General features: G+C 63.7%; 46 protein-coding genes, 1 tRNA gene and 3 pseudogenes (1 of these 50 running past the window's edge). 30 read left to right on the top strand and 20 right to left on the bottom strand.

Translation table 11 applies throughout. The annotated features are described in order from the left end of the window. Positions 1 to 279: 279 nt before the first annotated feature. The 6 genes from ABZ717_RS14975 to fxlM (ABZ717_RS15000) form a co-directional block, all read right to left on the bottom strand. Complete coding sequence (locus ABZ717_RS14975) at positions 280 to 984, bottom strand: phosphotransferase (RefSeq protein WP_358509917.1); 705 nt, start codon at positions 982 to 984, stop codon at positions 280 to 282. A 131-nt stretch (positions 985 to 1,115) separates the two neighbouring features. Then, positions 1,116 to 2,057: a thiopeptide-type bacteriocin biosynthesis protein gene (locus ABZ717_RS14980; protein ID WP_358509920.1), complete on the bottom strand. Its 942-nt coding sequence runs from the start codon at positions 2,055 to 2,057 to the stop codon at positions 1,116 to 1,118. An 81-nt stretch (positions 2,058 to 2,138) separates the two neighbouring features. Beyond that, positions 2,139 to 3,296: a lanthionine synthetase C family protein gene (locus ABZ717_RS14985; RefSeq protein ID WP_358509923.1), complete on the bottom strand. Its 1,158-nt coding sequence runs from the start codon at positions 3,294 to 3,296 to the stop codon at positions 2,139 to 2,141. Then, entirely contained in the window at positions 3,293 to 6,334 is a 3,042-nt protein-coding gene (locus tag ABZ717_RS14990) for a lantibiotic dehydratase (RefSeq protein WP_358509926.1), read from the bottom strand. Before ABZ717_RS14990 ends, ABZ717_RS14985 begins: the two co-directional genes overlap by 4 nt. Before the next feature lie 93 nt (positions 6,335 to 6,427). Continuing rightward, positions 6,428 to 6,595 (bottom strand): FxLD family lanthipeptide, encoded by a 168-nt coding sequence (locus ABZ717_RS14995; RefSeq protein ID WP_358509929.1) that lies wholly within the window; start codon positions 6,593 to 6,595, stop codon positions 6,428 to 6,430. A 4-nt stretch (positions 6,596 to 6,599) separates the two neighbouring features. Then, the gene (fxlM, locus tag ABZ717_RS15000; protein WP_358509932.1) at positions 6,600 to 7,856 is read right to left on the bottom strand and encodes a methyltransferase, FxLD system; all 1,257 of its coding nucleotides are present in this window, start codon (positions 7,854 to 7,856) and stop codon (positions 6,600 to 6,602) included. Positions 7,857 to 8,790: 934 nt separating this feature from the next. Here fxlM (ABZ717_RS15000) and ABZ717_RS15005 point away from each other — a divergent pair. Further along, positions 8,791 to 9,336, top strand: a complete 546-nt coding sequence (locus tag ABZ717_RS15005; RefSeq protein ID WP_358509935.1) for an NUDIX hydrolase — start codon at positions 8,791 to 8,793, stop codon at positions 9,334 to 9,336. Here ABZ717_RS15005 and ABZ717_RS15010 read toward each other — a convergent pair. After that, positions 9,313 to 10,062: a hypothetical protein gene (locus tag ABZ717_RS15010; protein WP_358510096.1), complete on the bottom strand. Its 750-nt coding sequence runs from the start codon at positions 10,060 to 10,062 to the stop codon at positions 9,313 to 9,315. The two genes, ABZ717_RS15005 and ABZ717_RS15010, sit on opposite strands and share 24 nt — an antisense overlap. On the opposite strand from ABZ717_RS15010, the gene ABZ717_RS15015 reads away from it, so the two are divergent. Then, positions 10,048 to 10,272: a hypothetical protein gene (locus tag ABZ717_RS15015; RefSeq protein WP_358510099.1), complete on the top strand. Its 225-nt coding sequence runs from the start codon at positions 10,048 to 10,050 to the stop codon at positions 10,270 to 10,272. The genes ABZ717_RS15010 and ABZ717_RS15015 overlap by 15 nt on opposite strands. Before the next feature lie 33 nt (positions 10,273 to 10,305). On the opposite strand, the pseudogene ABZ717_RS15020 reads toward ABZ717_RS15015, so the two are convergent. The 4 genes and pseudogenes from ABZ717_RS15020 to ABZ717_RS15035 all read right to left on the bottom strand — a co-directional run. Next, positions 10,306 to 10,578 (bottom strand): annotated as a pseudogene (locus tag ABZ717_RS15020) (helix-turn-helix domain-containing protein); the annotation flags it as partial. 137 nt (positions 10,579 to 10,715) lie between these two features. Next, entirely contained in the window at positions 10,716 to 11,456 is a 741-nt protein-coding gene (locus ABZ717_RS15025; protein WP_358509938.1) for a 5-formyltetrahydrofolate cyclo-ligase, read from the bottom strand. Between the two features lie 7 nt (positions 11,457 to 11,463). After that, complete coding sequence (locus ABZ717_RS15030; protein ID WP_358510102.1) at positions 11,464 to 12,156, bottom strand: transcriptional regulator; 693 nt, start codon at positions 12,154 to 12,156, stop codon at positions 11,464 to 11,466. A 273-nt stretch (positions 12,157 to 12,429) separates the two neighbouring features. Then, a pseudogene (locus ABZ717_RS15035) lies at positions 12,430 to 12,693 on the bottom strand (helix-turn-helix domain-containing protein); the annotation flags it as partial. 225 nt (positions 12,694 to 12,918) lie between these two features. Here ABZ717_RS15035 and ABZ717_RS15040 point away from each other — a divergent pair. From ABZ717_RS15040 to ABZ717_RS15085, 10 genes are all read left to right on the top strand, one after another. Beyond that, positions 12,919 to 13,395 (top strand): roadblock/LC7 domain-containing protein, encoded by a 477-nt coding sequence (locus ABZ717_RS15040; protein WP_358509940.1) that lies wholly within the window; start codon positions 12,919 to 12,921, stop codon positions 13,393 to 13,395. After that, positions 13,392 to 14,198, top strand: coding sequence for a hypothetical protein (locus tag ABZ717_RS15045; RefSeq protein ID WP_358509943.1), 807 nt, complete (start codon positions 13,392 to 13,394; stop codon positions 14,196 to 14,198). Before ABZ717_RS15040 ends, ABZ717_RS15045 begins: the two co-directional genes overlap by 4 nt. Then, complete coding sequence (locus ABZ717_RS15050; protein WP_358509946.1) at positions 14,195 to 15,514, top strand: hypothetical protein; 1,320 nt, start codon at positions 14,195 to 14,197, stop codon at positions 15,512 to 15,514. The genes ABZ717_RS15045 and ABZ717_RS15050 overlap by 4 nt, the downstream gene beginning before the upstream one ends. 60 nt (positions 15,515 to 15,574) lie before the next feature. Beyond that, positions 15,575 to 16,306 carry a class I SAM-dependent methyltransferase gene (locus tag ABZ717_RS15055; RefSeq protein WP_358509949.1) on the top strand — a complete coding sequence of 244 codons (732 nt, stop codon included), beginning with the start codon at positions 15,575 to 15,577 and terminating at the stop codon, positions 16,304 to 16,306. Further along, entirely contained in the window at positions 16,303 to 19,218 is a 2,916-nt protein-coding gene (locus tag ABZ717_RS15060) for a type I polyketide synthase (protein ID WP_358509952.1), read from the top strand. Before ABZ717_RS15055 ends, ABZ717_RS15060 begins: the two co-directional genes overlap by 4 nt. Positions 19,219 to 19,370: 152 nt before the next feature. Next, the gene (locus tag ABZ717_RS15065; RefSeq protein ID WP_358509955.1) at positions 19,371 to 20,186 is read left to right on the top strand and encodes a DUF6879 family protein; all 816 of its coding nucleotides are present in this window, start codon (positions 19,371 to 19,373) and stop codon (positions 20,184 to 20,186) included. A gap of 191 nt (positions 20,187 to 20,377) precedes the next feature. Further along, complete coding sequence (locus tag ABZ717_RS15070) at positions 20,378 to 22,198, top strand: tetratricopeptide repeat protein (RefSeq protein WP_358509958.1); 1,821 nt, start codon at positions 20,378 to 20,380, stop codon at positions 22,196 to 22,198. Between the two features lie 249 nt (positions 22,199 to 22,447). After that, positions 22,448 to 24,454, top strand: coding sequence for a class I SAM-dependent DNA methyltransferase (locus ABZ717_RS15075; protein ID WP_358509961.1), 2,007 nt, complete (start codon positions 22,448 to 22,450; stop codon positions 24,452 to 24,454). Further along, entirely contained in the window at positions 24,451 to 25,803 is a 1,353-nt protein-coding gene (locus ABZ717_RS15080; RefSeq protein ID WP_358509964.1) for a restriction endonuclease subunit S, read from the top strand. The genes ABZ717_RS15075 and ABZ717_RS15080 overlap by 4 nt, the downstream gene beginning before the upstream one ends. Positions 25,804 to 25,808: 5 nt before the next feature. Further along, on the top strand, positions 25,809 to 29,042 hold the full coding sequence (locus ABZ717_RS15085) for a DEAD/DEAH box helicase family protein (RefSeq protein WP_358509967.1): 3,234 nt from the start codon (positions 25,809 to 25,811) through the stop codon (positions 29,040 to 29,042). 197 nt (positions 29,043 to 29,239) lie between these two features. Here ABZ717_RS15085 and ABZ717_RS15090 read toward each other — a convergent pair whose 3' ends face one another. The 4 genes from ABZ717_RS15090 to ABZ717_RS15105 form a co-directional block, all read right to left on the bottom strand. Beyond that, on the bottom strand, positions 29,240 to 33,130 hold the full coding sequence (locus ABZ717_RS15090; protein WP_358509970.1) for a hypothetical protein: 3,891 nt from the start codon (positions 33,128 to 33,130) through the stop codon (positions 29,240 to 29,242). A gap of 489 nt (positions 33,131 to 33,619) precedes the next feature. After that, a complete protein-coding gene (locus ABZ717_RS15095) occupies positions 33,620 to 34,750 on the bottom strand; it encodes a tyrosine-type recombinase/integrase (RefSeq protein WP_358509972.1) in 1,131 nt (376 codons plus the stop codon). Positions 34,751 to 35,216: 466 nt separating this feature from the next. Then, a complete protein-coding gene (locus tag ABZ717_RS15100; protein WP_358509975.1) occupies positions 35,217 to 36,308 on the bottom strand; it encodes a hypothetical protein in 1,092 nt (363 codons plus the stop codon). Positions 36,309 to 36,391: 83 nt separating this feature from the next. Further along, positions 36,392 to 37,447, bottom strand: coding sequence for a hypothetical protein (locus tag ABZ717_RS15105; protein WP_358509977.1), 1,056 nt, complete (start codon positions 37,445 to 37,447; stop codon positions 36,392 to 36,394). A gap of 442 nt (positions 37,448 to 37,889) precedes the next feature. Here ABZ717_RS15105 and ABZ717_RS15110 point away from each other — a divergent pair, with 442 nt between their 5' ends. After that, positions 37,890 to 38,117 carry a hypothetical protein gene (locus tag ABZ717_RS15110; protein ID WP_358509980.1) on the top strand — a complete coding sequence of 76 codons (228 nt, stop codon included), beginning with the start codon at positions 37,890 to 37,892 and terminating at the stop codon, positions 38,115 to 38,117. A gap of 395 nt (positions 38,118 to 38,512) precedes the next feature. On the opposite strand, the gene ABZ717_RS15115 is transcribed toward ABZ717_RS15110, so the two are convergent. Continuing rightward, complete coding sequence (locus ABZ717_RS15115; RefSeq protein ID WP_358509984.1) at positions 38,513 to 39,088, bottom strand: hypothetical protein; 576 nt, start codon at positions 39,086 to 39,088, stop codon at positions 38,513 to 38,515. A 214-nt stretch (positions 39,089 to 39,302) separates the two neighbouring features. Between ABZ717_RS15115 and ABZ717_RS15120 the strand changes: the two genes are divergently transcribed. Further along, positions 39,303 to 39,383: transfer RNA gene (locus ABZ717_RS15120), tRNA-Arg, on the top strand. 544 nt (positions 39,384 to 39,927) lie between these two features. Here the strand turns inward: ABZ717_RS15120 and ABZ717_RS15125 are convergent. Both ABZ717_RS15125 and ABZ717_RS15130 read right to left on the bottom strand, forming a co-directional pair. Next, positions 39,928 to 40,104, bottom strand: coding sequence for a DUF397 domain-containing protein (locus tag ABZ717_RS15125; RefSeq protein WP_358509987.1), 177 nt, complete (start codon positions 40,102 to 40,104; stop codon positions 39,928 to 39,930). A gap of 11 nt (positions 40,105 to 40,115) precedes the next feature. Then, positions 40,116 to 40,919 (bottom strand): helix-turn-helix transcriptional regulator, encoded by an 804-nt coding sequence (locus ABZ717_RS15130; RefSeq protein ID WP_358509990.1) that lies wholly within the window; start codon positions 40,917 to 40,919, stop codon positions 40,116 to 40,118. A 221-nt stretch (positions 40,920 to 41,140) separates the two neighbouring features. On the opposite strand from ABZ717_RS15130, the gene ABZ717_RS15135 reads away from it, so the two are divergent. The 15 genes and pseudogenes from ABZ717_RS15135 (at position 41,141) to ABZ717_RS15205 (ending at position 55,086) form a co-directional block, all read left to right on the top strand. After that, entirely contained in the window at positions 41,141 to 41,404 is a 264-nt protein-coding gene (locus ABZ717_RS15135; RefSeq protein ID WP_358509993.1) for a hypothetical protein, read from the top strand. Then, positions 41,401 to 41,802, top strand: a complete 402-nt coding sequence (locus tag ABZ717_RS15140; RefSeq protein WP_358509996.1) for an ATP-binding protein — start codon at positions 41,401 to 41,403, stop codon at positions 41,800 to 41,802. Before ABZ717_RS15135 ends, ABZ717_RS15140 begins: the two co-directional genes overlap by 4 nt. A gap of 226 nt (positions 41,803 to 42,028) precedes the next feature. Then, the gene (locus tag ABZ717_RS15145; protein ID WP_358509999.1) at positions 42,029 to 42,223 is read left to right on the top strand and encodes a hypothetical protein; all 195 of its coding nucleotides are present in this window, start codon (positions 42,029 to 42,031) and stop codon (positions 42,221 to 42,223) included. Further along, on the top strand, positions 42,207 to 42,743 hold the full coding sequence (locus tag ABZ717_RS15150; RefSeq protein ID WP_358510002.1) for a DUF6879 family protein: 537 nt from the start codon (positions 42,207 to 42,209) through the stop codon (positions 42,741 to 42,743). The genes ABZ717_RS15145 and ABZ717_RS15150 overlap by 17 nt, the downstream gene beginning before the upstream one ends. Continuing rightward, the gene (locus ABZ717_RS15155; RefSeq protein WP_358510005.1) at positions 42,733 to 43,605 is read left to right on the top strand and encodes a helix-turn-helix transcriptional regulator; all 873 of its coding nucleotides are present in this window, start codon (positions 42,733 to 42,735) and stop codon (positions 43,603 to 43,605) included. Before ABZ717_RS15150 ends, ABZ717_RS15155 begins: the two co-directional genes overlap by 11 nt. Positions 43,606 to 43,701: 96 nt before the next feature. Then, entirely contained in the window at positions 43,702 to 43,863 is a 162-nt protein-coding gene (locus ABZ717_RS15160; RefSeq protein ID WP_358510008.1) for an FxLD family lanthipeptide, read from the top strand. 66 nt (positions 43,864 to 43,929) lie between these two features. Further along, on the top strand, positions 43,930 to 46,101 hold the full coding sequence (locus ABZ717_RS15165) for a lantibiotic dehydratase family protein (protein ID WP_358510011.1): 2,172 nt from the start codon (positions 43,930 to 43,932) through the stop codon (positions 46,099 to 46,101). Positions 46,102 to 46,115: 14 nt separating this feature from the next. Then, positions 46,116 to 47,351: a lanthionine synthetase C family protein gene (locus ABZ717_RS15170; RefSeq protein WP_358510014.1), complete on the top strand. Its 1,236-nt coding sequence runs from the start codon at positions 46,116 to 46,118 to the stop codon at positions 47,349 to 47,351. After that, a complete protein-coding gene (gene fxlM / locus ABZ717_RS15175; protein WP_358510017.1) occupies positions 47,344 to 49,362 on the top strand; it encodes a methyltransferase, FxLD system in 2,019 nt (672 codons plus the stop codon). Before ABZ717_RS15170 ends, fxlM (ABZ717_RS15175) begins: the two co-directional genes overlap by 8 nt. A gap of 71 nt (positions 49,363 to 49,433) precedes the next feature. Continuing rightward, a complete protein-coding gene (locus ABZ717_RS15180) occupies positions 49,434 to 49,598 on the top strand; it encodes a hypothetical protein (RefSeq protein WP_358510020.1) in 165 nt (54 codons plus the stop codon). Further along, positions 49,565 to 49,942, top strand: a complete 378-nt coding sequence (locus tag ABZ717_RS15185; RefSeq protein WP_358510023.1) for an arginase family protein — start codon at positions 49,565 to 49,567, stop codon at positions 49,940 to 49,942. The genes ABZ717_RS15180 and ABZ717_RS15185 overlap by 34 nt, the downstream gene beginning before the upstream one ends. Before the next feature lie 14 nt (positions 49,943 to 49,956). Further along, entirely contained in the window at positions 49,957 to 51,582 is a 1,626-nt protein-coding gene (locus ABZ717_RS15190) for a radical SAM protein (RefSeq protein ID WP_358510026.1), read from the top strand. 58 nt (positions 51,583 to 51,640) lie between these two features. Further along, a complete protein-coding gene (locus ABZ717_RS15195) occupies positions 51,641 to 52,318 on the top strand; it encodes a hypothetical protein (protein WP_358510029.1) in 678 nt (225 codons plus the stop codon). Then, positions 52,260 to 53,609, top strand: a complete 1,350-nt coding sequence (locus tag ABZ717_RS15200; RefSeq protein WP_358510032.1) for an MFS transporter — start codon at positions 52,260 to 52,262, stop codon at positions 53,607 to 53,609. The genes ABZ717_RS15195 and ABZ717_RS15200 overlap by 59 nt, the downstream gene beginning before the upstream one ends. Before the next feature lie 204 nt (positions 53,610 to 53,813). Continuing rightward, positions 53,814 to 55,086: pseudogene (locus tag ABZ717_RS15205) on the top strand (IS701 family transposase). A gap of 256 nt (positions 55,087 to 55,342) precedes the next feature. Here ABZ717_RS15205 and ABZ717_RS15210 read toward each other — a convergent pair. Together ABZ717_RS15210 and ABZ717_RS15215 are read right to left on the bottom strand one after the other, a co-directional pair. Continuing rightward, the gene (locus ABZ717_RS15210) at positions 55,343 to 55,840 is read right to left on the bottom strand and encodes a phytanoyl-CoA dioxygenase family protein (protein WP_358510090.1); all 498 of its coding nucleotides are present in this window, start codon (positions 55,838 to 55,840) and stop codon (positions 55,343 to 55,345) included. 91 nt (positions 55,841 to 55,931) lie between these two features. Then, positions 55,932 to 56,486, bottom strand: a complete 555-nt coding sequence (locus ABZ717_RS15215) for a GNAT family protein (protein WP_358510035.1) — start codon at positions 56,484 to 56,486, stop codon at positions 55,932 to 55,934. 368 nt (positions 56,487 to 56,854) lie between these two features. Here ABZ717_RS15215 and ABZ717_RS15220 point away from each other — a divergent pair, with 368 nt between their 5' ends. Next, positions 56,855 to 57,671: the 5' portion of an ISAs1 family transposase gene (locus ABZ717_RS15220; RefSeq protein WP_358510038.1), read on the top strand. The gene runs 299 nt beyond the window's last position; only the first 817 of its 1,116 coding nucleotides appear in the window; its start codon is at positions 56,855 to 56,857; the stop codon falls past the right edge of the window.

Consider the following 57,671-nt stretch of genomic DNA (forward strand, 5'->3'; position numbering starts at 1 on the left):
CGCCTTCTACCTGGGGCTCCACGCCTGTGTCAGGGGAACGAAAGTTCACCCATGAATGCACCCCTCGTCTTGATTGTCGGGTTCCTGCAGATTCCCAGTCACTGAGATCACCTCAGTGGACTCCTGAGTCACCGGAGCATGCACCAAAAGGCTCTCTAAGAAATTCTTTCTAGAATCTTCCGACACGCAATCAACGGCCCATTGAGGAACACTGAAACAACTTCCCAGGGCGCGAAGCGGCAAAGATAGACAGAAGCCGAACAACCGCGGCAGGGGTACTCAGCGGACCCGTTCAAGAAGGTGCGAGGCGCGCCAGAGGAGGGGAGTTCGGAGGTCGGTTTCCTCACTCCTGACAGTAAGGTGCAGGAGTTCGGTGATGGTGACCAGCTCGGCGAACCGCCCAGCGGGGGTATCGAGGATGTGTGCCAGTTCCTTTCGGATCCGTGCGGCCGCAGAGGGTACAAGCAGGCTGTAGCTGTGCAGCATGGCCGCGTCGTAACCGGTCGGAGCCAGTCCCCATCCCTCCCAGTCAAAGAGGGTGAGGGCCGGGGCGCCGAGGTTGGCGAAGTGGAGGTCTCCGTGGGCGGTCGACCACGAGGGAGCGACGGTGTCGACGGGTGCCCCGAGGTAACGGGGCATGGCGTGGTCGAGAAAGGGCTGGAAGGCGGTGCGCCGGTGTGTCCGCACCCGAGAGATCGTGTGCAGGGCTCTGCGTAGCCCGTCCCACCAGCTCGGTGGCAGGTCGGGCTCGTGGGTTAGTACTGCCGACTTTGAAGCGGCAGGAGACGAGGCCCTGTCGTACAGCTCGGCCCGGTAGGACCAGGGGCCCTCGTTCCAGTCGTGCAGGTCGCGCAGCTTGGGGCGGGGCAGCGTGGTGGGCATGGCCCGTTCGGCCTCAACGGATCCGTTCCAGAAGGTGGTGGCGATCCGGTCGGTCGGGGCGCAGGCCAGGCGTAGCCATGCCGGGCCGTGTGCTGTGGTCACCGGTCGGCTCAGGGTTCGCCCACGCCACCCCCATACCTCCTCCGGGTCTGAGGTGGTCGTGGCGTGGAGCGCAGCTCGTGCGCGTGTGTGTGCCGCTCTCATCCGGGCGGCGGTCTTGGGGTCGGGGTGTGTCAGCATCTGGTCCCTTGGGCGCTACCCGGTTCGGTGTCCATCAGTGCGGTGTGGGCTGCGTGGGCGAGGATGCTCTGGGTGCGTGCGGTTAGGCCGATGCGGTTCCAGTGGAAGATCACGTGGTGGGCCAGGATGGCGCGTAGGCCGCGTTGGAGGGTTCCGGTGTGCGCGGCTTGGGATAGTGCTTGTCCGGCGGAGGCGAAGGCGAGTATCCAGGGCGCGGTGAACGCCAAGGGGTTGTCCGGGGATTGCGTGGGGTGGTGGGCGGTGAGGAGTCGGCGCAGGGGGGCGCTCAGTTCTGGCATGCGCTCAGGCGGAACGTCCTTGGGGAGGGGGCGCATTCGCGTGATGCGGTGCCAGATGTCGCCTTGCTCGAACTCGTCTTGGTCCGCGCCTCGGAAAAGAGCGCCGCACAGCATCGTCGACAGCTCACGGCGGCCAAGGACGGTTGCGTGTGCGTTGAGGTAGTCGAGGATCGCGCGGCTGTCGGTGTGGAAGAGGTCGTGGGCGGTGTGCATCGCTGCGGGTCCCCCGAAGGCGAGGGTTTCGGGTTCGTAGACGGTTCGTCGCCAACGGATGGTGGCCTCTGGGGTGGAGAAGCTGTCGAGGATTCGTTTGAGCAGGTCGTCGCCGGGAGTGGTGGTGTCACTGGGCCGCAGGCGCAGTCGCCAGCAGGGGGCTTTGCGGATGAACCACCAGGAGTCCACGAGTCCTGACTGTTCGGCGTGGTGGAGTCGGGGTGTGAGTCGTTCGGTCACCGTGGTTTCGGCCATCTGCCAGTCGGTGAACTCGATGTGGGCCTGGTGCCAGCCGTGCTCTTCGGCCTGTATCTGGAGGGCGGTGGCGCCCGCTTCGGTGTAGGCCTGGACTGCCTCCGCGAGGTGGTCCGTTTCCACTCCGGCGCGGGAGGCGGCGCTCTCCGGTGGGGTCCCGGAGAGCACCTCGAGAACTCCTTGGGCGAGTGGGTGCCCGGTGTCGGAGTTTTCCACGGCGTTGTTCTCCTTACTGGGATGCGGGGCGGGTCAGTTGATCAGTAGGCAGGCGTCCCACCCGGTGACCCGGGGCAGGCCTTGCGCTGCGGTCATCTGGGCCAGGGTGACTCCCGCCTGTCCGTCGAGAAACCCTTCTGTGTCTGCTTGTTCCTGGTCGAGGCGGTCGTTCAGGAACGGCAGGTGGTGGGCGATTGCCGGGGTGAGCGCGTCTGTGGCGGCGCGGTTCGCGGCCTGGGCCAGGCCAGCCCAGCCGTGGCAGAGGCCAGGGTCGTGGACGCGGGCGAGCTGGTTGGGGTCAGCGAGGCAGTCGGCGAAGGCCTGTTCGGCCATGCGTTGGCGGTCGGTGTCGGCGGTGGCGAGGGCAGCGAGTTGTTGGGCTCGGGCCAGGCCGGGTGTGCCGTAGCACCAGCTGGGGCGCTGTGGTCCGCTCTGGTCGGTTCGTCTGTTGCGCAACGATTCGGAGGTGACCCACTGTGGCCACCAGGTGCCGGTGTCGTTTTCCCGGCGCCAGGAGTCCAGCCACGCGCAGATGAGCTCGATGGCCTCGCCCTGCCCATCGACGGTGATCTGGCGCAGATGCGCTTGGGCGAGTAGGGCGAGCGGACCGGTGATGCCGTGGGCGATCCCGAGATTGGCGTGGCCGCCGGAGAAGTGGGCGGAGGTTCCGCGCTGGGGGTCGTGATGGACCCACCAGCCGGGGAGTCGCCGCGCATCGATGACCAGAGGGCAGGTGAGACGGACCAGATAGGTGAGGATGCGGCCGAGTGCGTCATTGGTGGGGTCGTGGTGGAGCAGGTGTGCGCCGATCCCGGTCAGTCCGTGCAGGAGGTCGTATTCGGCGAAGGCGGCGGGTCGTGCGCTGTCGATGCGGGCGTGTGCGAGGTCGAGTCGGCGGTGGGCGAGGCGCCTCACTGCTGAGTCGATGCGCTCTGTCGCCGCAGCGTAGCGGGGCACTCCATCGGCCTGGGCTGTGTGCAGGACGAACGCCAATGCGGGGGCTCCGAAGTACAGGCATGCTTCGTCTGCCGCGCTGACCGGGGTTGCGGCCGCCTTGTGGACTTGGTTGTGGGCTCCTTCCCAGCTTCCTTGGCCGGTGTGGGCGCGCTCGATGTGCATCAGTGCGGTGCCGATGGCGCCCGTGGCCAGGGACTGGGATGGCGCGGTGGGGGTTGCGGTCTGGGCGCTCATCGGGTGGTCTTCCTGGCGAGGTCGCGCTGGGCGGCGGCCCGGACGAGGTGGTGGGTGAGTTGTTCGCGCTTCGGGTCGGTGCCGAGTGCGCGGGTGTGGTGCAGGTGCAGCAGGGAGCGCAGCACCGATTCGGGGTCGCGTTGGAAGGCCAGGTGGGATCGGTAGTCGCTCAAGGTGGTGCGTCGGTGCTGCCAGGCCTGGAGCACTTCCTGCCCGGTGGGCAGCGCTTGGAGCACTTCTCGGCTCTTGTCGGGGTCAGTGAGGAGGAGTGCCTGGTCTCGCACGGTGCGGTCGAGCCTTGGTGCTTCGTGGGGGAGGTTGTCGACGAGCCATTCGGTGGCCTCCCGGGCGTTGGATGCGTAGGAGGTGGCGAGGTCGTACATCCCGGCGACGGTGACCACCTCCCCGGGAGTACCCGCCTGTGCGGTGTACGCCGCTTGGGCCAGGGCTGCTGCGGAGTCCGCGGCGAAGAGCCGTTCGGCGGCGCTCATGGCCGTTCCGTGTCCGTAGCGTCCAGTCTGCGGGTGATAGGTGGCCAGTTGGAAGTGCGGGACGAGGCCGTGGCTGCGAAGGGCGGCGGCCCAGGCTCCGATCCGGGTGACGGCGTCGCCGTACTCCCGCTCCGAGCGCAGGCGGAAGTACAGGTCGAGGTGTTGGTCCCGGTCGGGGTGGGTGAGGTCGTGGTGTCGTTCGAACCACCAGTAGTGCAGCTCCGGCCACTCGTTGACCAGGTCCGGCAGGTGTCGCAGGAGGATGGTGTCCTGGCGAGCGGGGTGTCCGTGGATCTGTGTGTGGACCACGTCGGAGAACCCCGGTAGCTTCCCCTGTTCTGACGGTGTGACGGGCGTGCTCGGTCGCTCGGTCTGCAGTGGAGGGGCGGCGGTCGTGCGATGGAAGGGGACGAGGATTTCGTGGGCGCGCCCTATCCAGCCGTTGGAGTCCGGGGCGGGTCCTTCACGGAGTTCGACAGTGCCGGTGCGCTCCAGTCGTGCCCGCAGCACCTCGCGGTCCAGCGGGCGATCCAGGTTCAGGGGGAGGCGCATTTCCGCGCTGCACATGACGACATCCGCAGGTGCCCTCAGGCGCTCCCGCCAGGTGTTCAACGCCTTCACCCAGGCAGAGTTCGGTGCCCCGGGGTCGGGGAGGCTATCCGTACTCAGCCTCCACCGGGCAGCGGCCAGGACGATACGCCCGCGTCGAAGGCGGGGCAGGAAGGGCAGGGATGACGCCGCTCCCCAGTCGAAGGCTTGGTAGACGGCGCAGCGACCAGCCGGGGCTTCGGCGAGGAACCGTGCCAGCGAAGGTGTGAGCATGGCGGCCTCGAGTGCGTGGGTCACCCGTGGTTCGACGTAGCGGCCGGTGGAGATCTGGAGGAGCCTGAGGTGGCGCGCGTCGGCGGTCAGGGCGAGATCATGTAGGCCGATGACGGCGCCACCGGGCACGTGGTGTTCTGCCAGGGGGATGATCACGGGCAGGAGCCGGGAAGTGCGGACAGCGTTCGCTGTACGCCGCTGACGTGGCGGAAAGGACAGCTGCGCGGTGACCGTGTCCGGATCCGCAGGGGACGTGTAACTCTCGGTGAGGCCGGACCGCGCGGAGGCGGACAGAAGGTGGGCGAACCGGCCGGCCATGCTGCTGCCCGGTCGCGGAGCCGAGGTGACCAGAAGCCGGAAGTCCCCTCGGTCCACGGCCCCTGCTGAGGGGGCGTGCAGTTGGAAGGAGAGCTCGACCCTGGAGGGAGCGAGCACCTCCTGCGGTTCCCCCAGGGCGATCTCATCGACCATGCTGTCAGTCAGGACCACTTCTGTTCGGCCGCTGAGGGCAGCTTCTTGAGCAAGGGCGAGCAGGTACTGGTCACGCTCGGTCAGGGCCGGCCGAGCGCTGGTGTGCGCAGAGCCGACATAGTCGGCGGGCAGCCCCAAACCGGCATCGGAGACGACCTCGACCACCGGGATGGCGGCTCCTGGGCCGTAGCGTTCCCGGAACCTGGAGTGGAAGTCCTTCCACCGCGGATAGCCGTAGGGGTAGGGACTCAGGCGGATCAGCGCGGATGCGGCTGCTTCGGCTTCCCGGAGCACGTTCTCCGGCAGGGTGATGCTGGCGTCCAGCGCCGTGTCCACGACCGACCCGACCTCACTGAGTGGCTGCCGATGGAGTTCAAGGCCCCGGTGGGTCTCGCGGAGTTCATTGACGATGTCGGCCGTCTCAGGAAGCTCCTCGGCTCCGTACTTGTCCAGGTGGGTGCACAGGTAGGCGAGGGCGTCGGGCTCACTCATCGGGGCGCGAAGGCTGGTGATCAGGAAGTTCTGTGCCACCAGTGCGGCCAACAAGACCCGGATCTGTTCGTGCGGAACGTTCGGATGCTCTGCGGCCAAGGCTGTGAGGAGTTCCCCGAAGGGCAGCGGGTCGCGGGCCGCGGCCATGGCGGCGCGCACGGGCGGGGTGTGGCGGATCGATACCTCTTGGGGTGCCATCTCCCTGGGTCGCTGGGAGCTGGGCAGACCGGGGATGCCGAGCCGGTCGTCTCGGGCGAACGCCGTGGCATTGGCGATCACGGTTACCCGGTCCAGGAGCCGGGGCTGCTGTTCCAGCCGGTCCACGGCCCCCTCCAGCCAATCAGCACCGGCACGGGCGATCGTGCGGTGGCCATCGCCCCAGCGCACCCGTGTCTGAGGGCCCGCTTTCACCTCGGCCACCCCGGCGAACAGACCGAACGGAGTGGCCCTGCCCTGCCAGCGCAGCACGTAGGAGCCCAGCGAGCGGACCAGGCGGCGTGCACGGCGTGCGTCAATGGTGTGTCCGGCCGCCACCCGTTCGATCTGCTCGGACAGGACGGGGCTGGCGTGCTGGATGGCTTTGCGGAGGCGTTCGTCGCGCCACACGTGCCTCAACCAACGGCTCCCCTGTTCGACCGCGTTCTCAGGCGCACCTGGCAGATCCGGGGCGTCGGGCAATCGGAGGTCGTGGGGGTAGGTCGTGGCCCGGATCAGGGGTGGTCCTGCCCGGTGGTACAGGGTGCGGTCCGCTCTCGGTGGCATCAGCAGGGGTCCTGCCTGTCTCGCTGCGTACAAGGGGGAGCGGCGGGTCCGGGCGAGAGCATCGCCCGAACCCGCCGGGGAGCGATACCGGTGTTAGGCCGGGTCGCTCACGAAGGACACGCAGGCGGTCCCGTCGCACGTGGAACCGCAGCCGTCACTGGTGCTGCGGAGCAGGCCGGGCAGCGGCTGGGTGGCTTCCTCCACCACCTGGATGTCGAGCGTGAAGTCGTCGAAGGCGTTGGGGGCCAGGGGGTTCACCATGGGGTTACTCCTTTTCGTCGGGGTTGTGTGATGCGGCCTGGCCCTCGTCGGGCCAGGAGATGACGACCGACCCGTGCTGCTTGGGCAGGACTCGTCCTTCAGGAAGGTCCTTCGGGTCGGTAGTGGCCGGGTAGAAGCTGATGCGCTCGGGGCCGTTGCGGTGGCTGCGTCCCCAGGCGGCGATCGCCGCGTTCATGGGTTCGGCGACCTCACGGGCGCGGGGGCCGAAGGCGTGGACTCCGAACTCGAAACGGGCCTCGCCCTCTGCTTCGGTCTTGCGTACGGCCAGGTAGGCGAAGCTGTCCCGATCCACCGCGGCCGGGCAGGCCATCCTGTTCTGCGGGGAGACCACTCCGGTGTCCAGGGCGCGGTCCACGCTCAGGAGGCAGAACCCGTCCAGAGCTGTGGCGAGCCACATCTGGAGCGTGTCGAACTGCTCCGAGGCGGTGATCTCCACCCCCGACCACGCCTCGATGCGCTCGGTATCCAGCACGCCGCTCAGCTGGTCAGGGTCAGCGGGCTCCCCGTCGTCGAACCGCAGGCCGATTTCCTGTCCCCGCAGCAGGAGCAGCCGCTCGGTGTGGGCGCCGGCGCCCTGCATCTTGACGAAGCCGCAGATCTTCGCGGAGGTACTGACCAGGTGGGCGCCCTGGCGGACGAAGGTGACCGAGCGGGTCAGACCGCGCATGCGCAGCGGAACCGTCAGGGTTCCGTCCGGGGTGAGCTGGTCGATCCACGCGGGAGGGATGTCCCAGGCTCCGACCGTGACGATGATCCGCTGGTAGGAGGCGTGTTGGGGGCAGCCATCCTCACCATCGGCCAGGACGACGTTGACGTCGTTGTACCCGGCGTCCTTCAGGCAGGCGCGGGCGCGGTCGGTGACGTCGGGGTCGATGTCGAGCGTGGTGACCTCACCGTCTTGTCCCACCAGTTCGGTCATGAGGGCGGCGTTGTAACCGCCTGACCCGATCTCCAGGGCCCGCATCCCCTTGTCCAACCGGGCCTGTTCGAGCATGGTCGCCTGGATCTGCGGGGCCGAGACCGAGCTGATGGTGGTGCCGTGCTCGTCGCGTTTGGTGACCACCACGCCCTTCTTGTAGGCCTCCGCCAAGGTCACCTCCGGGGCGAATCGCTCACGCGGAACCGTGAGGAAGGCCCGCTCGACCGGGCCTGTGTGGATCAGTCCGTCCGCCTTGAGCTCCTCGGTGAGCTGCCTGCGGAGTTCAGTAGCCCGGTTCGTGTCAACGGTCGGTTCGGTCACGAGATCTCTTCTCTCCATACGGGTAGGTATCAGCGGCAGACGTCCCGGAGCCGCCCGGTCTCACGTGTGGCAACGGCACGACCATCGCGATGCCATCACTGTGTGTGGTGAAAAGGCGAGGGTTTCCAGAGGTGTCGGAGAAGTAGCCCTCACAGACGAGCCAGCCCACCACCTCCCAGGCTGATCTGCCTCATCCTGGGCGATGGTGGTCGTATCAGGCATGAATCGATCTCCCCTGGTGCGTGGCGTTTTCCCGTGGATCGCGCGCCGGATGCCTGTTCCGACACGGTTGCTCTTTTCGCTGGATCGCTCGGTGCCAGCAGTCTTCCGAGAAGCGGCCCGGTCTTCCTATGCGCATGTGCATAATTTTCACGTTCGATTCATGCGCGGCGTTCGATTTAGGCGCCCTGAACTGGGATTATTCTCGCGAATAAGTTTCTTGATTCGGGTCGACCGATGACTTGGGGACGTACAGTGACCATGTGGTCGAATCACCGCCATCCTTGACAGCCAAGACGGCACTGCGCATCGTGAGCGAGACCAAGGCCGAGTTCGGTTGGTCGAGTCGCGGAGCACGGGTTCTCGGGCCCGTGGGAGAGAACGCCTCCGTCCACCTCCCTGGGCAGGGATTGGTCGTGCGCATCTGCGCGCGCGACCAAATACAACGGGCGGCCCGGGAACTATCGCTCGCCCGTTGGCTGTGCGAACGCGAACCACCCACGACACAGGTGGGCGAAGGGTCTTCCACTCCACTGCTGCATCAGAGGTGGGTCATCACCGCGTGGCGCTACATCCCCGACATCGAACCCGGAACTCCGCAGAGCATCGGCGCGCTTCCACGCCGACTTCACCCTGGTCTTCCTCCGTGGCAGGCTCAAGTGGGGCATACCTGCTCCAAGATGTTCAACAGACCCCGCCGCGATAGCTTCGGTACATGGACACGACCGAGGGAAACCAGGACCGTTGGGTTGTGCACGGCGAGCGCACCCTCTACGACAATCCGTGGGTGCGATTGGGAAAAGCCGAAGTCACCACCCCCTCGGGCACCAGGTTCGAACACCACACCGTCACCCTCCCTGCCGCAGCCATGATCGCGATCCTGGACGAAGCCCGGGAACAAGTGCTGATGAGTTTTCGGCACCGGTTCGTCCCCGATGTATGGGGGTGGGAACTGCCCGGAGGCCTGGTCGATCCGGACGAAGACCCCGGGCAAACAGTGATCCGTGAGGCCCTGGAGGAGACCGGCCACCAGGTCACTTCAGTGGAGCATGTGGCCACGTTCGAGCCGATGATCGGGATGGTCCGCAGCCCTCATCACGTTTTCGTCAGTCGTAGTATTTCTTCGACCACCGATCCGACCGAGCTCGACGAAGGCATCTACGTGTGGGTTCCTCTGGCCAAGGTCCGTTCCCTGATCAGCGAAGGCCAAATCCAGAGCTCAGGTACCCTCATCGCTCTACTTCACCTTTTGTCCTTCTAGCAAGACACGGCTCCCGAAGTACCGCTTCAAGCGGGCCCGTTGGCGGAGTGACCCGGAGCGCTCGGACAACACGGCAGCACTTTTCGCTTGTTCTCGCGCCAACGTGTGCTCGCCTCTGGTGGTGAAGGCCAATGCGAGATCCGTGCGTAGTCCGCATTCGGTCCGGCCCAGCCCGAGGGGGATGATCTCGTTCAGTGAAGCCGTCAGATCGTTGATCGCCTGTGTGTCGCCCAGCCGTGCCAGGCAGTGGCCCCGCCAGCGCAAGAGGTGGGTCTGGTCGAGCATGAGGAAGGGCAGCGCGGGATCATGCGATTCCGAAGGCAGGATCGCAAAGGCTCGGTCCAAGGCTTTCCGAGGCTGCGTTTTCTCTCCCAGCGCAGCGTGGACCTCCGCCTCTGCGGCCCACAACCACGAGCGCAGGAGTGGTGGTAAGGACCCAGTTTTTCCATGGTTGATGGCGGTGATGATGGCGAGGGCTTCACGACGTCGGTCACTGTCCATGAGCACATAGATCTGCTCAGCGCTCACGTACGCCAAGACCGCAGGGTCTTCACTCTCTCTAGCGGCGGCTTTGGCTGTTTCGTAGTAGCGCCAGGAAGTTGCGGGCTGCCCTGAGTCCAGGGCCTGCCAGGCAGTCAGGGAAGCGGCTTCAGCAAGTACTCGCGCCAGTACACGGCGTACTGTTCCTGGAAGCGTGCAGTTCATCAGGTCATGCATCTGTTGCACGTGGGCCTGGCTCTGTGCGAGGAGGAAGTGCGCCCCCAGTTTCCGGTCGATCAGTCGGAGGTTCTGGGTCTGTTGCTCAAGAAGCAGGACCAGGGCGTGATCGACCGTTTGGAGTTCCAGGCGCTCATGCAGTTGATGGGCGACGACGGGCCGCCCTTGGTCAAGAGAAGTGTTCCCCCAAGGAAGGAGAGCTCCCATCGAGTCCGATGACGTTCGGGGGTGGCCATCACTCAAGGGTGCACCCAGACCTTGGAGAGCCTCGTAGGCCCGACGCCGGTCGGTCAATCCCTTCCCTGCTTCGGCGCGAGTAATGGTGCTCTGCGCCACCCCGCACATCCGAGCCAAAGCCTCCTGAGACAGATTCTTCACCCTGCGACGCAGGAACTGGATCGCCCTCTGAGCATCACGTTCACGCACCGCGGCCACCATGGCCGGTTCCCGCCACACCCATGACGGGATACACATACACGCGTTCCGTGATCCATCACGAGCGCGCCCACAGTTACCGCAACGCATCCTGGAGCCTCCCGAAGTCGTTGGAACCTCTCGCTGTGTGCTTGAGGTGCTTTACCGGAAGAAAACGGTCGAAAGAATCCACCGAGCGAAGACCCGTGGGTGAGAAGGTGATAGCAGTTCGGAGGAGATGGACACCGTCATGTCCTCCTGCCGCCTTCTCGCAGGGCCTGGAGGATGGGGATCGCGCTGACCTTGTCCTCTGTCAAGGACTCCCAGTGGATCTCGGAGGGGCGGCGCTTGGGTGGGCACGGGATGGCTTCCTCGGGAGTGACGATGAGGTCCACGCTCACGTCGTGCTCCGATTCCGGGATCGGCTCATCGGTGACCTGCAACGAGTGCACGGTGGTGACGATGAGGGTGGTATCGGTGACCAACCCCGCCTGCGCGAGCAGGGCCATCTCGATGTCGCTGTAGCCTGCACCCTTTCCGATGCGTACGCCGTTGGGGTTGACCGCGACGCTTCCGCAGACGATGACGTCTAGGGGTCGCATCCGCTCAGGGTGGGTTCGGGGGGCGTGCTGCGCTGCGAGTTTTCCGGAGGACGCGATCTCGGGCGCGGTGGACAGCTTCTGCGGGTCGATCAGGTAGAAGGGGTCCTCGGTCGCGATCTTGGGCACCGCCATGTACAGCAGCTTGCCCGCCTCCGCTGCGGCTCGGCGTACTTCTGCCTGTGCCTTGTCCGGATTCGCTTTGACGACCTGAGCGGCGGTCCACCCGGGATGTTGGGAGAGCAGCCGGGCGGCTTGGTCGGCGCCATAGAAGTTCGGGATCTTGCCGTGTACCGCGCCGGTTCGTCCGATGTTCTCAGCATCCAGAAGTGCCCACATCTTCTCTCGGAGATGGTTCTTTGCCTGGGCATCGGGGCTGATCGAGTTCATGAGGGTCCTAACGGGTGAGCAGGTCGATGAACCGACCTTGGACTTCTGCGACGGCGGGTGCGGTGCGCCAGGCGTTGAGTTCTTTCAGCGCGGTGGCGATGAGGGAGGTCGCCCCGCCGGCGCGGGTGGTGTGCGCGACGTCCATGGCCTCGTTGAGCGCGGTGGCGGCGGCGTCGGGCTCACGTCGGCGTACGTGGGCCAGGGCCAGGTTGGCGAGAACGATGCCCCGAGATTTGGGGCGTTCGCTCAGCTGGTCAGCGGCTTGCTCGAGGAGGTCGCGCGCGTGGGTGGGGCGGCCCAGAGCCAGGTACACCGATCCAGCGATCCGCAGTCTGCGCCCTTCCCATGCGGTGTTGTCGAGGTCCTGGTCGGTGCGTGCGTAGTCATCGGCGATGTCGAGGTAACGAGAAGCCTCACGGGGTCGGGCGAGACGAGCGTGGGCCTCGCTCACGTGCAGTGCCGCGAGCGCCTGGAGCTCGGGGGCCTCGGGTGCCGCTCTCATGGCTTGGTGAGCGGTGTGCATCGCCAGGTGATGGTCGCCGGTGGGATTGTAGAGGGGGATGAAGGACTTGCGCAGTAGTGCCTGGGCCAGAGTGTGCTCATCACCAACAGCCCGTGCCGTGGCGATGGCTTCGTCAAGGTAGGCGGTGGCGACACGAGATTCTCGACGTTGCGACGCGTCCCAGACCAGCTTGCCCATAAGCAAGCAGGAGCGCGCTCGGAGTTTTTGTGCAGTGGAATGACGGGCCAACCCTGGGTGGTGGGTCAATCTTCCATGTAGCTCTCCAGCCTGCGCCAGAACCACCGTCGAGGGCACCGTTTGGTAGTCCCGCTCCAGCAGGAGGAGGCCCAGAGCCAACTCCTCGACATCGATGCTCTGGCGCGGCACCGGTTTTCTGAACGTTGAACGTGGTATTTCTCGTGCGCCGCTGCGCGATGGGAGCTGTTCGGTGCCCAGTGCTCCGAGCCCACGAAGGGCTTCGTAGGCCCGGCGCCGGTCGGTCAACCCCTTCCCTGCTTCGGCGCGGGTGATGGTGCTCTGCGCCACCCCGCACATCCGCGCCAACGCTTCCTGAGATAGATGTTTCACCCTGCGGCGCAGGAACTGAATCACCCTCTGAGCATCCCGTTCACGCACTGCGGCCAACATCGCCGGCTCTCGCCACACCCACGACGGGATACACGCACACGCGCCCCGCGACCCATCGCGAGCACGCCCGCAGTTACCGCAACGCATCGAGGGCTTCCTCCGTCGCCTGGGGGTAGAGGGGTGTAACCGAGATATCCCCACCGTAACCACCACAACGCCCACCGTTGAGGGCTTTTAGTGGAACCATCAGCCGGTTGATGAGGCGTTCGGGCTCGTCAACCTGGATGAATCGAACAGCACGCATGAATTCGAACGCCAAGCCATGCGCACACGCATAGGTTCACCGGCACGCTCGGTTCGAGACTGCTGTCCATGTCGACCACAACCCCCGTACCACCACGACTGTTGAATACCGCCACGCCTGATCCCGAACATTGCGCTGAGCTCCAACCGTCCTTGGACGAGTTGGTCCAGGACACTGGCGCCTCCTATGGGGTGGTGTTCGGTACCCATGGCCTGCACTTGCTCCGCTCCGGTGGCCTGGGCCAGGTCAGTGCCGAGAGTGTCACCGCGGTGATGACCAACGTGCTGTTGCTCTCTCGCGGCATGGGTCGGCTCACCGATCGCGGCGAGGCAGAAACGATCGTGGTGCGCTACCGCTCCGGAGCGCTCGTCCTGGCACCGTTGTCGCCCGCCTTCGGGCTGGGGCTGTTCTCCGACCACGTCGGAGATCTGCAACAGATCGCCTATGGCATCACCCGTTTTTGCTCGCGCACAGTTCACCTGCTCCCCCAGGACCTGGTTTCGGTGCCAGCGGTTGCACAGCCTTTGACGGAGGGAGCACGGTGAACACTCTGGTACCCGCGCCGCTGTTGGTCCGTCCCTCGGCCGGGGTTCTCATGCATTCGGTGTTCGAGGCCAATCCGGATGTGTCCGCCTCCTACTCTCCGGATCTTCCGGAGGTGTTCTGTCATGCGCTTGGGGTGTGCCGGGAGTCCCAGCGCGCGATAACGGTCGCCGAGGTGGCCGCTCGCACCGGCCACTCTGCGGCGGTGATCGGGGTGGTGCTCTCGGAGTTGGCGGAGCTGGACCTGGTGCGGTCGGTGTGTGCTCCGGCCCGGGCCGAGCGGCTGCGTACCTGGGCCGCGCTCGAGCGGCAGGTGCCGGTCGCGGTCGCAGTGGTCAAGTTGCTTGTCGTCGGCACCGATCGAGAACAGGCCCACCTCGCGTTGGCCTCCCTGGCCCAGGAAGGTCCTTGGCGTTTGCAGAACGATCCCTGTGTCGAGGTCGCCACCAGGCGCATCGCTCCGGATCTGGACATGTTGGCCTTGGGGGTCAGCGGCCTGGGTAGCGGGAGCTCGGTGTGGAGCGATGCCTGCCGGGAAGCATTCGGTGCCGTGGTCATCACCGGCCCCTCCCCCAAGGAGTTGACCAGTACCCGGGAGAGTCTGTCGACACTACGGGCCGCCGGTGTGCCCGTCGTGGTGTTGATCCACCACGACGCCGAAGGCGAGGTCGACACCGATATGGTGCGCGCCTGCATGGGGCTGCCCGACCACACCCCGGTGGTGATCGGTGACGTGTACAGGCGTGGTGTGTGCGAAGCGTTGATGGATCTGTGCTCGACGCTGATGAACGGAGGCCGCCGATGACCACGCCACCCCGTGCGGTGATCTTCGGGTCGGGCCACTCCGCTCTGACCCTGGCCACCGGCTTGCTGGAAGACGACTGGCGCGTGGACGTGTTCACCCGCCACCCCACTGCGGAGATTCTCGGCAATCCGGCGGGGCTGACCCAACTGACCTTGCCCTCGGTGCACGCCACCGAGCTGGCGTTGGGTTTGGGGTTGTGGCAGCACACCGCCCCGCCCGCGCACGAGGTGCGGATGCGTATGGTTCCTCCTCACGGGGAGGGGTTCGGTTTCACCGCACCGTTGCCGGGTCCGGCGGTGGCCATCGATCACCGGCTCAAGAGCGCCTACTGGCTCCAACACGTGGCCGGGCGCGGCGGGCGGGTCCACGAGCGGGCCTGTACTTCTGCGGATGTGTCCGGGTTCGCCTCCACTCGGTTGCACGACTTGGTGGTCGTTGCCCCTGGTAGCGACAGCGACTTGCGGCACTTGTTCGCCCCGGATCCGGATCGGTCGGGTGGGGCGACCGATCGGGTGGTGGTCCAGGCCCATCTGGCCGTGCCCGAAGAGCGACTCCCGCACCGTGTGGAGGTCCTCTCCTGTCCTTGGGGTGAGGTCATGGTCTATCCCGTGCTCACGGTCGATGCCCTCTCCCCCTTCCAGGTGCGCTCTCTTTCGGCTATCGACGCACCGCCGATGCATGTCACCCCGTATTCGGCGGTGTGTGTTCAGGTCATGGCACGCCCTGGAACCCCGCTGGACCCCACCCCGACGGCCGCTTCCCCAGAAGAGGGGGGCGAGACAGGCGCGGGGCTGCCGCGCCGGCATGGCGCTCACGCCCGGAGTGCCTGGGCTCATGTGCTCGCCCAACTCGCCCGACTGGCCCCGGACTTGGCTCAGGAGTGCTCTGAGGGGGTGGTGATCGCGGGGTCGGAGTTGGTGCGTGAGGTGCATCCGCAGGTGCGTCGACCCGTGACCACCATCCAAGGGGCCCCGGTGGTGGGGATCGGGGACGCCACGATGACCGTGGAGCACGCCTCCGGGCAAGGTGCCGGAGCCTCGACCTGGGTGGCCACCACGTTGCGCGACCAGCTCCGCCAACACGGCCGGGCGCCATTCCACGCTGACTTCCTGACCGGGGCGTGGGAGGCCTACTGGGCCCGACATGGCCAATACACCGCCACCTTCGGTGGGTTCGTCACCGCCTACTGGAGCGGAGCGCTTCCCGACCACGTGCTCCGGGGCTTCACCGAGACCGTGTCCACCCCTGAGGGTGCGGCGGCGTGGTCGGCCGGGTTGGACGATCCCGCTCGGATGAACCACCTGCTCACCCTCTGAACCCCCGCCCGCACCCACTTCCTCCTTGTCCTTCGTCGAGCCGGAAGGCGTTGCTTCGCCATGTCTGAGAACACCCCCCAAGCCCGAACGGGTTCGGTACCCAACCCCCGCCTGTACAGCCCTCGGAACCTGCGCCGTTACCGACGCCTGGTGGTGGGCCTGTCCCACAAACTGGCGTGGAAGGTCGACAACGACCACCTCCTGGACCTGTACGCCGCACTGATGACCCCCACCCACCTGGAGGTGGGTCCGGCCGACGCGCATTTCCTTCTCCGCTCCCCCGCCCCGGCGGGGTCTTCTGGAGAACCGGTGTCCGCGGCGTTGCGGCAGATTCACCTGATGGACCTCAACGATGGCCCCCTGGACTACTGCGCTCCCCGGTTGGCCGAGCATGGGCTGGTCATCCCGCACCGGCACGACGTCCTCACCGCTCCGTGGCCCTTGGGGGATGCGTCGGTCGGGTCGGTGGGGATGTTCCACGTCCTGCATTGTGTCCCCGGTGCCTCGTTGCGGCACAAGCAGACCGCGTTCACCGAGGCCGCCCGTGTGCTCAGCCAGGGCGGGGTGTTCATCGGCTCCACCCTCCTGGGAGTCGAGGACCCGCATACCCACAACAACCACCTCGCCCGCCGTCTCCAACACGTCTACAACCAGCCCGGGCGCAACATCTTCCACAACACCGGCGACCGGTTGACCGACCTACGCGCCATGCTGGATCTGCACTTCGCCAGCGTGGAGTTGACCGTGATGGGCGCGGCCGGGGTGTGGGTGGCCAAGGAGCCGCGCCGATGACCTCCACGAACATGAAAGCTCGACCGGATAAGCCGGGTGGGACGGTGGCGATCATCGGTATGGGCTGCCGCCTGCCCGGCGGCATCGACTCCCCCGACCTGCTGTGGAAGACCCTGACCGAGGGACGCGACTGTGTATCCCGTATCCCTCAGGAGCGGTGGGAGCGGATGGTCGCCCACCTGCACCCCGACCAGATACCTGAGCATCCGTTCCACGCGGGGGTGGTGGAGCACGTCTTCGACCACGCCTTTTTCGGTATCAGCGCGGACGAGGCAGCCGAGATGGACCCCCAACAGGGATGGTTGCTGGAAGTCGCCTACGAGGCGTTGGCCGATGCCGCGCTCCTCCCCGCATCGTTGGCCGGTTCCCGTAGTGGTGTGTACGTGGGGGCGGCCTCCATCGATCAAGCCGCCATCAACTTCGGGGCGAGGAATCGGGCGGGGGTGTTCACCGCATCGGGTGCGGGGATGGCGATCCTGGCCAACCGCGTCTCCCACCATCTGGACCTGGACGGGCCTTCGCTGGCCATGGACACCGCCTGTTCATCCTCGCTGAGTGCCCTGCACTACGCGGTGCGCGACCTGCGCGCGGGCGAGGTCGACCTTGCGCTGGTGGCCGGGGCCAACGTGCTGACCAACCCGGTGATCACCACCTCCTTCGTCGAGAGCGGGGTCCTGTCCCCTGAGGGACGGTGCAAGCCCTTCGACCAGAGGGCGGATGGGTACGTGCGCTCCGAGGGCGCGGTCGTTCTGGTCCTGATCCGCGCCGAACTCGCGGCCGAACGTGGTCACCGGGTGTGGGCGCAGGTGGCCGGAACCGGGGTCGGGCACGGCGGTGCTGCGCCGCATCTGTTGGCTCCGCGCAGGGGGCGTCAAGCCGCGACGCTCCGGCGAGCTCTGGCCGATGCCGGCCTGGCTCCCGATCAGGTGGGGTGGATTCAGGCGCATGGGACCGGGACCAAGGCCGGGGACCGCGTTGAAGCCGCCGGTATCGCCGAGGTGTTCGGCCACAAGGGTCCCGTGGTGGTGGGGTCGGTCAAGAGTGCGCTCGGCCATCTGGAAGGGGCGGCCGGGGTCACCGGGGTGATGGCCGCCGCTCTCGCCGTCCACCACGGGCAGATTCCACCCACCGTAGGCCACCAGAGCCTGCGCAAGGGCTTGGAAGAACAGGTCCGGGTACCGCTGGCCCAGGTGGAGCCGTGGACCGAAGACGACGGTTCGGTGCGGGTGGCGGGAGTGTCCTCGTTCGGGTTCGGTGGGTCCAACGCTCACGCCCTCATCTCTCAGGCCCCGGTGACGGAGCCGCCAATGGATGAGGATCCGATGTCGTTGCCGGAGACCGTCGTGGTCTCGGCTCACTCCCCCACCGCGCTGTCCGCGACTGCGGGGTGTCTGGCGGTTGGTGCCCCTGGGGTGGGGTCGGTGGGGGTGGTGGCCGATACCTGTCTGGCACGCGGTGCTCATGCTCGTGTCCGATCCGCTGTGACCGCTGCCGATTTGGGGACGTTGGTGCAAGGGTTGCGCAACCTCCAAGATGGCACACCCGATCCGAACGTCATCGGCCCGCGCACCGTGCCCGCCGTGCGCCCGAGGGTGGTGTTCGTTTATTCCGGGCATGGGGGCCACTACCCGGACGCCGGTTCGGAGTTGGTGCGGCTATCGGCCTTCGCCACAGCGGTGGAGGAGGCGCGGGCGGCCCTGTCCCACCACACCGGGTATCCGGTGTGGTGGCCGGGTGATGACCTGGACGGGTTTGTCGATGCCCAGCATTGCACCTTCCTGATTCAGCTCGGGCTCGCCGCGGTGTTGGCCGAGCGCGGTATCGTCCCCGACCTGGTGTTGGGGCATTCGGTCGGGGAGATCGCCGCCGCCCACACCGCCGGAGTCCTGGACTTGAACGCGGCGGCCCGGGTGTTGGCCGAACGCAGTCACCTGCTCGGCAGGTTGGACGGGACCGGTGGCATGTTGGTCATCCGCGCCGATATCGACCAGGTTCAGGCGGCCCTGGGCCTGTACGGCGGTCGGATCACCGTCGCCTCCTACAGTGCGCCCGCGGTGCAGGTGGTGGCTGGCCCCTCCGCATATCTCGACCACCTTCACGCTCGATTGGAAGACCAGGGGGTGTGGTGCACACCGGTCGCAGATGTGATCCCGGCGCACTCCCCCGCTGTCGACCCCGTGGTGCCCGCGCTCCGTGAAGCCCTGGCCGGGCTCGTCAGCGGCCCTGCCCGAGTACCGATCATCTCCACCGCCCACCCCGACCACCCCAGCGACACTTCGGGCCGGTGGGGTGCCGGGTACTGGGCCGAGCAGGCTCGATGCCCGGTCAGATTCACCGAAGCACTGGCCGCAGCCGCAGAACTCGACCAGGATCGGCCGGTGGTGTTCGTGGAGATCGGTCCCCGTGCCCTGCTGAGTGAACACATCCACCACACCCTCCCCGACGCCACCACCGTCGCCATCACCAGTGATCCAGCCGAGTTCGCCCGAGGACTCGGAGAGCTGTACACCGCCGGTCTCACCCCCACCAGGCCGACCGGACGCGCCCATCCACACCTGGTGGTTCGACCAGGTTGGGACCACACCGAGTACCCGTCCCCTTCGGAACAACCCGATGTGGTGATCGCTCCCGCTCCTGACCAGGTTCTGGCGCACCTGGCCGAAGAACTCGGGCGCCTGACCCCGTTGCCCGAAGGGTTCGACCCGCACAGCACCTGGGCCGAGACCGGGTTGGACAGCCAGAGCCTGCTCCATCTCCTCACTCGTCTGCGTCGAGTACCGCCGTGGGCACAGGTCGACATCCGGCTGTTCCTGCCGGACCGTACCTGGCAGCAGGTGGCCACCACCTTGGTCGAACTCCTGCCCCGGCCACACGGACCCTCCCAGGAAGAGGCGCCGTCCTTCCTCCCCTGAACCGGAGGGCAGCTCGCCTCACCGTGGTCTCGCCCCGTGCAAGGGGCCGGGGCGAGACCACACTCACCTGGTACCGGTTCCCGCCGAGTACACCGTTCAAGGCCTGGCTCTGGCCCGCCTGACCGACCCTGCGACAAGGACCTCCTGAAGAGATGTCTTCTGAAACCCACCGGCTTCAGCAACGCACACGTTTGATGGTCGACGCCCGCACCTATCTTTCCCCCACCGATACGCAAACGCTGACCGGTCACACCCGACACACGCTCAGGCTCCGGGTCGATGAAGGCTCCCTGGTCGCCCACCGTGTGGGAACCCGAACGTTCTCCTACCGGACCGACTCGGTCATCACCTACTGCCAACGCCGCCACCCCGAGTTCACGCTCTTCGACCGGTTGGACAGCGCCGAAGGGGAGCTGATCACCGAGCCGGAGCTGACCGCCGAGCTCGACCACGCGCCGGCCGGGACGTGGTGGACGCTGGCCCGTCGCGATCACTGCCCACCGGACTGGCCGACCTGGCAGGCCTGGTACCAGGGCGAGACCGAGCGAGCCGAACAAGTCCTGGCCGAGCAACAATCCCGGTGGGAGCAGGAGAACGCCCGGCTTCGCGCCCGCGGCGTACTCCGGCGCACCCTCTGGGTACCCGCTCAACCCCTGTCCGGGTACGGACGGTACTGCTTGGCCCGGTACCGGCACGTGGTCGCCGCCGGGGGGCAAGTACGGGTGTTGCCCGCGTGGAAGTGCACCCACCTGGAACACCGGCGCAGTCTTCCCGACCTGGAAGTGCTACCAGGCGTGGTCTACGCGCGCCGCCACACCCACCTGGGGTCGCGTACCGGGGCGCTGCGCATCCAGGATCCGGGCCTGTCCGGGGCCCTACATGAGTTCCTGACCTGGGCCAGTGACCGGCAGGCGCTGTCCTTGATCGGCTTCACCCGTTGGCGGCACCCGCTCCAGGGGGCGGCTTGACCAACAACGTACAAGGGTTGTCCGGAGTGGTCGTGCAGATGCGTGACGTGCATGGCGGTGGCCTCCATATCCACACCACTCCCACGCCCCAACCAGTGGTTCCACGTCAGCTTCCGGCGCCGCGGTTGTTCTTGGACCGCGACCAAGCACGTGCTTGGCTCGATCGGTCCTGGAGCATCCGTCACGGACCCATGCGGGTCGCCGTACAGGGCCCCTCCGGTATCGGGAAAACAGCGCTGGTCACCGCATGGGGGCATAAGCACCAGCACCGATGGCCCCACGGAGCCCTGTACGCGGATCTGTCCACCACCGATTCCGACACCATCCTGCGGGGATGGCTCCTCGCCTTGGGCCACACCTACCTCCCCGACAGCTCTGGAGGACTCGAAGCCCTGTGGCGCACCGCCACCGCGCACCAGCGTCTGCTCGTGGTGGTCGAACAGGCCACCGCCGAGGCCGTTCATGCGCTGTTCCCGGCCGGGCCAGACTGCGCCGGGATCGCCACCGCCCACCACGGACTGGACGAACTCGTGGCCACCGGCGGACGCATCGCGCACCTGGCGGGCCTGCCGGACCAGACCGTGGGCGACCTCATCAACCGCCTGGTCGACCGCCCCATCCCCAGCCGAGTACTCGACGAAGCCGTCGCCTCCGCCAGTGGATCGCCGCTGGCCGCGACCCTCACCGCCGCCACGCTGGCGCGTGACCTGTACACCCCGCTGACCGAAACCGAACAGGAGAACCTGGTGCCCGACCGCATCTCCACGATCCTCACCGACCTGCCCGAGCAGACCGCGACCGCTGCCGTCCTCATCGCGGCCTTCCCCGGCTCGTTCGTCACCGCCGAGGTGACCGCCGCCCTATTGGGTGCCCCACGTGAGCAGGCCCAGTACACCTTGACCACGCTGGTGGAGGCGGCGTTGTTGGTTGACCTCGGCCGGGGTCGGTACACCGTCCACGACCGGGTACGCCAACCGCTGGCGGACAGGCTCACCCCGGAGAGGCACACGGCCATGGTTGAGGCTCTCGCGGGTTTCTATCGGGTCCGGTTGGCTGCGGTGGATCTGGTCCTGAACGTGTGGCGGTGGAGGGCCGACACCGAAGGTATTCATCTGGCCCGCGCCGCTCAAGAGGACGAGGTGTGGTTCTCCACCCGTGATGAGGCTCTGGCGTGGGCCGATGCCGAGTTGGACAACATCCTCGCCCTGGCCCGCTTGCTGCACCGGCTCAACCGCCCCGAGGTCGCGATGTTCGTGGATCACATCGGCACCTATGTGACACTGCGCAAACCGCTCATCGCCCGTGAACTGTACGAGTGGGGTCTGGAGGTAGCGCGACCCACCGGGGACGGGCGCTTGGTGGGGTTGATGCTGCAGCGGCTCAGCACGAGCCTGCACCCTGATTGGCAGGCCGCCCTCGACCTCAACCTGCAGGCCAAGGACACCTACGACCAAGCCGGGTTCGCCCAAGGGGTCGCCTCCGCCTACGAATCGATCGGATCGACGCTGGCACGCCTTGGACGTTTGGAGGAGGCTGAGGAAGCCCAAACCGTGTCCTTGCGCCTGCACCAGGAGTTGGGTAAGCATCGCGGGGCCGCGTTCCAGACCCGCAGGTTGGGCGAGATCCACGTCCAACAAGGGCGAACGCAAGAGGCCATGACGGCCTTCACCACCTCCTACCGGGACCTGCTCCATCTGGATCCGCCCGACATCTACCAGGCCACCCGCAACACCCAAGGCATGATCGCTCTGCTCCTGAACGAAGAGGACCCGGCGCTGCTCCCCGTGGCCGAGCTGCTAGCGCTGGAGGGCCTGGCCTCCACCTTAGTGTCGGGTTCACTGCATCAGCGGGCGTCCTTGTACATGGAGCTGGCCACCATCGCCCGCACCCGCGCAGACCGCTCCCAGGAGATCGACTACCTTCAGCGCGTTCATGCGCTGCTCTCCCCCGGCCACCCAGTGATAAAACAAGCCGTGGTCCGCTTGGGAGGGCTGGGAGTACCTGTCTCATGACTTGGCCATCGGATCGATGCAACTTCACCATGAGTGACGGGAGGCGACCCCGGCACACATCAGGGTCTCCATCGAACTCGGCGCGAAACAGTCTCGCCCTGACGACGGCCAACGGTTACTACCCGCCCCTCCCTGAGCACGTGGCAAGGTCAGGAGCCCATATCCCTTAACGTCTCTTGGCTGTCGGACCGCGCCGATAGGCTGAGGCGAGCCGTCCACTCCCTTCCTAGACCAGGAGATCTTTCCGTCGTGTCAGTCCTGTCCAGCTTCGTATGGAGCGTCGCCGACACCCTGCGAGGCCCGTACGCCGAGGCCGAGTACGGCTCGGTCATCCTCCCCTTCACAGTGCTGCGCCGTCTCGAGTGCGTTATGGCCCCGCACCGCGAGGTGATGGCCGAGATCATGGTGCAGTACCCAGGAGAGCAACAGCGGCGCACGCATCTGAAGCTCAATACCCGCACCGCGGACAGCGCGGGGCTGTCCTTCTGGACGACGAGTGACTACACACTCAAGAGAGCGCTGCAGGACCCAAACAACCTGGCTGAGAACCTCATCGACTACGTCAGTGGATTCTCTGCGAACCTGGACGTGTTCAAGTCGTTCGACTTCGAGACCGTGATCCGTACGCTCGATGCCCGCGAGCGTCTCGCCCAGGTCGCCAGCCACTTTGAGAAGATCGACCTATCGCCGGATGCGGTGTCCAACGCAGACATGGGCGACCTGTTCGAGAACCTGATCTACCGGTTCGCTGAGTCCGCCAACGACGGTGCCGGCCAGTTCTACACGCCGCGTGACGTTGTGCGGCTCCTGGTCGATCTCGTCTACGCGGAGGACACCGAGGCGCTGCGTGATCGCGGCACAGTGCGGTCGATCTACGACCCCACGGTCGGAACCGGCGGGATGCTCACCGTCGCCGACGAGCACCTGCACGGGCTCAACCCCGACGCCTCAACGGCTCTGTTCGGCCAGGAGATCAATCCGCGCACCTACGCGATCTGCAAAGCTGACCTGCTCATCAAGGGCCAGGACCCGTCCAACGTTCGTCAGGGTGACACGCTCGTCGTCGACCGGTTCGAGAACCAGGGCTTCGACTACGTGCTGTCCAATCCGCCGTTCGGGACCGACTGGAAGGCTATCGAGTCCGACGTGAAGAACGAGCACGCCCGTGGCGGTCAGGGCCGCTTCGCCCCGGGCCTGCCGGGCATCGGTGACGCAGCCATGCTGTTCCTACTGCATGCGACGTCGAAGATGCGCGACGTCGACAGCACGGGCCGTGGCGGTAAGGCCGGCATCGTCCTCAACGGTTCTCCGCTGTTCAACGGCGGTGCGGGCTCCGGTCCGTCGAATATCCGCGGCCACATGCTGGAGAACGACCTGGTCGAGGCCATCGTGGCGCTGCCCAACGACATGTTCTACAACACCGGTATCGCGACATACCTGTGGATCCTGTCCAATGCGAAGTCTCCGAAGCGTAAGGGCACGGTGCAGCTCATCGACGCCAAGGGGCTGGGGTCGAAGATGCGGAAGTCAATCGGCTCGAAGCGGATCGAGATCTCCGAGGCGCATCGTAAGGACATCGTGCGCGCCTTCATCGGTGACGAGGCCGAGCTTGACGAGGCCACGGTGCCAGTCAAGGTGTTCGCGAACCGTGACTTCGCATACTGGACCGTCACGGTCGAGCGTCCGCTGCAGCTCCGTTTCGAGTGCACACCAGAGACCATTGGAGCGGTTGCCGAGCACAAGAAGCTCGGCCAGATCGCTGGCCTCACCGAAGCACTGGAGTCATTCGGCGACCAGCCGTACCTGAACCGGGAGAAGTTCATCAAGGAACTTGCCGGTCACCTCCGGGATCACGGTGTCGGTCTGACGACGGCCCAGCGCAAGGCAGTGTGGCAGACCATCGGCGTCCACGATGAAACCGCCGACATCTGCCGGTACACCTCGGGCGCGCGGAAGGGCGAGGTGGAACCGGATCCGGCGCTGCGCGACACAGAGGACGTCCCCTTCGGCTGGGGCGGGCACCCAAAAACTCATGAAGCCCTCGAGCAGACCGTCCAGGCCTATTTCAACGCCGAGGTGAAGCCGCACATCGACAATGCCTGGATCGACTGGGACAAGACCAAGACCGGCTACGAGATCCCGTTCACTCGCCATTTCTACACCTACGAGCCGCCCCGGCCGCTCGAGGAGATCGACACGGACCTCGAGCGTGTCATTGGCGAGATCATGACCTTGTTGCGGAAGGTGGAGTCGTGAGTGTCGAAGCTACGGACCCGGTCGCAGAGCGGATCGACAAGTGGCTCGGGGGCATCCCGTCAGGATGGGCAGGCGCTCGGCTGCTCGAGGTCGCAGATGCCTGGACGAGTAACGTAGACAAACACACTGTCGAGGGGCAGCCACCCGTCAGGCTCTGCAACTACGTGGACGTCTACAAGAACGGCTCCATCGTCGGCTCGCTCGACTTCATGACAGCTACCGCTAAGCGGGAGCAGATCAAGAAGTTCCGAATCCGTGTCGGCGACACGCTCATCACTAAGGACTCCGAAACTGCAGACGATATCGGCGTCCCGGCCTTCGTCGAGTATGAAGCTGATGACCTGATCTGCGGGTACCACCTGGCCATCGTCCGACCCGATCTGCGAAGGGTCCTTCCTAAGTACCTGTACTGGGTGCTCAACTCTGAGCCGATCGCACGCCAGTGGGGCGTCACGGCGGCGGGTGTGACCCGCGTCGGCATTCGAAGCACTGATCTGAATAAGGTCACGATGCCGCTCCCGCCGCTCGACGAGCAACAGGCCATCGCCGACTACTTGGACCAGGAGACGGCTCAGATCGACGCGCTCGTAGCGAAGCAGGAGGAGTTCATCGGGCTTCTGAGGGAGCGGCGTTCGGGAATCATCGCTGCCGGTGTCACCGGTTTCGGCCTAGGTGAGGGCCTCGACGACGAGGAGACGTCATGGCTCGGTGCTCCGCCCGATGGATGGGTGCGCGGACAGGTTAAGCACTTCGGAGCGGTGACACTCGGGAAGATGCTTCAGGGCAGCGATAAGGGTTCGGACGTTCTTGCGCCGTACATGCGAGCAGCGAATGTCCAGCCCGACGGAGTCCTGGCGTTGGACGATGCGAAGTCGATGTGGTTCAACCCTCGCGAACTCCGCTCACTCGATCTTCGAGCGGGCGACGTGGTCGTTGTCGAAGGCGGTATCGGTGGTTACGGGCGAGCAGCGTTCGTTGCCGAGCCACTCGAAGGTTGGGGATTCCAGAACTCCATCAATCGGATCCGGCCGTTCCAGGAGAACGATGGTCGGTACTTGGCCTACTTCTTGATCATGGCTAGGCAGAAGGGGTTCATCACCGCCTACTGCAACATTGTCTCGATGCCGCACCTGACCGCGGAGAAGCTCGAGGCGATGCCAATGTTCCTCCCACCTCCAGACGTGCAGCGTCAGATCGCCGATGGTCTGGATGATCAGACCGCTCGGATCGATGCGCTGATCGCCAAGGCCGAGGAGCACATCGCGTTGGCAAAGGAGCGTCACTCAGCGCTGATCACGGCGGCGGTGACGGGACAGATCGACATGCGCACGGCGAGGAAGGCGAGCTAAGGACGATGGCGGCACCTGACGGGACGCACGAGGAGGCTTTCGAGATCGAAATCGCCGAGTACCTCGCCGCGCACGGCTGGGAGTACAGCGAGACCGACGACGGCTATGACGTCAAGCGGGCGATCTGGCCCGAGGATGTGTTCTGGTGGCTGTCGAAGACGCAGCCGGATGAGTACACCAAAGTCGTCCGTGTCGGCACCGCCGCAGAAGCGGCTGACCGCGAGGCGTTGCTGGATTCGCTCGTAGCCCGGCTGAACACCCCGATGAGCTCTGGCGGGGGCACGCTGAACGTGCTGCGACGAAAATTCTCCCACACCCGGGGTGCGACCGCGCATTTGCGGATGTGCCAGTTCAAGCCAGCCACCACGCTGAACCGGAACGTCACCGAGCACTACCGGAGGGTGCGCCTGCGCGTCGTGCGGCAGGTGCACTTCTCGCCGAAGCGCGAGGATTCCCGATCCATCGACTTGGTCTTCTTCGTCAACGGTCTGCCAGTGGCGACGTGTGAGTTGAAGTCGTTCTTCAAGCAGGAGTGGCGCACGGCAGTCAGCCAGTACCGCAAAGACCGCAACCCGGCGGGCCAGCCGCTGCTCGGGTTCGGTACCCGTGCCTTGGTGCACTTTGCCGTCGACGATGACCAAGTCCACATGACCACGAAGCTGGCCGGAGAGAAAACCTACTTCCTGCCTTTCAACCGTGGTCATGAGGAGACCGGCGCGGCCGGGAACCCGGCCAACCCGAACGGTGCTGCGACGTCGTACCTATGGGAGCAAGTCCTACAGCGCGACAACTGGCTGGCGATCCTCGGGTCCCAGATGTTCCTCAAGACCGAAGCCGACCAGGATCCCGCAACAGGCAAGATCAAGCGGTCCACGACATTGATGTTCCCGCGTTACCACCAGTGGCGCGCGGTGAATAAGCTCGTCGGCACGATTGCCGAGGAGGGCCCCGGTCGCCGGTATCTGATCGAACACTCGGCCGGGTCGGGGAAGACGAACACGATCGCTTGGACAGCGCATCGGCTGGCCCGGCTCCATGATCAGTCGAATGAGAAAGTGTTCGACAAGGTCCTGATCGTCTCGGACCGCCGTGTCCTGGACGCACAACTGCAGCAGGCTGTCGAGCAGGTCGATGACACGGCTGGCACCGTTGCGGTCATCGACTCCGCCGCAGTGCGCCGTTCTGGGGGCTCCAAGTCGCGAGCGCTGTTGGACGCGCTGACCGACTCGGCGCTGATCGTGGTCGTCACCATCCAGACGTTCCCCTACGTCAAGGGTCTCCTGGAGACAACGTTGGGCGATCGGAACTTCGCGGTGATCGTCGACGAGGCGCACACTTCGCAATCGGGTAAGACGGCTGCTGACCTGAAGAAGGTCCTCACCGAGGGCGGGCAGGTCCCTGACGAGGACGAGTTCGACAGTCAAGACATCGTTAACCAGGTGGTGGAGGCTGACGTCGCCCGCGAACGGCAGATCGCTGCCGAGACTGCGGCGCGTGCCAGGGCTCGGAACGTGTCACTAATGGCTTTCACGGCGACCCCCAAGGCGAAGACGAAGACGCTCTTCGGGCGCGATAACGACGAGGGAAAGCCGGTCTCGTTCGACGTCTACCCGATGCGGCAGGCGATCGAGGAGGGGTTCATTCTCGACGTGCTGCGCGGTTACCAGACCTACAGGACTGCCTTCGAGATCGAGCAGCACGGTGAAAGCGGCGTTGTCACCGGTATTACCGGAGGCGGAGGCACCGACGACGGAGCGGATCGGCTCGTCGATCCGAAGATCGCGTCGCGGAAGATCATGCGGTTCGCAAACCTGCACCCGACCAACGTGGGGCAGAAGGTCGAGATCATCGTCGAGCACTTCCGCGCTAACGTTGCCCACCTTCTCAACGGACACGCGAAGGCCATGGTCGTGACCGACTCGCGCCAGGCTGCCGTCCGCTACAAGATCGAGACCGACAAGTACTTGGCGCAGAAGCGCTACGGCTATCAGACCATCGTGGCGTTCTCCGGGAAGATCAGCGACGACGACTATGGGCTGACCGATGTCACCGAGGCCACGATGAATCCGGGCCTCGGCTCGGACCTGGCGCGGGAGTTCCGCCAGCCGGGGTACCGGCTGATGCTGGTCGCTAATAAGTTCCAGACCGGGTTCGACCAGCCGTTGCTGTGCGCCATGTACGTGGACAAGCGACTGCCCGATGTGCACGCGGTGCAGACTCTGTCGCGGCTCAACCGCATCTACCGAGCACCCTCAGGTGAGGTGAAGGACCGGACGTTCGTGCTCGACTTTGTTAACGATCCGAAAGAGATCCGCGAGGCTTTCCTCACCTATTACCTTGAGGCGCACATCGAGACGGCGACGGACCCGAACCTTGTCCACCGGCTCGCGACCAAGCTAGCCCAGGCACGGATCTACACGCCAGCGGACGTTGAGCGCTACGCCAAGGCCTGGTGGGCGCCGTCCCAGTCTCATGCCGCTCTCGCTGCTGCGGTCACGCCAGCCCGCGACGAGTTCGCGAACCGATGGGCGGATGCGGCCGAGCAGCACGACAGCCAAGCGCTCGACGAGCTGCGGACCTTCCGCAAAGACTGTGGCTCCTACGTGCGCCTGTACGACTTCATGTCTCAGGTCGTCGACTACGGCACCAGCGACCTGGAGAAGCTGGCTGAGTTCCTGCGTCAGCTGATCCGGCTGCTCGCGGTCGACGAGCCGGGCGCGGACGTCGACGTGTCTGGGCTCGAGCTGCGCCGGGTTCGGCAGATCGATCAGGGCAAGGCCGACATCGGGCTGTCCGGGGACCATGACACGCCGAGCTTGGCTGGCATCTCCGGGGTCGGTTCGGGGGTGTCGCGGCAGGATCCGCAGCAGGAGTTGCTCTCGAAGGTGGTGTCTCGGATCAACGCGCTGTTCGGTTCGGAGTTCGCCGATCCGCAGATCAAAGGGTTCGTGGTCGCGGCGGCCGGCATGGCTGAGGAGGACTCGCGCATCGCTGACCAGATTGACCACAATGCGCTCGATCAGTTCATGGCCTCACCCGAACTACGGGAGACCCTGACCGACGCGGCAGTACTGAACGAGGGGGCGTTCGGCAAGCTGACCGGTGCGCTCACTGGGGAGAGCGATCGCGCTGACGAGTTCATCCGCCTCATCGGTGCGTACCTGTACCAGTCACGCCGGCTTCGGACGGTCGACGCAGCGGATCCCGAAGACGCCGATGCCTCAGATGAACCCCAGTGAGGCATCGCCAGTGAAAACGCGAACTCCACATCCGGCAGACCAGAGACACCACCCGCTGGTCCACCTACAGGTGAGCGGGATCGGGCAGGTCGAGTGGCGGAAGGCAAACCCGGTACATGCCACAGCCTTTACGAACCCTGGAATGAGACACCCCACCGGGAAATATTGCTACCCCTTGCAGGGGCGATGAGAATGTGTCACCGAACAGTGACGATGTACTTGCGTGGACTCTTCCTCGTCGTGCTCCATGAGATGAGCCCATCTGCCTTGAGTATTGGTAGCAGCTGCTCATGTAGGGAGTCATGAGGAAGCTGGAACTTCGCGCCGGTTTGCCGGATCTGGTCGTAGGGGTCACCGAGATGCGAGAGCACCTCGACGATTTGGTCTGAAGTCGCGTCGGGTCTGGCCGCGCAGAGAAGTCTGAGCGTGCGCTCCGGCCCGTCAAGCGGCGTGCCAACCACGGTTCCGGCATGCGCAATGCGCACGACGGTGTCCGGTGCAAGCGGGATGTGCCAGGCGTCAGCGTGCTCTGCGGCGGCCTTCAGTCCTGCCATGTCATCGTCATCCGGGAGGTACGTTTCGATGTTCTCGACGATGATACGGCCGACTTTGGAGGCACAGGCAGGGTCCTTGAGTAGTCGAGTAACCATGTCACCCACCAGCATGGGGCTGATGAAGTCACCGATTTTCTTTGAGGCTTTGATAGCTGGTCCGATAGCGTCCCAGCCACCGTTGCGGAAGTGCATGAATGATGCTTCATCGTCGGCTATCCGGTTGTTCTGGAGCAGTAGCGCGAACAGATTGTTCTTCTCGGGCGAGATCTCGGTGACGGCAAAATGGGTGCTCGGGTAGAAACTTTCAACGAGGGAGACACGGGCCTCTGGTGAAGAGAACGTGGTTGCGTTGAGGATAGCGATTGCGGCCGTCTCACGGTCATGTTCCTGGCCGCTCTCATCAAGGAAGTCCTCTGGATCACTCACGTGAATAGTGCCAGAGGTCTCAAGAGCACGGGCCAGGCTTGCGTCGATGGAGCCGATCTCGGCGCGGTACGCCTCGACGTTGGTGAGTGAGGTGTGGAGTAGGCCCGCCGCCGCGACCGCGCTCCAGGTGGGCGGTGGTACGTCGTGCACCGAGTTCAGCAACGCGTCAGCGGAGGCACCTCCGAGGAGCCGAGCCAGGGCGTCTGCATCATGGTCGGGTGAGTCTTCATCGCCCCACTTTGCAGCGATGTCAGCGATGTCGTTGAGGACCTTGATGAGGATCTGCTGACTTTCCATGGTGTGTTCGGTTTCCTCGTCCGCGTCGACTGCTTCACGATAGGCGCGCGATCGGGCAAGACAGTACTCGTACACCATCTCGTTGCGCTGGACGTGGTCGAGGCTGATGCTGCCGACGATACCGAGAGCCGTACGCAAGTTGGCGGCGTTGAGCTGGTAACCGTTGGCAGCGACGACGAGACTGAGCAGCTGGGGTTCGAGCTTGTCGATCTCAGGGAGGACAATGCTTGTGCGTTCGAGGACGGTGTCTACTCGTTCCGCCACGCTCTTGAGTCCCAGTTGGGGATCGGGGTGTGGCCGCAGGTCAGTGAAGGCCGACATGTGGTGATAATGATCGGTGATGAACTGGATGACTTCGACGCTGAGATCGTAGGTGGCTTGGGGGTCGAAGGCGCACAGCGCCGCGCTGACAAGCGAGGCCCGGGCCTTGGCTGGCACACCCTCGTCACTGACGAGGTAGGTGAACACCTGGCGCCACCGGTGCTCGGTGAGACGGGCTGCAAGTTTCTCGCGCTCAGCAGTGTCGTTGGTGAAGTAGGAGGCCAGGAAGGCGCGTGCGTTTTCGTCGAAGTGAGTGATCAGGTTCTGGACGACGTGGTCAGCACCAGGATGCCCCGTGGCCAAGAGGTGGTTGACGACGTCGATGTTGTAGGCGGCAATGGTTCGGGTGAAGTCCTCGCCAGCGTTTTCAGCCTCCTCCAGGAGATTCCCAACAGCGTCCTTGCGCTTGAGGTCGTAGTCGATGTTCATGGTCTTGGGCTGGACATGATGGACCATGAAGTTCGCAACATCTGGTCCACTGAAGTCCCCATAGAAATGGGATGCGTATAGAGAGAAATTTCGGTCGATCTTGCCGCTTCGAATCAGCTGTCGCGCCAAGTCAGACTTCAATGTTTCTTCCACCAGGTCAGAAAAATTCTTTTTGACGGGATTTCCATCTTTGCTTCCCATAGTCAGCTTGAAGTGGTCCATGGCAGCCAGGCTAGCGAATCCAGCTCGTCGCAGAAGGTCGATTTCGGGGTCAATATCCTTGAAGTCTGCCTCGGTTCTGCTTGCGTCAATCGCAGCCCACTTGTCGCTGTCAAGGGCTTCGGGGATTACCTCCTGAATTTCTCCCTGATTCCATTTGGCCATGTCTCGGCCATTGATTGAATTGTACCGAAGCCCTCTTATTGTCAGGGCTTTAGCTTGGGCGAGATCGACCCAGAACCCGCGGTCATCCAACTGTTCGAGCGCATAGGAATTCGACCCGACCTTGAATTTCACAGTTTGCAATTGGTAGCTTTGATGAGCTCGTAGCTCGGTGTTAGCGTAACGGCGCAAGCGGGCTGCGAGGCGGAGAACGAGTTGATCGCGCTCGCGTTCTCGATCTGGGGCCGACTGCAGGTCGCGTTTACGTTGTTCTCTGAAGGCAATGTTCTCGCGTACAAGGCGCTGATGGAAGTCATATAGGAGGTCAAGGTCGCTTGCCCGGCGGGGAATGTTCTCGAAGTCGCTCGGGTGGAAATTTTTGTACGCTACAAGCGCGAACAGAAGATTTTTATTGAGACCGGGTGCAGTTTTTTTGGGATCCAAGAGCCGTTCAGCGAAGATCAGATACTCGTTGCACATGTTACGCACGAGCCGCATATCCGTGGAGTGCTGCGAGACGATGTGGACCAGTTGCCGGTCGATGCCGGTGATACCTGCTTGTTTGAGGAGTTCTAGGAGGAGGTCGCGGGAGCTGCGGTGTGAGATGAAGGGGACTATAGGGATGACGATGTCGAAGAACTTGGTGCGATTCGCGCGTTGATTCTCAGCAGCGGCGGCATCCAATCTCGGCTCACCACCCCCCACAGACTGAGCGCCGTTGAGGCCTATAGTGGTCTTAGCGGTGTCGAGATCGATTCTCTCGAACAAACTGTCTTTAACGGCGTACACGAACCGCAACGGCCTCCCTAGACCAAGAAGTCGGGTCGACCACTCAAGCGGAAAATTTTTGATCAGGAATCCAGAAGCTTCCCAGGGAAGCCAGTCGAGGACTCGACATACGATGCGACCCAGAAGGTTGCCGCGACGCTGTCTACGTCGTTTCGGAACGTCGTTGAGTAGAATGTTGAGCTCACGCAGCGCCTCGAAGATGTGCGGATCCTCGAAGCGATCCAAGTCCTCGAAGACGACGATGTCCTTCGGCTCCTGCTCGAAGTAATGAACGATCTCGTCAATGTACTTGTCGAAAAACGTCTGTGGTTTTTCCGACAACGTCACCGCGCCCGCGCCCGTCGTCACGTTCGAGACCCAGAACCTGCCATGGGTCGCCAGCCGTACAGCGGTCACCACCAGCGTCGCCAGGGCAGCAGTGCCGCTCCAGGCGGCAGTCCGGACCCAGATCGCTTCGTCCGCGCCGGTCCACATGATGTCCGGCAACCACCCGAGCAGATAAAGCAGGCCCCCGACAATACCTACGGCGAGCAGCGACTGGAGCAGCGCCACAGGCTTGGTCAGAACGTTGATGTGGCTGAACCGAGAGTTCTTCCCGACCTTCTGCGAGGCACCATAGACCAGCTGCTTGACGATCTCCTTCTGGATGCGGTTCGTCGTGGAGGTGTCCTCTTCTCCCGGCGCCAGGGTCGAAATCGCCAGCCGAAGGGTGGTCTTGCGATGGTTGGCCTCGAACTGGTCGAGGACGCTCGACTTGCCAGCGCCGTAACGCCCGGTGAGAGCGATGTTGAGATTCCTCGCATCCCTGACCGCCTCTTCCAGCCGTTTCAGGTAGGTCTCGTGTTGTTCGGGCCGATATTTGGGAGCCAGCGACTGGAGCGGGACATCCACCGAGGACCTCTCCGAGACAGCGGCTTGAGCAGGGGTTGTGCCAGTATCCGAGGTCGAGTCAGCAGTAGGTACGCCCATGTATGAGGTGGAGGGCACAACTACAGAAGCACTCGTCTCCTGGTGGTCTTGCGGCGATCCATCGTCTACCACTGTGGCCCTTTCCTTCTCCTCCACCACGCTGTTCTGTGGGAAGCGTAGTAGTTCAGCAGAGAACACTCGCCCGGCCTCTAAGTGGACTGCTCGAGTAGGAGGAAGAGCAGCCGAGGTCCTCACAAGGTGCCATCGGATGCGGGCGAGGGCCGGTGTGTGCTCCGTTTGTGCTCCGCAGTTTTAGACCGGGGCGTCACCGGGCGGCACGACGCGGCACGGGATGGCATCACGGATCGGATGGGGTGGTACGCAACGTCACAAACCAATCCCAAGAGACAGCAACTTCTAATCCGACGGTCGCAGGTTCGAATCCTGCCGGGTGCGCCACAAAACCCCAGGTCACAGCCGCACCTGGCTGTGCACCGGCTGGCTCTTCCCTGTGGTGGGTCCACGGTGGGTCCCAGGTGGGACCAGCGTCAAACCCCGCCGACCGCCCCTGCCCCGCACCTGACGGCGAACCCGACCCGCATCCCGTAACACCAACAAGGCCGTGCGTTCCGCCGCCTCGCGCGCCAACTGCGGCAGCACACTGGAGTAGGTGTCCGCGGTCAGCACGATGCTCGCGTGACCCAGCATCGCTTGGACCACCTTCAGCTCCACCCCGGCCGCCAACGCCAGCGTCGCCGCACCATGGCGCAGGTCGTGCAACCGCACCGGCGGCAATCCGCTGGAGGTGTTCACCTTCCGGAAGAGGCGCGAGAGCCGCTCCGGGGCCAACACTCCGCCACCCGCCGCGGTGAACACGTACCCGCCCCGGTCCCACACCCGGCCGTGGTCCTGGGCCTCCTGCTGTTGGCGCCACCGGTGGCGGCGCAACACACCCACCGTGGCGTGGTCCACCATCAACGTGCGACGGCTCGCCGCGCTCTTGGGCGCCGCCTCCACCAACCCCGCACCGCGCTGAGCCTGGAGCTGGCGCACCACCCGCACCGTCCCCCGCTCCAGATCCACGTCGGCCCACCGAAGCCCCACCACCTCGCCCCGGCGCAGCCCCGTCATGACCGCCAGGTGAAACAACGCATACAACCGATCCTGGGACACGTGGTCCAGGAACGCGCGGGTCTGCTCCACCGTCCACACCGCCACCGCAGGCCGCACCCCGCTACTGCGCCAATCAGCGACCGCCTGCTCGGTCCACACCACCGGTCGCGCACTCTGACCTGACTCCAACCGCAACCCGTTCGCCGGATTGGAAGGCAGCAACCGCTCGCGCACGGCGGTGTTCAACGCCGCCCGCAGCGTGGCCCGCACCCGCTGCACCGTCGCCCCAGCCACCCGCTCACCCCGGGGCGTGACGTGTTCGGCGATCCCTTCGAAAGCCCGCTGCACCCGGGCGGGCGTCAACTCCTCCACCACCGCCTCCCCCAGATGCGGGATCAGGAAGCGGTCGATGTGCTCCTGATAGCTCACCCGGGTGCGCGCACGCAACCTGCTGCGCCCGTCCAGCCAGTGCTGCAACCAAGCCGCCACCGTCCACACCACCGGCTCCCCAGCCCCAGCCTCGTCACCCCGGGCCCTGCGCAGCGCCGCACGCGCAGCCTCACGGGAAACGAACCCACCCCGCCGCACCCGACACCGACCACCCACGGCCCGTTCCGACTCCAGCGAGAAGTACCAACTCCCATGCCCACGGCACCGCAACCGCGGACAACCACTCCCCCACCTGCGCGAAGACCCGGCCACCCGACACCCGCACCGCTTGAACACCGACCCCGACCCCAACATCACCACCACCTCCAACCCCAGTCTCACCCCGAGGAGTTGAAGAAGAAAAGTGACGGGAGGCGATCCCGGCACACACCACAGTCTCTAAAAACTCCGGTACGAAACATCTCAATTACTCCTCCCAGTCGGGCCCGCGCCAGAACCAACGTGACCGGTGCTACTTCGGTGACCTTGGTGTGATCTTGCTTCAGCAACGCAGGGAGGGATCTGTTTAGCTCGGAAGCTCCACCAAGAGTCCTTCCGCTGGATAGCTGAGCGGAGCGTCACTGCGGCAACTCGGTCCCGACCAGGAGACCAACTGGGTGTCGGCGAGCACGGTGTAGTCCCCTAGGAGACAGGGGGCGGCGTCGTTGTCTGTCTGGTAAGCGCTGAGCGTGCTAGTGCCGGTGTCGTAAACACCAATCGCTCCAGCCCGAACCGACACGAGGTCGCCCTGGTCCCAAGTGAAGAGCACCGTATCGGCGTGGTTGCCCAGGTCCGCGGATGCTTGGAGGTACTGGGATTCGTCCTCATATTGCAGGGTCCAGGCGGCGTCTCCTTCCTTGAGGGAGTGGACATAGGAGCGATCGCTCCCGCTGCGGGACGAGACCAACCAGAGTTCGTCCTGTTCGGAGACGACGAGAGCGGCCCGATCCCAGGGCCCTTGCTGGATCCCTTGAGACGGTAGGCGCTGATACTCGCCCGACACAGGGTCGGCCGCCTCAAAGACCAGCTCTCCCTCTTCGCTGATACCGACGAAGGCAACCTCCCCCGTCGGCATCAGTGCGCCATCCATCACTGGAAATCCGGTCTCCGTCCAGGACCAGTCGTCGGCGTCGGCATCGTAGTGGTGGACCGCGCGCTCAGACAGCACCACGGCACCGCCATCGAGCGCGAAGCGGTCGACACTGTTGGTGATGTTGGGGGCAGGGGCTGCGGCACGCCAAGTGTCGGATCCGGGAGAATAAAGCATGCTGTCCGACTCAGCACCCGCCGCGTTCCGCCCCTGAGTGACGAGCATCTCCTCGCCGGTCCATACAGCGGTGTGCCCGTAGCGACCGGTGAATCCAGAGGGTGTGGCGATGGTTCGCCACGTGTCGGCCTCGGGATCGTAGGCGGCGCCGTCGGCGAGAGCGTCGCCGGCGCGGCCTCCCCAGACGATGACTTCGTTCCCTGTCCAGACGACGGAATGGCCTTCCCGCCCCCGTAGCGGAGCTTCCTGGATGATCTCCCATGATGCTTGCTGCGGTGACGGTTCGTCGGAGCAGGCAGTGATCAGCAGGAGCGAGGACAGGAGGGCCGAGTATTGCGTTCTCGTTTTCATATCCGCCGGTTTCGGAACGAACCAAGAGAGAGGGCTCCCGTATCCGGAAGCCCTCCGTGGCCAGATTCTATGGGACTACGTGTCTACCATGGAACCCAGCCAAGATCCGTCCACAGCGTGAAGTCTTTGCCGGTCGACCCCTGGGGGCCGCGGTAGTTGACCTCCGCCCACGCGTAGTCGGACAAAGTCGGGACCACCGAGGTGTTATCGGCTTCGAAGAGCATGCCGTAGTCCAAGGTCTTCTGCCGCCTCGCCTCGCCTTCGAAGATCTGACCCATTTTTCCCTGGTTCGGAATGGCGTCGATCCACGTATCCTGGCAGTCGGAGGTGGGGAAAGTGAGTCCTGTTCCGCCAGCACCGATGGTCACAGACGCGCCAGAGGTACACGAGCTCTCAGGGGAGATCGGTGCCCAATCCACCATCCGCTGTACGTGGCCCTCGGTGCCTTCCCAGGGCTGGGTGCGAGCGGAGAAGTCGACTAGCCGAGGGAAGTACTGTCCATTGTCGTCGATGGCATTTGTCCACGTAGCTCTCCTGTAGTAACCCCACAGGTCTGTGCCTGCTTCGGCGAACTTCTCGTAGCATGTGGTCAGATGGTGTTGTTGATTCGTCGAGGGGGCGTCCTCGTCTGCGGGGTAATCCGGTTCGTAGAAGAAGTCGAGACAGAACCTGTGGTCCAGGTACATGTTCTCCGGGACCGCGATGGGGGTGTCGCTGCTGCGGGCAACCTCACTTGTGATGCTCTCGGGGGCTTCCTCAATCAGGACGCCGACACCGCGCTGACCACCGTATTCCCCGAAGTCCGCATGGGCGACGTCCACGGAAGCTGGGATGATCCCATCATCCCATACAACTTCAATCTCCGCTTCAGGCCTTGTGGGGTCGTCGATCACGGCATAATTGAGTTCTTCTGCTTCAACACCGCGAGCAGAGCGATCGGTGTTGTCTAGGGCAAGGGACACCGCCTCGATGTCCTCGGATGGGGAGCTATTGATATTCAGCTCGGAGAAAGGAATTCTCTGAGCAGTGATTTCTGGGTCTTCCGGTTCTTTCTCTTGGGCCATAAGAGGTGCCGAGGAAGCCAGGATTGCCGACGCGGCGATCAATGAAAAGACTGAGGCCATACGGATTTGCAGCATGGGGGAAATTTTGCTCACAAATGCCACTCTCTCTAAGAATCATCTGTCGAACCATGAGAACCCTAACATTTGGCGCAGGAGTGTCAACAGCATGCACATTGACTTTATTTTGGACATACCGACCCTGATCAGTAAATTTACACATTATCGCAGGTGGAGAGTGAGTCATATATTTTTGCATTGGATGGTTTTCTGCAGCTCAGGCGTGCGCTTGTTTCGGTTTGCCCGTATTTCGTCTTTATGGATGATGAGTGAGATGGCCAGGGAGACTTCCAGCTTCATGGCTCTCGAACAAGGAGGAGACAGCCCGTGAACGAGGGGTTGGTGGTGTCATGCCGCCGTAGCAACACCGCAGGTCAAAGGGGTTTCTCATGGGGACACGACGGGTGCTCACCCTGGAAGAGCGCGAGGAGATCACGCTCGTCCGCTCCCGGGGAGGGGCGTGGGCCAGATCGCTCGCCGGCTCAGCCGGGGCCACTCAGTGGTCAGCCGTGAGCTGCGCCGCAACACCTCCAAGCGCGGCTATAGGACCAACACCACCCACAAGCGCGCCCGGGGCCGCCATGCACGCCCCCAACAACGACATGTGGACAACGGCCCCGTCATTCGTGAGCGGGTCCTGGGCGACCCGGGCCGGGGACGCACCCCCGACAGATCGCGGGCCGGTTGAAGCTGGAGGCCGACGATGCCAGCGTGGCACCAATGGAAGGCTCGACCTCAGCAGGCGACGCCCTCATCAGCCACGAAGTGATCTATACCTGGATCTACGCCCTGCCCAAGGGCGAGCTGGCCCGGCTCGGGGTGATGCTGCCTTCCAAGCGAGCCACACGACGTCCCGGGAGGAAGAACGGCCTGTCGGGCGGGCGGATCGTCGGCATGCCATCGATCCGGGAGCGGCCAGCCGAGGTTGATGGGCATCGGGCCCCGGGCCTTGGGAGAGCGACCTCGTCATCGGCAAGGACGGCCAAGACGGCCGCCATCACGCTGGTGGACCGCCAGACCCGCTTCACGGTGCTCCTCTGGCCCTGTTCCAGGGGAAGAGGGCCGACCATGTGGGCGATGTGCTCATCGAGCACGTGTCGGGGTTGCCCGCGCTGGTGCGCAAGTCGCTGACCTGGGGCCAGGGCACGGAGTTGTGACGGCGCGAGGCGTTGACCGTGGCCACGGACCTGCCGGTGTTCTGCACCGATCCACAAAGCCCTTGGCAGCGGCCCACGAACGAGAACACCAAATGGCGTCGTCCAGGGCGGCGAAGTTGAACCACACCACGCGCCGGTCCCGCACAACCTCCACGGCAGCGGGCCGTTCAGGGTCAGGGGTGAGCACGAACAGGTGCCGTCCCGGCCCTTCTTCCAGGTTCTCCAGGTGGCTCTCGAGCTGCTGCGCATCAACCGTGCCGCGGACGGTCATGACCTCGAACAGATAGGTGAAGTCCGCAGAAATCCGTGTGTCGGGGACCGATCCCTTGTTGGCTTTGGGCTGGTTGGTGAAGGTGACCGTCTCCAGGGTGGCCTCGCCCGAGGCCTTGGCCAGGATCTCCTCGACCAGGGACAGACCGATCCGTTCGAAGACCGCCAGCATCGACGAGGTGACCCGGTTCTCACCTTGCCGGTAGGTGGAGAACAACGGTGTGGACGACACTGCACCAGCCTCCAACGAGCATGGGTGGGCCTGACCGTCTCACCAGCAGACCAAGGCGGCTCCGGATATGCAAGGACCTTGCGAGACCCCATCGGATGCCAACCGCCAGCGATGTGTGCTCCGTTTGTGCTCCGCAGTTCTGGACCGGGGCGTCACCGGGCGGCACCCCTTGACACGAAACGACAGCAGTGATCGGATGGATTGGGACGAAACGGCGCCCCGTGGCACGTACGGGCACGAAAGCATCGGACTTCTAATCCGACGGTCGCAGGTTCGAATCCTGCCGGGTGCGCCATAAAAACCCAGGTCAGACGGGGTATGCGAGGATCTCGAAAGAGGTCCTCGTGGCGTTTTCGGGGCTTGTGTGCTCCATACGTGCTCCGCAGTCGGAGCACAGTCGCAGCGGCATCCACGAAAACCCCATCGGACTTGGCCACCTCACAGCCAGGCCATCCCCTGGATTCTCGGCTGGTTCCGCCCCGCCAGACCTCCTGGAACAGCCCTCCCCGCCTCGCGACGGCCCCCAGGAAGGCCTTCTGGCAGCGTTTGGACTACTTTGAGACCCGGTCGATCCCGCTGACGCCCTTCCCTCACCCCAGCACTGGCCCAACTACGAGCGCCTGTTGGAGCCGTCATTCCAGAGCAACCGCGAGAACCCATCGGACCGTAAATCTGACGCAGCGTTTTCCCTGGACGAAGTCGGCATGCGGGACTTTTCACCCGGCTCAGCAAACCTTGTCGGCCACCCGTTCAAGGGCGTGGAACCGCATTTTCACGGCTGATCACCGGTCGACCAACTGTGACTTGAAAGCACACGGAGCCGCTCACGCCCCGCGAAGTCAGCGCTTCGGGACCGTCAACTCCAGCAGAAGCATCCACTGTTCGCCGGGGAACTCCAGGTGGCCCGCCCTCCTATTCTGCGAATCCCGGACGAGAACGGAACCCGCATCCCGCCGCGCTTCCACACAGTGGCCCTGGTTACCGCTGTAGCTCGACGTCCGCCATGTCGTGTCCACGGTTGTTCTCCTCACAGTGATGCGATGAACTGCAAGCTTTCCTCAGGGGAGAGCGCGAGACTCCTCAGATGCCCGTACTGCTGCTGGCAGTTTCCCACGGTCACCTGGTCGGTGATCACCTGACCCGATCCGGGCGTCTCCGCGTACACGAGCGACTCCGTATGGTCCATGTCGAGGATGACCAGTGGGCCGTTCATCGCGCTGTGCGCGCCGCGGCCGAACGGGAGTACCTGGATCTGCACGGCGGGATTCGACGCCCGACGCAGCAACGCCTGGAACTGCCTGTTCATCACCTCCGCTCCCCCGACCTGCCTTCGCAGGGCGCCCTCATCGATCACGAACAGGGTGAGCGGCGTCGGGTCCCGGTCGAGGATCTCCTGACGGCCCAACCTGGCTTCGAGTTCACGTTGAACCGCCGGTGTGGGCAGGGGCGGAAAGCTCGCACCCACCACCGCTCGTGCGTAGTCCTCGGTCTGCAACAGACCCGGGATAGCCTGTGGCTGGAACTCATAGATGACCTGGGCTTTCGCCTCCAGCTCCACGAACTCCTCCAGCCACCGAGGTTGAGCCTTCTTGGCACCGGGCCACAGATTCTGTAGTCGTCCGTGGGCATCCAAAACTTCGTCCGCGAGTTTCGCGAACAGTTTGGAGGGGCGGCGAATCCCTCGCTCCACCGCACCGACCTGCTGTTTTGATGTTCCGGAGAGTTTCCCGAGAGTTGATTGCGACATATCGGCCAACTCTCGCAAGCGCCTTAGTTCCTGACCAAAAAGCGTAGTGGCTGCACGTTCAGCAGGGGTCATCCTGGGAGGCATGACAGCAGGAAACCACAAGAGGCTACGGATAGACAGCTAAAGCACAAATTTGAATTCAGTATCCGACCACTTATGGAGTATCCATCAGCTGGTCAGGCATGGTCATTCCACGAACACCGGATCCGCAGGTCAGGATCCACGTCGCCGTTCGTGGACAGACCTCAGTGGTGAGAGAACCATCCCCTGAGGCTGATCCACCTCAACGCCTCAGAGGTGAGAACATGCCGCACCCGCTCCTGACGGACGGACCTCCTCCCGCATTGCTTCGTCTGGCCCGCAGCATCGCTGCGCAGCACCCCGGATGGTCGGTTCGTGTCAACACCGACGCGATCGCCTCTCGACGGTGGGGCGCCGACACCCAGGTTCCGTTGACCCGACAAGAGATCACCCTCGGGTTCCAGAACAGCCTTCATGCCAGCACCAGCGAACAGCTCCTCGGCGTACTCGCTTGGGAGATCGACTATCGCCACCGGAGGCTCGTGTGATCGCCACCTCCGATGCCCTGCACGCCCGCCACTCCTGGCCTGGCACCCCGAGCGCCGTGGCCCGGGCGCGCGATTGGACCAGGCTCACTCTCAGCGAGTGGGGTGTGCACGCTACCGACGCCGCCTTGTTGGTCGTGTCCGAACTCGCGACCAATGCCTGCTGCCACACGCTCAGCTCCGTCCCGGGCGGACAGTTCACCGTGCGCCTGAGCCTGTACAACGACCACATTCGCGTTACCGTCAAGGACGCGGGACCCAGGACCGGACGCACCCCCACCCGAAGGACCCCGCGCTTGGATTCCGTGCACGGCCGTGGACTCGCGTTGGTCGACTCCCTCTCCCTGCGCTGGGGGCCGCTGAAGGTCGGCACCGGTGTGTTCGCCGAACTGCCCCGATGATCCCGAACAGCCCTGGAACCAGCTGTTCGACGTCGCTTCTCCCCCAGAGGAGCAGCGGTTGGCCACAGACCAGGGTGCCCCCGTCCGAGCACTGACCCAAACCCTTCCCGCTCAGGCCGCCGACACGACGTTTATTCGTAGGCGTGAATACTTCCAGGAATCTTGACCCCTGACCGCTGTATCTCTACCGTAAATCCCTAATTGTGCTGGACGGAAAGGCTATTTCGTGGCACTTCAGAAGCTTTCTGGCGACTGCAACCGTAACGACTGCCCCGGGGTTTTCACGAGCGGCGACGGATCCGTCATCGTTCAGGGCCCGCTGCTGACCGCGACCGAAGGGCTGACCTTCTCTGAGGGCAAGGTCGCTGTGCGCATCCCCGCCCATCTGATCGAGGAGGCGGCCCGTGCGCTTGGAAGGTGAGGCCTGGCAGGAGTTCTTCCATTCCTTCCAACGGGAGGCGTTCCGGCTCGAAACGCTGCCCGGTTACACCGTTCCCGAGGAGGAGGACGAGCTACGCCAGTTCCTGGCCGGGGTGACCCGCCCCGCCCAGGAGCTGCACACCGACACCTACCTGATCAAGGTCCGTGAGCACATCGAGGCGGGCCGCAGAATGCGCCGGGTCCACACCCTCACCAGCCCGCTCAACGACCACCTGAGGTTCCAGTTCGAGTGGGGTTACGCCTTCAGCGTCGCAGCTGGCGAGGAGGTCCACATTCTCGATTTCGCCACCACCCCTGACCCTGGGCTGCCCCAACAGGATTTCTGGCTCTTCGACGACGAGCACGTGGTGCTGATGCACTACGCTGCCGACGGCACCCAGACCGGCCGGGAACTCCTGGAGGACGCGGACCCCGCCCCCTACGTCCGTTACAAGGACCTGGCACTGAAACACGCCGTCCCCTTCACCGAGTACTACAAGGCCGCACCGCTTGACCCTTGAGCCCGAACACGCTGACCGACAGCGCGGCGAACTGGCCGACGCCCTGCGTCGCCTGCGCCGCGCTGCCGGTCTGACCGGTGCCAGCCTGGCCACCCGTACCGGGATGAGTCAGGCCAAGGTCAGCAAGATCGAGAACAACCGCATCCGCCCCTCGGTGGTGGACGTCGAACGCATCCTCACCGCGCTCGGGGTATCCACCGCTGACGCAGATGGTGCCCGCCTGCTGGAGTTGGCCAGGGTCACCAACTCCGACTATCAGGGGTTTCGTACCGCTCTGCAACGGGGTTTGGGTGAGCTCCAGCGGGACCTGTCGGCGATCGAGAGCGCCGCCTCCACGGTGCGCTTCTTCCTTCCGTGCATGATAACCGGACTGCTCCAGACCCCCGAGTACGCGCGTCAGACTCTGACCCATCCGCTGGTGAACCGCGGTGCGGAGTGGCAGTCAGCCCTGGCTCGGCGTTTGGAGCGCCAGCAGATCCTCTACCGGCCCGGTAAACGGTTCGTGTTCGTGCTGACCGAGGCCGCGTTGCGCTGGCCGCTGTGCCCGCCCGCGGTCATGGCCCTGCAGATGGACAGGATCGCTTCCCTCAGCGAACTCGCAGGGGTCCATATCCATATCGTCCCGGCCCATCCTCCGGTGCCCAGCGGCCCGCTCAACGGCTTCACCCTCTACGACGACCGTCTGGTGACCGTGGAGGTGTTCACCGGGGAGCTCGCCCTGCGCGATCCCAAGGACATCTCCTACAGCCGGGAGATCTTCGACTTCTTCCACGGGCATGCCCTTTCAGGTGAAAGAAGCCGTTCTTTCCTCGCTGAACTCGCCCGAGAGTTCCGATTCCGAGCACAAGCGGACATTCCGTAGGGCGAATTTATTCGCACCCGAGAAAGCCCTTCAGCTGGCCCCTCAGTGTCCCTAATGTTTCCCGTGCACCAACCCCTCATGGCAAAGGAGCCCACGTTGCAGGTTGCACAGGAAACCCGGCAGGAGACCTCTTCTTCCCCCTTCGCTTTGGACATCCGTCTGATCGAGAACAGCGACACCACGCCACTGATCAACCTCACCGATGACGGGTGCGGAGCCAGCTGCCCCAGCTCCTGCACCACCAGCACGGCGGACTGACCGGTCTTTGTTGCAGGCGGGCAGGCCCGGTCGCGGCCTGCCCGCCATGGGAGGAAAGCGGGAATCATGGCTGAGATGGCACCGGGCTGGCAGGTGATCGGCCAACCCCACGTGCGTACGAGTGTTCTCCGCGTCGCGAACCCCGGTTCCCCTGACCTGACCGGCACGGATACCGCCGCCTGGTTGCGATGGGTACGCGAAGTCTGGGCCGAACCTGGGGTGGCCGAAGCGATCACACACGCCTCCCCCGCCCTGGCTGAGGGTGTCGCATCGCTGTGTGCACGGGAACCAGCGGACATCCGGATCAAGCGTGCCCGTAAGACCACGGCGGCCCTGCTGCGCTACGTACTCCGCATCCGCCACCGGGCCACACCCTTCGGGCTGTTCGCCGGGGTGGCACCGGCCGAGTTCACCGACTCTGCCTCAGTCGAGTTCGGAACCGATCATCAGCGCGTCGCCCAGGTCGGTGGCGTCTGGATGGCGGAGGTCGTCGGGGAGCTCGTGTCGCTTCCCCGGCTGCGCGAACGTCTGTTGCTGGCAGCGGACAACACCATCGTCGAACGGGACGGCGAGTTGGTGGTGCCGCAGTTCGCCCGCCTGGACACAGGCGATGGTCCCGGTGAGGCACGGATCCAGGCAACCGCACCGGTCCGCCTCGTACTGGAAAAAGCACGGGCTCCGTTCAACGGGGAGGCCTTGGTCCAAGAGCTCCTCGACGCGCACCCGGAAGGGTCCCGGGTTGAGGCTGAGGGCATGCTCGCCCATCTGCTCGGAGTGCGAGCGCTGCACCCTCAGATCTCTGTCCCCCTCACGGCCGAGGATCCGCTCGAGGACCTGCTCTGTGTCCTCTTCGCGCTGCGCGGCCACGCCCTGCCCCAGGTCCGTCCCTGGATCTCCCGCCTCGAACACGTCCACTCCGCGCTCCGGACGCACAATCGGAGCGACGCCGACCCCGCCTTGCTGCGGAAAGCACAGGAGGCCGTTTCCGAACTGTCACCGGCGCAGCCTCTGGGGGTGGACGTGCGTGTTGACGCCCGAATCGTGCTTCCTTCCCCGGTGGCGAGGGAGGCCGAACGGGCCGCTCATGTCCTCTGTGTGCTCTCGAACTACCCGGAAGGCCTGCCGGCCTGGCGCGGTTACCGCCAACGCTTCATCGACCGCTACGGGGACCGGCTCGTACCCCTGGCCGAAGTCATCGGCCCTCGAGGGCTGGGGCTGCCTCCCGCTCACAGCGCTCCCGACCAGACCACAGCTGGCGACCGGGTGGGGCAGCGCGAACGGTGGTTGCTCAGACGAGCCCAGATAGCCGCGTTGGAAGGTGAGCAAGAGGTTCTCGTGGACGAGCTTGTGCAGGAGTTGGCCATCTCACGCGAGCTGTGCCCACCGGAGCACACCGAGTTGAACCTGCGGATCGAATCACCTTCGATCAAGGCGTTGGAGAGCGGCCGCTTCCGCCTGGCGGTTCTGGGTGCCTCACGTGCCATGGCCACCATGGCCGGGCGTTTCGCCTCCCTCACCGGTTCAAGGTCCGATTGGGAAGACCTGCTCTCACAAAGTATGAGCGCTGTGCCGGTTCAGCTCTCCTTTCCACCGGTATGGGCTGCGAGCGCCCATGTCGCCCACGCCCCGCAGTTGGTGGAACACGTCTTGCACGTCGGTGAATACCCCGGGGTCGGGACCGGCTCTCTGGCTGTGGACGACCTTGCGGTCGGCGACGACGGCCGCGAGCTGTTCCTGTGGTCCCACTCCCTGGACGCCCGGGTCGAGCCCTTCGTTCCCCATGCGTTGAACCTGCGCTACGCCCCGCCCCTGGCCCGGTTCTTGGCAGAGCTTCCCCGGGCCGACCGGAGCGTGCTCACCGGTTTCGACTGGGGCGCCGCCTCCGTACTGCCGTTCCTGCCCCGCCTGCGCTCCGGCAACATCATCCTCGCCGACGCCCGCTGGCGTATCACTGCCGCTGAACTGCCCCCTGCCAGTGCTAACTGGCCCCGCTGGCAGCAGGCCTGGAGCACTTGGACGCGACGGCGTCGCCTTCCCGAGACGGTCGATCTGGGCTCGGGGGATCAAAGGCTCCGCCTGGACCTGAACGAGCCAGGGCATCTGTTCTTACTCCGCACCCACCTGAACAAGGAAGGCAGCGCCGTGCTCACCGAATCCCCCTCCCCCACCGCCTCGGGGTGGTGCCGCGGCCGGCCGGTCGAAGTGGTCCTGCAACTGCGCCGAGGAAAGTCAGTATGAGAGCGACTTCCACTATGAACAGGGCGAGCGCCGTATCCGCCTATGTCGCCGACCTGCTCGCCACCCCCGAACACGGACGTGCTTGGGCTGGAGAGCGTTGGTGGCCCCAGTCCCTGGCTCAAGGCGCAGCCGGGGTGGCGCTATTGCACATCGAGCGCGCCCGCACCGGAGACAGTTCGTGGGGCAGGGCCCAGGCGTGGTTGGAGTGCGCCGTGACCCAAGGGGTGGACGCCTCCCTCGCATCGCACCTGTTCTACGGGGCGCCCGCACTCGCCTACGTCTTGGACCGGGCGCAGAGCGTCCGTCCGGAGTTCGGGCCCCAACTCGCCCGACTCGATGCAGCCGTGGACCGGATCGTCGCCGAGCGTCTGGGACGCGCACGGGCACGCCTCGCGGCTGGGGAGCGTCCGGTGTTGGCGGAGTTCGACACCATCCGGGGCCTGTCCGGGCTCGGTTCCCTGCTCCTGGCCCGCGACGAACACCACTCGCTCCTGCCAGGGGTGGTCTCCTACCTGGTGGCCCTGACCGAACCACTCACGGTGGACGGCGCGGACGCACCCGGTTGGTGGGCCCGCGTCGGCCCCGATGGAAAGAAGGATCCCCGCTTCCCGGCGGGGCACGCCAACACCGGCATGGCGCACGGCATATGCGGTCCACTTGCGCTACTCGCACTGGCGCTGCAACGCGGTATCGCGGTCCAGGGATGTGCCGAGACGATGGGACGCATTCTGGACTGGCTCGACGCCTGGCAGCAGAGCGATGCGGGCCAGGCGTGGTGGCCTTACTGGATCACCGAAGCCCAGTACTCCGGAGCAGAGAAAATCGTCGGACCTCAGCGGCCGTCCTGGTGCTACGGAGCGGCCGGAGTCGCCCACGCCCAACTACTCGCCGCCCAAGCGTTGGGGGACTCGGCCCGAGCAGAGCGGCTCCGAGCCGTGCTCAGCCGAGTGTTCACCGCTGCCCCCGCTTCGCCTGTGGTCAACGATGCCTCGCTATGCCATGGATACGCGGGCTTGGCCCTGCTGGCTCACACCACCGGCACAGCACGCGCGGACGACCTGCTGGAGCCGATCTTGGGCAGTGGCGACGCGCACACGGTAGCGACAGAGCTGATCTCCACCGGCGGTATCGGCCTTTTGGAAGGCGCGGCCGGAACCGCGCTGGCCTTGCACACCCTGACCGGTCCTGCCCCTGAGTCCGGGTGGGCGGGGTTTTTGCTGTGTGACCCCACGGGAGGTGCCCGTGGTTGAGCAGCAGGCGCAGGTGTTGATCACCTGGTCGGAGTGGGAGAGCGCTGAAGCGGCAGCGATCCGCTTGTACCGGGCATTGGAGGGCTCTGCAGCGCTGCGTCAGTGGTGGTTCATCCGCAAGCGCCCGCACTGGCGGCTGCGCTACAGCGGAGGCCGGGCCGCCAGGGGTGTCCTCGTTTCCGAGCTCGACAGGTTGCGGGGGCGAGGGGTCGTCTCCGGGTGGGTGCACAGCGTCTACGAACCGGAGGTTCATGCGTTCGGTGGCCGGGCGAGTATGGATGTGGCTCACCACCTGTTCCAGACCGATAGCCGCCACACCCTGGCCTATCTGGACCGCGTCTACGCGGTCCCTGAACGGGAGTTGGGGCGGCGCGAGCTTTCCCTGTTACTGGGGTCCGCTCTGCTGCGTGGGGCGGGCTTGGACTGGTTCGAACAGGGGGACGTGTGGGCACGTGTGGCCGATCTGCGCCCCTCCATCGAGCTCTTCACCTCCGATGACCGGCTACGCGCCCAGGTGCACACCCTCATGCGCACCGCTCTCGAAGGTTTCGACACCACAGAACCGCTGGGAGCGCTCGCCCCGTGGGCGGACGCCTTCACCACGACCGGCCGGGCGCTGGCTGACCTGTCCAACCGCGGTCTGTTAACCCGAGGGCTCCGAGCCGTGCTCGCCCACCACCTGATCTTCGCCTTCAACCGGTGGGGCCTGCCCTACCGCGACCAGCACATCCTGACCACAACCGCGAAAGAAGTCGTCATGACCGACACCACCCACACCACCACTTCACCGGCCAACGCCGACCGGCTCCGAGAAGAACTCATCGACCAACTCCGCCAGAGCGGCCAGATCCGAACCGAGGCGGTAGCCGACGCGTTCCGATCGGTCCCCCGGCACTCCTTCGTCCCCAACGCCAGCTTGGAAGAGGCCTACACCAACGCCCCTGTGCACATCAAGCACGACGAGAACGGCGCCTCGATCAGCTGCGGATCCCAGCCCGGCGTGGTCGCGATGATGCTCGAACAGGCCGTCCTGGAACCCGGTATGCGTGTCCTTGAACTCGGAGCCGGCACCGGGTTCAACGCCGCCCTCCTGGGCCACCTGGTCGGACCGGCCGGATCGGTGGCCACCATCGACGTCGACACCGACCTGGTCGACGGCGCCCAGGCTCGGTTGAAGGAGAACGGCAGCACCAACGTGCAGGTCCTCCTGGGAGACGGCGCGCTCGGCCATCCTACGGACAAGCCCTTCGACCGCATCATCGCCACGGTCGGCTCACACGACGTCCCCCGCGCCTGGGTGGACCAGCTCGCCCCAGGCGGAAGGCTCATCATCCCGGTGCGCATCGCCGGGGACGTCTCCCGCTCCATCGTCTTCGAAGCCGACGGCGACCACTGGTCGAGTACCGACAGTCGGCTGTGCACGTTCATGCCGCTGCGCGGCGGTGGGATCGGCGACGACCCCCGCACCATCCTGGCCCTGGACACCGACGCCACCGTGCTGCTCCAGACCAACCAGGATCAGGCCATCGAACGCGCCCAGGTCCACGATGTCCTGGCCGAGCCGTCCCGAACCGTGTGGTCGGGGGTGACGTTCGACAAGGCCCAGCCCCTGGACCCGATGTGGTTGTGGCTGGCCACCCACCTGCCCAACCGTCTCTCGCGCATGCCCGTCACTCGACCTGCCGTGGACAGCGGCCTGGTCTCACCAGGTCTGCCCTGGGGTGACATGGCCGGGGTGCCCGTGGTCGAGCGCGGCCTGGCCTACCTCACCCTGCGCCCTGTGGAGAACCAGCCGGGCCGTCACGAGCTCGGCGTCATCGGGCACGCCCAGGCCGGACACGTGCTCGCGGAGCAGATGGCCGAGCAGGTCGCTGATTGGGAAGCGCACCGGGACGAGCCGTTGCACTTCACTCTCTTCTACGGCCCGGTTCCCGCTGAGGAGACCGAGACGCGGCGCATCATGGCGCGAGACCGTTCCTCACTGGTGGTCACCTGGGGCGGCCCCGCATGAACCTCGAGCGGTGGTTCCCTCTCGTCCCACGGCCCCGCCCACCCGGTCATCGGCTCGCCGACCGGGTCGACATGATCACCCAGGACGCCGTTCTGGCCCACGAGGGGACCGGGCAAGAGGCTCTGGACGCGGCCTCGCGTGTCTACAACGGGGCCGCTCTGATCGCCTCCGACACCGGACAGCAGGAGTTGGCCCGCACCTGGTGCTGGGAACACGCCGAGCACTACCATTTTTAACAGAAGCGCATTGCCCCATTCCTCGGGCAATTACCAGCTGGAGCGGAAATGAACCTTCCAAAGAGTACCTGAGCGGCTCTAGCCCAATATATCTATCGATCGACATGGATGTTCTCTCGCCGGAGTTTTTCCCCGCAACAGGCCATCCTGAATGGGCTGGATTTAGCCCAACGACACTCCTCGCGGCACTTCGGGAAGTTACTGCAACCAATCGCGTTGTAGCTGTAGATATTGTAGAAGCGTCGTACAGCGACCAATGGAATTCCTCCACAGCGCGAGCAATGGGTTCGACCCTTCTCGCAATCCTGCGCATGCTCCACGATAATTACTCACCATCTCACTAACCCGAGGCACTTTTATGTTGACTAAAGAACAGCTCGAGACCATCGCCGAAGTTGACTCACCGGAATGGAATCGCAGCCGTGGTACAAATATCGGAGAAAAGCAACCTAGTGTCTTTCGCGTCGGATCAAAGATCCTAATCCTAAAGCGCCTACCTTTTACATCCCCTCGCGGGCATGAGATTGCATACTTCCCAGCTCTGGCCAAAACTCGCGAACTGTCTGCTAGCGAATCTCAATGGCTTGATGACATGAGCGGCGAGGAGGAGTTTCCGGAATCCCTTCAGTCCGCCACCATTCCAGATTCGGGCTGGCAATTTCCTTCGATTCCTGAAAACCCTCGTCTTGATAACGTCCGAACACGCACACTCGTACTTAATCCAACAGAGCAATGTAACATTAGGTGTACATACTGCTATTACGGCGGAGCGTACAACGAGACTCGAACACACCGAACGCTCGCCCCCTCTGATGAGGCACTCAAACTCGCGATAAATGGGTTCATTACGAATGAGCAGCGCCTCATCGATGAACAGCGAGCTATCTATTTTTTCGGTGGCGAGCCCATCCTTGGCTTCAAGAAGATGCAGACTGTGATCCGGCTAGTTGAAGAGCGCAAGAAACAACTCGGCCTTGATCTTCCTAACTTGATTTATCAAGTTAACACTAATGCGCTTCTGATCAACGAATCAATCATGTCCTTTTTGGTAAAGAATGATATTTACATCAATGTCTCCATAGATGGGCCGAATCACGACATATACCGTCTTGATCGGCGTGGGCGAGGGACTCACGACCGTGTGCGCGCAAAGGTCGACTGGATGGAACAGAACTGGCCGGAGTTCTTCGCGAAGCGAGTGGCAATTATCGGAGTCCTATCCTCTCCCCTTAATGCTGCAGCCATGTACCGCTACTTCGCATCATGGGAAACTGCGCACCGCGCCCTTGCGTGGGACTTTGACCTGGTACTCCCCGGCGGGGATGCCTCATACACCGAGTTTGAGTCCGTGTCGAATGAGCAACAGAAGATCTGGGACCTATTTGTCGATTCTCATAGGTTCAAGCACTCCGAAAGAGAGCACTCTCTTCGGTACCACTTTTCTTTCAGCCACGGATTTCTACATCGATCGTTCCACCAGGCACTTCACCACCAAGGCAGTACTGCACCTAACCAGGTGGAAACCTTGCTCGGTGTACAGCTCATTCCCGGCTCTGCCCTCGTGCTTCTCGGTGCGGATGAAAAGTACTATAATTCATACGAACATCAATCCGAAGCTTTCATCACGGGAACTGCCCAGGACGGCATCGACTACAATGTAGGAGTCAATCAAATACGCGAGTTCTCCGAGGGAATAGAATCCTCATCCTGCAAAACTTGCTGGGCATCTCGAATGTGCACGGTTGCACTGGCTGAAGCTCCATTCACTAGTTCGGATGTGGTTGAAAAGACGAAGGAGAAGGCCAGTGCAAAGCTCGCGAGGTGCAGAATCGAGCGGTCGACACTCACACAAGCACTCGTGGCAGTAGAGACTATTAAACAGCGATACGGTAGCGATCGCATTGAGGAACATGTAAGCGAGTGGAATCGACAAAAGAAAGAGGGTCCTTCGCGAAATGCATTCTACAAAGCTTCGGAAAGTTAACGAGCCATCACTAGTTGAAAACATATCAGTGGCATCACATTTGAGTCAACCGTCGGTCGTGAGGCTTGGTCCTGACTCAGGAATACTGAAGTACTTCAGCGATACCATCTTTCAAGAATGCGGAGATACAGAAGTCACTGCTCCACAGGAAGGTAATTCTTTTTTTCGCGGAACCCTACGTGATTTGGTGAACCATACCCGGTACGGACAGAATGATGCGACCTACATGACTCAAACCACTTTGCGTATGCTGGGAGACAACGTCGAAGCCAATGTTCCGAGCGCTCTCAGGAGACTCAATTGGCTTGCAGCGCTTCCCGACGATCTCAAGCCGGATTGGTTCTGGCTGATGATTGGCCAGGCCAAAACCGGTTCTCCGCGCCATGTCGACACCGGAGCAAGCTCGGCCTGGAATCTACTGCTTTGGGGACAAAAAGCCTGGAAATTTGGAAGCCCTGCCATCGCGTTAAGTGAGCATCGCTTGCCTTTGAAAGGAGAAGTCTTTCGCGACACCTCCTGGAAATCCTTCGAGCACACACAGCTGCCTGGAGAACTAATATTTACACCCGCGGGTTGGGTTCACGAGGTCATAAACATCGAACCGTCAGCTGCTTTGACAGGAAATTTCGTGAACTCGACCAACATTCATGCCGCGATCGAGTTCGCACAGCAACAGAATGACCCAGATCGCGAACAGATTCTTCGAGATGTATCGGCGGCATTCTGTGGAAAATGATGAAGGCACCCCTCTTCGCAAACGGCCTGGAGTTCGATCTTTCTATTCTGCACTCGCCGTTAGCAACACCGGCACCGAGATTTCTTCAGTTGCTATCCCCTTGGTTGCCATTCAGTATCTCGCTCTTCCGGATTCATGGGTAGCGGCAATTGGGGCCGCAGAAGCGATTGCCCTCATGTGCGCTGCTCTTCCCCTTGGCCTCGCAGTTGATCGCTTTAATCGCCGAACCCTAGTGATTATTTCGAATATCGGCGGGGCAATCGCCATCTTGTCGATACCATTTTTGGCCTATTTTGGCGCACTCAATTTCTGGGGACTACTTGCAGCTGCCTTAGCAGTAAAGGTTCTTGGGGCCCTATTCGATCTTGCTTCGCGTCCAATAATTCCTCGCATCGTTCCAGAACATCAACTCGATAGCGCAAACGGTGTCTACGGATCCGTGCGTTCGACTTCTGAGGTCTCTGGAGCAGGCATTGGAGGAATTCTTTTTTCTCACCTCGGCGTGTTTTCTGGTTTCTTGGTGAATGCGTTGTCGTTCGTAGTGTCAGCAGTGCTTTTGGCGCGTCTTCCTAAACGGCCCTTTTCCCCTACTACCTCTAACAAGGGCGAAGATTCCAGATCTGATCCCCATAGAGAAGGTCGAAAGCGCCTCCTAGCTTCGCTCCACGAAGCGGTCCGTGGATTTTCGGTAGTCCGCTCCAATGTCAGGCTTGCTCGACTATTTGGTGCAAGTGTCACTTCCAACATGTTCTCCGTCGTTCTGGGAATTACCGAAATTATTTTCCTGATACGAGTTGTCCAAGTTCCCGCTTGGAGCGTAGGCCTATTTATGGGCGTGCCCGCGATCGGAGGTATCATTGGTGGACTTCTCAATGGTATGATTGTACGAGCCGTTGGAAACATTCGCATCTTACTCGTTAGTCAGTTTATTTTAAGTAGTCCTATTCTACTCTTGCCGCTTGCCGGCCCTGGAGTCCAGGCATTTTGGTATATCATTGCATGGTTTTTTTACTCAGTATCATCGGTAATTTACGGAGCAGCCGTCGGATCTTTGATTCAGCGCCTTGTTCCTGATGACCTTCGCGGTCGTGTCGGAGCAGCCAGCATGTGGATCAATTCGGTCTGTGTAAGCTTGTCGACGATCGCAGGCACGGCTTTGCTTGCCGCGTCTGACTTAAGAACCCTAGTCATCATTGGCGCAGTAGGTGTTTATGCATCAGCTTTTTGGCTGTTGCATCCAGCTTTCTTTGTCCGAGACCTGACAAACTCCGAAAATATCCTTCGACAATGAACTACTGGTATTTGATTATATGGTTGCCGAAAATGGTGAGGACTCCAACCCAGCCGGTACTCCAGTTGTAGATCCGGTTTGCCCTTTTCAGTGACTATTCGCCGGTATCTCACTGCTCACCTGGACTGATTCAGCCGTTTCCTGCACACACGAACGGCCACCGCCCGATCATCGATGGTTGTGAAGACAACGAAAAAGCAGGCGGTGGCCGCAGCCACCAGCGTAGCGGCCCAGCGCTGGCCCCACCTGCTGAACGAAACGATCTCCACCGTCGTCGACCCGTACCTGGCCCGACCCGAGACCCGAGCCTGCGCCCGCGACCTGATCACCGCCCTGCTCGCACCACTGACCCGCAAGAACTGCTGGACCCTGGCCGAGCACACCGGCCACCGCCCCCCCTACCGGATGCAGCACCTACTCAACCGTGCCCGCCTGGACGAACAGGCCCTGGCAGCCGCCCTGCGTGGCTACCTCACCACGCGCTTGGGGCACCAGGGCGTGGTCCTGGTCGTGGACGAGACCGACGATGTGAAGAAGGGGACGAGCACCGTCGGGGTGGCCCGTCAGTACTCGGGCACCGCCGGAAGAATCGAGAACTGCCAGGTCGCGGTCTACCTCGCCTACACCAGACCCCAGGCCCATGCCCTGATCGACCAGCGCCTCTACCTGCCCCGGGCCTGGACCGACGATCCCGCCCGACTCCAGAAGGCCGGAGTACCCGCCAACGTCGACTTCGCCACCAAACCGGAGCTGGCCCGGCAGATGATCGCCGCCGCCCTGGAACACACCCCCGACGCGTGGGTGGCCGCAGATGAGGTTTACGGCCGCAACCCCGACCTACGCACTTTCCTGGAGGAGAGCCGTATCGGGTACGTGATGGCCATCGCCGCCACCGACCGGCTGTCCATCCCGCGCGGTGCGGTGGCACTCAAGGAACTGGCCGTGCTGTTGCCCGAGACCGCCTGGCAAAAGCGCTCGGCTGGGGCCGGGGCCAAGGGCGAGCGGTTCTACGACTGGGCGCTCATCGACGATCTCACCGACGAGGACGGGGTGCGGTGGGTACTGATGCGCCGCGGTCGCACCACCGGTGAGCTGGCGGTCTACCGGTGTTACGCCCCCGAACCAGTGTCATTGGCTCGTCTGGTGGCGGGTGGAGGAGTCCTTCCAACAGGGCAAGGGTCTGGCCGGGTCGGACGAGCACCAGGTGCGGACGTGGACCTCCTGGCAGCGGTGGAGTTTGCTGGCGATGGTCCCTTACGCGTTCGTGGCCCTGTGCCGCTTGGCCGAGCTCGGGCGGGGGCCGGTCCCGGAATGGTTGGTGGCGTTGACCTGCAACGAGATCGTTCGTTTGCTGAACGCCCTGTTCGCTTCCGTTCCGGATGTGGAGCATGTGCTGGCGTGGTCGGTGTTCAGACGCTCCCACCAGGCACGGGCCAGGTCTTGCCACTACCGCAGACAGGCAGCCCGAGAATCATGACAAACCGGATCTACAACTGGAGTATTAACCGCCAGTTTGGCCTAACAATCGACAAGTCGCAGTAGGCAAGATCCTCGTCAAGTTCATCCACTCTCGGATTTCCTGCGCTCCGGTACTCGATAGCAATCACCCGAGTTTCGCTATCGGTAAAGTTTTCGCCTCCTCTATGTACCGCGACAGGGGAGACGAAGAGAATCGATCCCGCGGGCACCTCAATACTAGTCGCCCTATCTTCAAGGAGCCCCGGAGTTATTCCCTAATCTCCCAGAGGCGTCCTGTGATGCCCGTGCCTGTTCGATACTACCCTGGTCGAACCATTTTGTGATGTCATATTATCGAGGCATATGAGCACGGTGACCGCTTCGTCATTTTCAAACCTGTCGGTCTCAATATCTCGGTGCCAAGGTACTGGCAAAGCGAGACGTGGAGGCCGAAGGCGCAGGAAGGCCATGTCGAAGTCTACTGACTTCCCAATCAAAGCGGCGACTCGATCTGCAACTTTGAGACTTGCACTCAACTCAAGCCATTCTGGTCCTGCTAGGGCCAAATTTGTGACATGATGAACCGCCATAGGATTCCTGGGTAGCAATTCTGGCCGAGGTTCAGATAGGGCTGAAGAGAACTTCATACGTGGCATTGGTGGGCGATTCGCAACTAATTCCGTAACACGATCGCGGCAACAAGCAACTTCCGACAGATCGAATATTTGCGAGGCAACAACAAACCCCTCCCCCTGAAACCCTGCAACGTCAATCCACTCTCAATTACTGGCATCTAAATCTCTTTCATTTTTTTGCGCAACCATACACCTGAAGACGTGGTGCCAATGGCGCTCGCGACCGTCTTTACTGTAGGCTTAGGCCCACCGCCCAGTTGGGCGGGTGAGACTCTCCGGAAATCCAGTCACCACGCGTAAGGGAGTATCCGAGAATATCATTCTGCACTCCATTGATTTCCGGCCCTGCTGCTCGATAATGAGATTCTTTAACCCAACCAGCCTTCAGAAATGTTCGCTGCATCGCGATATTATCGTCTCTAGTAGTTCCCTCTAGACGCTGCATGTGACCGTTGGAGGAGAAGGCCGCATCTGCTAGAGCCAACAGTGCAAGCAATCCTAGACCAAAACCGCGCGATGATTCACGCAACCGTAGGTCTATCAACGCACCCGGGTCTCTGACATCGCTAAGGATCGCAAGCCCTACTCGCACACCTCCTGCCAGTACCCAATAGCCCGCATTGTCAGGTGGCGAGAAGTCACCTCTTTCTATCCGGCGCTTGACAGTCAGTTCAGTCGGCGACGAATCCAGATGAAATGGGAAACTGTTACTGGTTAGAAATTCGACGATCTGACACCAGTCGTTTTCAGTGTGCAGTGCAGCGAGTTCTACAGCTCTGTCCATGCCACGTATTGTTGCACAGGACGCGCCGAAAGGGCACTAGTACTCCAGTTGCCGATTCGGTTTTCCCTGGTCAGCGGCCATTCACCGGAATCAGGATGTCCCTCTGCTGATCTAGCTGTTTCCCGCACACACGAACGGCCACCTCCTGATCATCGATGGTTGTGAAGACAAAGAAGACGCAGGCGGTGGGCGACTACCCGGTGATGCGGTACGAGTACGTGACGGCCAAGGCTGTTTCAAAGTCGGGATCGTGAGGTATCCATGCTGATCACAGCCCCGTAGCGATCCAGTCGAAACCCGCACCAACAAGCAACGGAGCCCGCTAGAAGATCAGGGACTCTCACATCTCTGACTTCCAAAGGACTCCGTTGCGCCCCCAGTCTGCCACGCCCTCCCCTGCCTCTGTCGGCCTTGTCGGCAAGATCGCCGCTCTGGAGGACCCCCGTTCGCCGCGGGGCCGCCGCCACAGCATGGCCAGCGTCCTGCTCTGCGCCCTGTGCGCGATGGTCGCCGGAGCACGCCACCTACGGGCGATCGGCCAGTGGGCCGACGCCGCACCCCAGCACACCCTGGCCCGTCTGGGCTGCCGGATCTCCTGCGCGGCTCTGGGAGTACGCACCGCTCCGTCCCCGGCGACCATCCGCCGCGTCCTGCTCGCCTTGGGCCCCGAGACTCTGGCTGCCCTGGTCAGACCCGATGTCCTTGAGGTGGTGGCGGTGGACGGTAAAACCCTGCGTGGATCGGCCACCTCCACCGACCCGGCTGTGCACCTGTTCGCCGCCCTGACCCCGGACCGGCGTCTGGTCGCGCAGGTGCGAGTGCCGGCGGGCACCAGCGAGATCGACGCCCTGGAGACCCTGTTGGCGGGTGTGGGCCTGGCCGGTGTGGTCCTCACCGCCGATGCCCTGCACACCCAGACCGGCACCGCCGCGTACTTGGTCGAGGAGTTGCACGCCGACTACGTGTTGCCCGTCAAACGCAACCAGAAGACGTTGTTCGCCCAGGTCAAAGCACTGCCCTGGGCTCAGGCTCCCACACTGGCCACCACCCGCGACCACGGCCACGGACGCGCTGAGACCCGCACCGTCAAGGCCATCGGCCTCGCTGGAAGGACGGACTTCCCGCACGCGGCCCAGGCGGTGCGCCTTCGCCGCCACGTCAGAGATCTGCGTACCGGGAAGGTGT

The organism is Nocardiopsis sp. NPDC006832 (assembly GCF_040635885.1).
Classification (GTDB): Bacteria; Actinomycetota; Actinomycetes; order Streptosporangiales; family Streptosporangiaceae; genus Nocardiopsis.

Excerpts from the sequence above, each read along its gene's own strand:
- ABZ717_RS15040 (WP_358509940.1), top strand. The coding sequence starts at position 12,919 with ATGTCGACCACAACCCCCGTACCACCACGACTGTTGAATACCGCCACG.
- ABZ717_RS15105 (WP_358509977.1), bottom strand. The coding sequence starts at position 37,447 with ATGCTGCAAATCCGTATGGCCTCAGTCTTTTCATTGATCGCCGCGTCG.
- ABZ717_RS15190 (WP_358510026.1), top strand. The coding sequence starts at position 49,957 with ATGTTGACTAAAGAACAGCTCGAGACCATCGCCGAAGTTGACTCACCG.
- ABZ717_RS15015 (WP_358510099.1), top strand. The coding sequence starts at position 10,048 with ATGCATCTGTTGCACGTGGGCCTGGCTCTGTGCGAGGAGGAAGTGCGC.
- ABZ717_RS15165 (WP_358510011.1), top strand. The coding sequence starts at position 43,930 with ATGGCTGAGATGGCACCGGGCTGGCAGGTGATCGGCCAACCCCACGTG.
- ABZ717_RS15200 (WP_358510032.1), top strand. The coding sequence starts at position 52,260 with ATGACCCAGATCGCGAACAGATTCTTCGAGATGTATCGGCGGCATTCT.
- ABZ717_RS15135 (WP_358509993.1), top strand. The coding sequence starts at position 41,141 with ATGCCGCACCCGCTCCTGACGGACGGACCTCCTCCCGCATTGCTTCGT.
- ABZ717_RS15130 (WP_358509990.1), bottom strand. The coding sequence starts at position 40,919 with ATGCCTCCCAGGATGACCCCTGCTGAACGTGCAGCCACTACGCTTTTT.
- ABZ717_RS15050 (WP_358509946.1), top strand. The coding sequence starts at position 14,195 with ATGACCACGCCACCCCGTGCGGTGATCTTCGGGTCGGGCCACTCCGCT.
- ABZ717_RS15025 (WP_358509938.1), bottom strand. The coding sequence starts at position 11,456 with ATGAACTCGATCAGCCCCGATGCCCAGGCAAAGAACCATCTCCGAGAG.
- ABZ717_RS15070 (WP_358509958.1), top strand. The coding sequence starts at position 20,378 with ATGCGGGTCGCCGTACAGGGCCCCTCCGGTATCGGGAAAACAGCGCTG.
- ABZ717_RS15005 (WP_358509935.1), top strand. The coding sequence starts at position 8,791 with ATGGACACGACCGAGGGAAACCAGGACCGTTGGGTTGTGCACGGCGAG.
- ABZ717_RS15180 (WP_358510020.1), top strand. The coding sequence starts at position 49,434 with ATGATCACCCAGGACGCCGTTCTGGCCCACGAGGGGACCGGGCAAGAG.
- ABZ717_RS14990 (WP_358509926.1), bottom strand. The coding sequence starts at position 6,334 with ATGCCACCGAGAGCGGACCGCACCCTGTACCACCGGGCAGGACCACCC.
- ABZ717_RS14985 (WP_358509923.1), bottom strand. The coding sequence starts at position 3,296 with ATGAGCGCCCAGACCGCAACCCCCACCGCGCCATCCCAGTCCCTGGCC.
- ABZ717_RS15100 (WP_358509975.1), bottom strand. The coding sequence starts at position 36,308 with ATGAAAACGAGAACGCAATACTCGGCCCTCCTGTCCTCGCTCCTGCTG.
- ABZ717_RS15055 (WP_358509949.1), top strand. The coding sequence starts at position 15,575 with ATGTCTGAGAACACCCCCCAAGCCCGAACGGGTTCGGTACCCAACCCC.
- ABZ717_RS15170 (WP_358510014.1), top strand. The coding sequence starts at position 46,116 with ATGAACAGGGCGAGCGCCGTATCCGCCTATGTCGCCGACCTGCTCGCC.
- ABZ717_RS15215 (WP_358510035.1), bottom strand. The coding sequence starts at position 56,486 with ATGGACAGAGCTGTAGAACTCGCTGCACTGCACACTGAAAACGACTGG.
- ABZ717_RS15065 (WP_358509955.1), top strand. The coding sequence starts at position 19,371 with ATGTCTTCTGAAACCCACCGGCTTCAGCAACGCACACGTTTGATGGTC.
- ABZ717_RS14995 (WP_358509929.1), bottom strand. The coding sequence starts at position 6,595 with ATGGTGAACCCCCTGGCCCCCAACGCCTTCGACGACTTCACGCTCGAC.
- ABZ717_RS15085 (WP_358509967.1), top strand. The coding sequence starts at position 25,809 with ATGGCGGCACCTGACGGGACGCACGAGGAGGCTTTCGAGATCGAAATC.
- ABZ717_RS15030 (WP_358510102.1), bottom strand. The coding sequence starts at position 12,156 with ATGGGCAAGCTGGTCTGGGACGCGTCGCAACGTCGAGAATCTCGTGTC.
- ABZ717_RS15060 (WP_358509952.1), top strand. The coding sequence starts at position 16,303 with ATGACCTCCACGAACATGAAAGCTCGACCGGATAAGCCGGGTGGGACG.